At 71.1% G+C, this 56,974-nt stretch carries 52 protein-coding genes; 16 read left to right on the top strand and 36 right to left on the bottom strand.

What is annotated here, in order from left to right:
- Positions 1-144: 144 nt before the first annotated feature.
- Positions 145-1,692: a hypothetical protein gene (locus tag ABZX40_RS13135; protein ID WP_355734690.1), complete on the bottom strand. Its 1,548-nt coding sequence runs from the start codon at positions 1,690-1,692 to the stop codon at positions 145-147.
- Between the two features lie 537 nt (positions 1,693-2,229).
- On the opposite strand from ABZX40_RS13135, the gene ABZX40_RS13130 reads away from it, so the two are divergent.
- Entirely contained in the window at positions 2,230-4,053 is a 1,824-nt protein-coding gene (locus ABZX40_RS13130; RefSeq protein WP_355734688.1) for an endonuclease/exonuclease/phosphatase family protein, read from the top strand.
- 73 nt (positions 4,054-4,126) lie between these two features.
- Here ABZX40_RS13130 and ABZX40_RS13125 read toward each other — a convergent pair whose 3' ends face one another.
- The 5 genes from ABZX40_RS13125 to ABZX40_RS13105 all read right to left on the bottom strand — a co-directional run bounded on the left by ABZX40_RS13125 (position 4,127) and on the right by ABZX40_RS13105 (position 7,466).
- Entirely contained in the window at positions 4,127-4,999 is an 873-nt protein-coding gene (locus ABZX40_RS13125; protein WP_355734685.1) for an SRPBCC domain-containing protein, read from the bottom strand.
- Between the two features lie 77 nt (positions 5,000-5,076).
- Positions 5,077-5,739, bottom strand: coding sequence for a helix-turn-helix domain-containing protein (locus tag ABZX40_RS13120; RefSeq protein WP_355734682.1), 663 nt, complete (start codon positions 5,737-5,739; stop codon positions 5,077-5,079).
- Between the two features lie 66 nt (positions 5,740-5,805).
- The gene (locus tag ABZX40_RS13115; RefSeq protein ID WP_355734679.1) at positions 5,806-6,507 is read right to left on the bottom strand and encodes a hypothetical protein; all 702 of its coding nucleotides are present in this window, start codon (positions 6,505-6,507) and stop codon (positions 5,806-5,808) included.
- Positions 6,508-6,567: 60 nt separating this feature from the next.
- The gene (locus tag ABZX40_RS13110) at positions 6,568-7,293 is read right to left on the bottom strand and encodes a hypothetical protein (protein ID WP_355734676.1); all 726 of its coding nucleotides are present in this window, start codon (positions 7,291-7,293) and stop codon (positions 6,568-6,570) included.
- Entirely contained in the window at positions 7,290-7,466 is a 177-nt protein-coding gene (locus ABZX40_RS13105) for a hypothetical protein (RefSeq protein ID WP_355734674.1), read from the bottom strand. The genes ABZX40_RS13110 and ABZX40_RS13105 overlap by 4 nt, the downstream gene beginning before the upstream one ends.
- Before the next feature lie 171 nt (positions 7,467-7,637).
- On the opposite strand from ABZX40_RS13105, the gene dapA reads away from it, so the two are divergent.
- Positions 7,638-8,564 (top strand): 4-hydroxy-tetrahydrodipicolinate synthase, encoded by a 927-nt coding sequence (gene dapA / locus ABZX40_RS13100; RefSeq protein ID WP_355734671.1) that lies wholly within the window; start codon positions 7,638-7,640, stop codon positions 8,562-8,564.
- A gap of 23 nt (positions 8,565-8,587) precedes the next feature.
- Here the strand turns inward: dapA and ABZX40_RS13095 are convergent, their stop codons facing one another.
- From ABZX40_RS13095 to ABZX40_RS13070, 6 genes are all read right to left on the bottom strand, one after another.
- Positions 8,588-9,799 (bottom strand): WD40 repeat domain-containing protein, encoded by a 1,212-nt coding sequence (locus tag ABZX40_RS13095; protein WP_355734668.1) that lies wholly within the window; start codon positions 9,797-9,799, stop codon positions 8,588-8,590.
- Entirely contained in the window at positions 9,796-10,326 is a 531-nt protein-coding gene (locus tag ABZX40_RS13090; protein ID WP_355735323.1) for a SigE family RNA polymerase sigma factor, read from the bottom strand. Before ABZX40_RS13090 ends, ABZX40_RS13095 begins: the two co-directional genes overlap by 4 nt.
- Before the next feature lie 238 nt (positions 10,327-10,564).
- A complete protein-coding gene (locus ABZX40_RS13085; RefSeq protein ID WP_355734665.1) occupies positions 10,565-10,828 on the bottom strand; it encodes a hypothetical protein in 264 nt (87 codons plus the stop codon).
- Between the two features lie 159 nt (positions 10,829-10,987).
- Entirely contained in the window at positions 10,988-11,977 is a 990-nt protein-coding gene (gene dapD / locus ABZX40_RS13080; protein ID WP_355734663.1) for a 2,3,4,5-tetrahydropyridine-2,6-dicarboxylate N-succinyltransferase, read from the bottom strand.
- A gap of 54 nt (positions 11,978-12,031) precedes the next feature.
- Positions 12,032-12,586 carry a TetR family transcriptional regulator gene (locus tag ABZX40_RS13075; protein ID WP_355734660.1) on the bottom strand — a complete coding sequence of 185 codons (555 nt, stop codon included), beginning with the start codon at positions 12,584-12,586 and terminating at the stop codon, positions 12,032-12,034.
- Positions 12,586-12,906, bottom strand: a complete 321-nt coding sequence (locus ABZX40_RS13070) for a multidrug efflux SMR transporter (RefSeq protein ID WP_355734657.1) — start codon at positions 12,904-12,906, stop codon at positions 12,586-12,588. Before ABZX40_RS13070 ends, ABZX40_RS13075 begins: the two co-directional genes overlap by 1 nt.
- 91 nt (positions 12,907-12,997) lie before the next feature.
- Between ABZX40_RS13070 and ABZX40_RS13065 the strand changes: the two genes are divergently transcribed.
- Both ABZX40_RS13065 and ABZX40_RS13060 read left to right on the top strand, forming a co-directional pair.
- Positions 12,998-15,283, top strand: coding sequence for a hypothetical protein (locus tag ABZX40_RS13065; protein WP_355734654.1), 2,286 nt, complete (start codon positions 12,998-13,000; stop codon positions 15,281-15,283).
- Positions 15,284-15,447: 164 nt separating this feature from the next.
- Entirely contained in the window at positions 15,448-15,606 is a 159-nt protein-coding gene (locus ABZX40_RS13060) for a hypothetical protein (protein WP_355734651.1), read from the top strand.
- Between the two features lie 52 nt (positions 15,607-15,658).
- Here the strand turns inward: ABZX40_RS13060 and ABZX40_RS13055 are convergent, their stop codons facing one another.
- The 8 genes from ABZX40_RS13055 to ABZX40_RS13020 all read right to left on the bottom strand — a co-directional run bounded on the left by ABZX40_RS13055 (position 15,659) and on the right by ABZX40_RS13020 (position 22,361).
- Positions 15,659-15,991 (bottom strand): metal-sulfur cluster assembly factor, encoded by a 333-nt coding sequence (locus tag ABZX40_RS13055; protein WP_355734648.1) that lies wholly within the window; start codon positions 15,989-15,991, stop codon positions 15,659-15,661.
- Positions 15,988-16,458, bottom strand: a complete 471-nt coding sequence (gene sufU / locus ABZX40_RS13050) for a Fe-S cluster assembly sulfur transfer protein SufU (protein ID WP_355734645.1) — start codon at positions 16,456-16,458, stop codon at positions 15,988-15,990. The genes ABZX40_RS13055 and sufU overlap by 4 nt, the downstream gene beginning before the upstream one ends.
- Before the next feature lie 16 nt (positions 16,459-16,474).
- On the bottom strand, positions 16,475-17,743 hold the full coding sequence (locus ABZX40_RS13045; RefSeq protein WP_355734642.1) for a cysteine desulfurase: 1,269 nt from the start codon (positions 17,741-17,743) through the stop codon (positions 16,475-16,477).
- On the bottom strand, positions 17,740-18,504 hold the full coding sequence (gene sufC, locus ABZX40_RS13040; protein ID WP_355734639.1) for a Fe-S cluster assembly ATPase SufC: 765 nt from the start codon (positions 18,502-18,504) through the stop codon (positions 17,740-17,742). Before sufC ends, ABZX40_RS13045 begins: the two co-directional genes overlap by 4 nt.
- A gap of 8 nt (positions 18,505-18,512) precedes the next feature.
- Entirely contained in the window at positions 18,513-18,845 is a 333-nt protein-coding gene (locus ABZX40_RS13035) for a bifunctional 3-phenylpropionate/cinnamic acid dioxygenase ferredoxin subunit (protein ID WP_355734636.1), read from the bottom strand.
- On the bottom strand, positions 18,842-20,026 hold the full coding sequence (sufD, locus tag ABZX40_RS13030; RefSeq protein WP_355734634.1) for a Fe-S cluster assembly protein SufD: 1,185 nt from the start codon (positions 20,024-20,026) through the stop codon (positions 18,842-18,844). Before sufD ends, ABZX40_RS13035 begins: the two co-directional genes overlap by 4 nt.
- A gap of 128 nt (positions 20,027-20,154) precedes the next feature.
- Positions 20,155-21,576: a Fe-S cluster assembly protein SufB gene (gene sufB / locus ABZX40_RS13025; RefSeq protein ID WP_355734631.1), complete on the bottom strand. Its 1,422-nt coding sequence runs from the start codon at positions 21,574-21,576 to the stop codon at positions 20,155-20,157.
- Positions 21,573-22,361, bottom strand: coding sequence for an ArsR family transcriptional regulator (locus ABZX40_RS13020; protein WP_355734628.1), 789 nt, complete (start codon positions 22,359-22,361; stop codon positions 21,573-21,575). The genes sufB and ABZX40_RS13020 overlap by 4 nt, the downstream gene beginning before the upstream one ends.
- 173 nt (positions 22,362-22,534) lie before the next feature.
- Here ABZX40_RS13020 and ABZX40_RS13015 point away from each other — a divergent pair, with 173 nt between their 5' ends.
- The 4 genes from ABZX40_RS13015 (at position 22,535) to ABZX40_RS13000 (ending at position 26,346) form a co-directional block, all read left to right on the top strand.
- A complete protein-coding gene (locus ABZX40_RS13015; RefSeq protein ID WP_355734625.1) occupies positions 22,535-23,359 on the top strand; it encodes an AAC(3) family N-acetyltransferase in 825 nt (274 codons plus the stop codon).
- A gap of 90 nt (positions 23,360-23,449) precedes the next feature.
- Positions 23,450-24,373, top strand: a complete 924-nt coding sequence (locus ABZX40_RS13010; RefSeq protein ID WP_355734622.1) for an ABC transporter ATP-binding protein — start codon at positions 23,450-23,452, stop codon at positions 24,371-24,373.
- An 88-nt stretch (positions 24,374-24,461) separates the two neighbouring features.
- Positions 24,462-25,232 carry an ABC transporter permease gene (locus ABZX40_RS13005; protein ID WP_355734619.1) on the top strand — a complete coding sequence of 257 codons (771 nt, stop codon included), beginning with the start codon at positions 24,462-24,464 and terminating at the stop codon, positions 25,230-25,232.
- A 73-nt stretch (positions 25,233-25,305) separates the two neighbouring features.
- Complete coding sequence (locus ABZX40_RS13000) at positions 25,306-26,346, top strand: COX15/CtaA family protein (RefSeq protein WP_355735320.1); 1,041 nt, start codon at positions 25,306-25,308, stop codon at positions 26,344-26,346.
- Here ABZX40_RS13000 and ABZX40_RS12995 read toward each other — a convergent pair.
- The 4 genes from ABZX40_RS12995 to ABZX40_RS12980 form a co-directional block, all read right to left on the bottom strand.
- Positions 26,301-27,065 carry a nucleotidyltransferase domain-containing protein gene (locus ABZX40_RS12995; protein ID WP_355734616.1) on the bottom strand — a complete coding sequence of 255 codons (765 nt, stop codon included), beginning with the start codon at positions 27,063-27,065 and terminating at the stop codon, positions 26,301-26,303. The genes ABZX40_RS13000 and ABZX40_RS12995 overlap by 46 nt on opposite strands.
- An 18-nt stretch (positions 27,066-27,083) precedes the next feature.
- On the bottom strand, positions 27,084-28,190 hold the full coding sequence (locus ABZX40_RS12990; RefSeq protein ID WP_355734613.1) for an amidohydrolase family protein: 1,107 nt from the start codon (positions 28,188-28,190) through the stop codon (positions 27,084-27,086).
- 130 nt (positions 28,191-28,320) lie between these two features.
- Entirely contained in the window at positions 28,321-28,680 is a 360-nt protein-coding gene (locus ABZX40_RS12985) for a hypothetical protein (RefSeq protein WP_355734610.1), read from the bottom strand.
- A gap of 77 nt (positions 28,681-28,757) precedes the next feature.
- Positions 28,758-29,711, bottom strand: a complete 954-nt coding sequence (locus ABZX40_RS12980; protein ID WP_355735317.1) for a heme o synthase — start codon at positions 29,709-29,711, stop codon at positions 28,758-28,760.
- Positions 29,712-30,086: 375 nt separating this feature from the next.
- Between ABZX40_RS12980 and tkt the strand changes: the two genes are divergently transcribed.
- From tkt to pgl, 5 genes are read left to right on the top strand one after another with little or no spacing between them, the layout of a single operon-like run.
- Complete coding sequence (gene tkt / locus ABZX40_RS12975; protein WP_355734607.1) at positions 30,087-32,195, top strand: transketolase; 2,109 nt, start codon at positions 30,087-30,089, stop codon at positions 32,193-32,195.
- Between the two features lie 35 nt (positions 32,196-32,230).
- Complete coding sequence (gene tal, locus ABZX40_RS12970; protein ID WP_355734604.1) at positions 32,231-33,349, top strand: transaldolase; 1,119 nt, start codon at positions 32,231-32,233, stop codon at positions 33,347-33,349.
- A gap of 4 nt (positions 33,350-33,353) precedes the next feature.
- Positions 33,354-34,892, top strand: a complete 1,539-nt coding sequence (gene zwf / locus ABZX40_RS12965) for a glucose-6-phosphate dehydrogenase (protein WP_355734601.1) — start codon at positions 33,354-33,356, stop codon at positions 34,890-34,892.
- Positions 34,889-35,950, top strand: coding sequence for a glucose-6-phosphate dehydrogenase assembly protein OpcA (gene opcA, locus ABZX40_RS12960; protein WP_355734598.1), 1,062 nt, complete (start codon positions 34,889-34,891; stop codon positions 35,948-35,950). The genes zwf and opcA overlap by 4 nt, the downstream gene beginning before the upstream one ends.
- The gene (gene pgl / locus ABZX40_RS12955; protein WP_355734595.1) at positions 35,947-36,729 is read left to right on the top strand and encodes a 6-phosphogluconolactonase; all 783 of its coding nucleotides are present in this window, start codon (positions 35,947-35,949) and stop codon (positions 36,727-36,729) included. The genes opcA and pgl overlap by 4 nt, the downstream gene beginning before the upstream one ends.
- Positions 36,730-37,163: 434 nt before the next feature.
- On the opposite strand, the gene ABZX40_RS12950 is transcribed toward pgl, so the two are convergent.
- From ABZX40_RS12950 to ABZX40_RS12930, 5 genes are all read right to left on the bottom strand, one after another.
- Positions 37,164-38,003 carry a carbohydrate ABC transporter permease gene (locus tag ABZX40_RS12950; RefSeq protein WP_355734593.1) on the bottom strand — a complete coding sequence of 280 codons (840 nt, stop codon included), beginning with the start codon at positions 38,001-38,003 and terminating at the stop codon, positions 37,164-37,166.
- Complete coding sequence (locus ABZX40_RS12945; protein ID WP_355734591.1) at positions 38,003-39,364, bottom strand: ABC transporter permease subunit; 1,362 nt, start codon at positions 39,362-39,364, stop codon at positions 38,003-38,005. The genes ABZX40_RS12950 and ABZX40_RS12945 overlap by 1 nt, the downstream gene beginning before the upstream one ends.
- A gap of 2 nt (positions 39,365-39,366) precedes the next feature.
- Positions 39,367-40,695 carry an ABC transporter substrate-binding protein gene (locus tag ABZX40_RS12940; protein WP_355734589.1) on the bottom strand — a complete coding sequence of 443 codons (1,329 nt, stop codon included), beginning with the start codon at positions 40,693-40,695 and terminating at the stop codon, positions 39,367-39,369.
- Positions 40,696-40,769: 74 nt separating this feature from the next.
- Positions 40,770-42,362 carry a glycoside hydrolase family 13 protein gene (locus tag ABZX40_RS12935; RefSeq protein WP_355734587.1) on the bottom strand — a complete coding sequence of 531 codons (1,593 nt, stop codon included), beginning with the start codon at positions 42,360-42,362 and terminating at the stop codon, positions 40,770-40,772.
- 258 nt (positions 42,363-42,620) lie between these two features.
- Positions 42,621-43,892, bottom strand: a complete 1,272-nt coding sequence (locus tag ABZX40_RS12930) for an ABC transporter substrate-binding protein (RefSeq protein WP_355734584.1) — start codon at positions 43,890-43,892, stop codon at positions 42,621-42,623.
- A 164-nt stretch (positions 43,893-44,056) separates the two neighbouring features.
- Between ABZX40_RS12930 and ABZX40_RS12925 the strand changes: the two genes are divergently transcribed.
- The 3 genes from ABZX40_RS12925 to ABZX40_RS12915 are packed head-to-tail and all read left to right on the top strand — an operon-like array spanning position 44,057 to position 47,650.
- Positions 44,057-44,572: a PadR family transcriptional regulator gene (locus tag ABZX40_RS12925; RefSeq protein ID WP_355734582.1), complete on the top strand. Its 516-nt coding sequence runs from the start codon at positions 44,057-44,059 to the stop codon at positions 44,570-44,572.
- A complete protein-coding gene (locus ABZX40_RS12920) occupies positions 44,569-45,363 on the top strand; it encodes an ABC transporter ATP-binding protein (protein ID WP_355734579.1) in 795 nt (264 codons plus the stop codon). Before ABZX40_RS12925 ends, ABZX40_RS12920 begins: the two co-directional genes overlap by 4 nt.
- Before the next feature lie 4 nt (positions 45,364-45,367).
- Positions 45,368-47,650, top strand: coding sequence for an FtsX-like permease family protein (locus tag ABZX40_RS12915; protein ID WP_355734577.1), 2,283 nt, complete (start codon positions 45,368-45,370; stop codon positions 47,648-47,650).
- 23 nt (positions 47,651-47,673) lie between these two features.
- Here ABZX40_RS12915 and pgi read toward each other — a convergent pair whose 3' ends face one another.
- From pgi to ABZX40_RS12880, 7 genes are all read right to left on the bottom strand, one after another.
- Positions 47,674-49,326, bottom strand: a complete 1,653-nt coding sequence (pgi, locus tag ABZX40_RS12910) for a glucose-6-phosphate isomerase (RefSeq protein ID WP_355734574.1) — start codon at positions 49,324-49,326, stop codon at positions 47,674-47,676.
- A gap of 82 nt (positions 49,327-49,408) precedes the next feature.
- Positions 49,409-49,744 (bottom strand): RNA polymerase-binding protein RbpA, encoded by a 336-nt coding sequence (locus ABZX40_RS12905; RefSeq protein ID WP_003976875.1) that lies wholly within the window; start codon positions 49,742-49,744, stop codon positions 49,409-49,411.
- 203 nt (positions 49,745-49,947) lie between these two features.
- Positions 49,948-50,175: a preprotein translocase subunit SecG gene (gene secG, locus ABZX40_RS12900; protein ID WP_355735315.1), complete on the bottom strand. Its 228-nt coding sequence runs from the start codon at positions 50,173-50,175 to the stop codon at positions 49,948-49,950.
- A gap of 166 nt (positions 50,176-50,341) precedes the next feature.
- Entirely contained in the window at positions 50,342-51,118 is a 777-nt protein-coding gene (gene tpiA / locus ABZX40_RS12895; RefSeq protein ID WP_355734572.1) for a triose-phosphate isomerase, read from the bottom strand.
- Positions 51,119-51,124: 6 nt separating this feature from the next.
- Positions 51,125-52,336: a phosphoglycerate kinase gene (locus ABZX40_RS12890; RefSeq protein ID WP_355734569.1), complete on the bottom strand. Its 1,212-nt coding sequence runs from the start codon at positions 52,334-52,336 to the stop codon at positions 51,125-51,127.
- Positions 52,337-52,545: 209 nt separating this feature from the next.
- Positions 52,546-53,553 carry a type I glyceraldehyde-3-phosphate dehydrogenase gene (gap, locus tag ABZX40_RS12885; protein WP_355734566.1) on the bottom strand — a complete coding sequence of 336 codons (1,008 nt, stop codon included), beginning with the start codon at positions 53,551-53,553 and terminating at the stop codon, positions 52,546-52,548.
- A 242-nt stretch (positions 53,554-53,795) separates the two neighbouring features.
- A complete protein-coding gene (locus tag ABZX40_RS12880) occupies positions 53,796-56,783 on the bottom strand; it encodes a M14 family zinc carboxypeptidase (protein WP_355734563.1) in 2,988 nt (995 codons plus the stop codon).
- Between the last annotated feature and the right edge of the window lie 191 nt (positions 56,784-56,974).

The following is a 56,974-nucleotide window of genomic DNA, read 5'->3' as shown; positions in this document are numbered from 1 at the left end:
ACGCCCCCGCCTCACTCTCCCGACCGATCGTCACCCGACCGAGCCCTCACCCGCGTCCCCCACACTCCGCTTCCCCCACACCCCGCGCCCTCCCCATCCCCGCACTCCACGCCCCACGCCCCCGCCCCGCGCGGCTGCGCCCCCTCACCCCCCGTTCTGCGACCGCGCCTTGAACGCCGCCTTCCGGGCCTCCTTCGCGATCTTCTTGTCCGGGTGGAGGCGGCCCATCGCCTCCAGGACATCCGCGGTGGCCGGATGCTCCACCCGCCACGCCGCGTCGAAGAAACCGTTGTGCTGCGCGGCCAGGCCCTCCACCAGCTCGCGCAGTTCCTCGGAGTTGCCCTCGGCGGCGAGCTGCGCGGCGACCGTGTCGACGGTCAGCCAGAAGATCATGGCCTGGGACGGCGGCGGTACCTCGGCCGCGCCGTGCTCGGTCAGCCAGACCCGGGCGAGACCGCCCAGCTCGGGATCGTCCAGGACCTCGCGGAGCGCGGGTTCGGCCCGGAGGCCGACCAGGGACAGCGCCTGCTGGCAGTGCAGCCGCCGCAGCGGTGCCCCGGCGTCCGCGCCGCGCGCCGCCGCCAGCAGCTCCCGCGCCGCGGGCAGCGGGTCACGCCGGTCGAGCCACTGCTCGGTCTCGGCTCGCGCGGCCCTCGGCCCGAACGCCGCGGTGCCGTCGAGCAGCGCGTCCGCGCCCTTGTCGGCGAGGTCCCCGACGGCCGGTGCGTCGATGCCGTTCTCCAGCAGCCGGGCGCGCAGCCCGTACTGGCCGAGCGGGGTCAGCCGGACCATGCCGTACCGGGCCACATCGCTCTCGTCGACGCCGTCCGCCCCGGCCCCGGAACCGAAACCGGAACCGGCCCCGGAACCGGCGTCCGCGTCCGCCATCGCCTCCCCCGACTCCACCGCCGCCTCCGCCGCCTCCTCCTCCTCCGCCATCAGCGTCTCGTCCACCGGCCGGTAGGCCACCAGCCCGATCGGCTCCAGCAGCCGGAACTGGTCGTCCAGCCGCATCATCGCGTCGGACACCTGTTCCAGCACATCGTTGGTGGGCTCGCCCATGTCGCTGGGGACGATGACCGAGGCGGCCAGCGCGGGCAGCGGGACGGGGTCGCCGCCGGGCCCCTCCTCGCTCACCGAGAGGAGATAGAGATTGCCGAGCACACCGTCGAGGAACTCGCTCTCGGCCTCGGGGTCCCAGTCCAGCTGGGAGAAGTCGACCGTGCCGTTCGCGTCGAGGGACTCGACCAGGTCGTCCAGGTCGGGCACGCTCGCGTCGGCGAGGACCGTCTCCAGCGCGGCCAGCCACACCCCGAGCACATCCTGCGGGGACCCGGCGGTGAGCAGCGCCAGCTCCTCCCCCGCGACGACGGCGCCATCCCCCTCGTCCGCTTCCCCCTCCGCGATCTCCACCAGCCCGGTGTCCACCGCCACCCGCCACGCCTCGCTCGCCAGCGCCGCCGCCTCGTCAGCGGTCAGCCCGAGCGCCTCGTCACCGGTCAGCCCCAGCGCCGCCGCGGCCGGGGCCAGCTGGTCGTCCACCAGCCCGCCCCCGGCATCCACGCGGGTCCCGGGTCCGGCCCAGCGGGCGAGCCGGACGGCCCGGGACAGCAACGGCGTGGACAGCGCGTCGCGCGCCAGCTCCGCTTCGGGGGTGGTCCGCAGCGGGGGCAGGGAGGAGCTGTCAGACATCGGGGGGTACTCCTAGGGCCTGGAAAGCCGTAGCGCCTGGAGAGCCGTACCCCGCGCGGACGACGGCCCGGGGACGGACCCACTGGCCCGCATGGACACGTCACGTCGCTCCGGCACGACACTCGGTTACGCCGCTCAGCCTAGACGGATATGAACCCATGCCGCCCGGTTCATCTCCCCGACGACTCCCGTCCATGGCTGAAACCTTGACAACTGGCCTGGGCAGGCTGGAGATTGACGCGCGTAGAAAGCGGGCGGACAGCGGTTCACCGACGGGGGGTCGGCGCACGGGGGTGGGCACCGGCGCGGCACCGGGCCGCACGAGATCGCGCCCCCTCCGCCCCACCCGCCGCATACCGCCCCACCCCGCCCCGCAACACCCAGCCCCGCCCCGCAACACCCCGCAACACCCAGCCCCGCCCCGCAACACCCCGCAACACCCAGCCCCGCCCCGCAACACCCCGCAGCACCCAGCCCCGCACCGCCCCGTACCGCCCCACCTCACCCCGTACGCCGCACATCCTCCGGAGGGATACCTTGCCGAGCAAGTCTTCCGCGCGTCTCGCCGCGCTCACCGTCGCCGCCGTGTGCTCGGCGGCGTCGACCCTCGTGCTGACCTCGCCCGCCCACGCGGACGCGGTCCGGATCCATGACATCCAGGGTTCGACCCGGACCTCCCCGTACGCCGGACAGCAGGTCACGGACGTGACCGGAATCGTCACCGGTGTCCGCGGCTACGGCTCCTCCAGAGGGTTCTGGATACAGGACCCGACCCCGGACGCCGACCCGGCCACCAGCGAGGGCGTCTTCGTCTTCACCTCGTCCACCCCGAGGGTCGCGGTGGGCGACGCGGTGACCGTGTCCGGCACGGTGACCGAGTACGTGCCCGGCGGCACCGCCTCCGGGAACCAGAGCCTGACCGAGATCACCCGCCCCACGGTCACCGTCGTCTCCAGCGGCAACCCGGTCCCGGCCGCGACGACGATCGACAGCCGCTCGGTGCCGTCCCGCTACACCCCGGCCGGCGACCCGGCCGCCGGCGGCTCGATCAACGCCCTCACGCTCCGGCCGCAGAGATACGCCCTGGACCACTACGAGTCCCTGGAGGGCATGAACGTCCAGGTCTCCGACACCCGTGTGGTCGGCGCCACCGACCCGTACACCGAGCTGTGGGTCACGGTGAAGCCGTACGAGAACCGCGGCGCGAGCGGTGGCACGGTCTACGGCTCCTACACCGCGCAGAACACCGGGCGGCTCCAGATCCAGTCGCTGGGCGCGGTGGCCGACTTCCCCAAGGCGAACGTCGGCGACACCCTCACCGGCACCACCGCCGGTCCGCTGGACTACAACCAGTTCGGCGGCTACACCATGGTCGCGAACCGCATCGGCGCCCTGGAGCAGGGCCAGAACGAGCGCGAGACGACGGACCGACAGCGCCGTGACGAACTGTCCGTCGCCACCTACAACGTGGAGAACCTGGACCCGGCCGACCAGACGTTCGAGGAGCACGCCGCCGCGATCGTGACCAACCTCCGCTCGCCCGACATCCTCTCCCTGGAGGAGGTCCAGGACGACAACGGCGCCACCAACAACGGCACGGTCTCCGCCGAGCAGACGCTGACGAAGCTGACGGACGCGATCGTCGCCGCGGGCGGCCCGGCCTACCAGTGGCGCTCGATCGACCCGGTGAACAACGCCGACGGCGGTGAGCCGGGCGGCAACATCCGCCAGGTGTTCCTGTTCAACCCGGACCGGGTGTCCTTCACCGACCGCGCGGGCGGCGACGCCACCACCGCGACCGGGGTGACCAAGGTGCGCGGCAAGGCGGCGCTGACCGCCTCCCCGGGCCGGATCGACCCGGCGAACACCGCCTTCACCGCCAGCCGCAAGCCGCTGGCCGGCGAGTTCGTCTTCCGGGGCGAGACGGTCTTCGTGATCGCCAACCACTTCAACTCCAAGGGCGGCGACCAGAGGCTGACCGCCCAGTACCAGCCCCCGACGCGCAGCTCGGAGACCCAGCGCCACCAGCAGGCCACGCTGGTCAACGACTTCGTCCAGGACATCCTGGCCAAGCAGAAGAACGCGGATGTCATCGCCCTCGGCGACATCAACGACTTCGAGTTCTCCGAGACGGTCGACATCCTGGAGGGCGAGGGCGAGCTGTGGTCGGCGGTGAAGTCCCTGCCGAGGAGCGAGCGTTACTCCTATGTCTTCCAGGGCAACAGCCAGACCCTCGACCAGATCCTGATCAGCCCGTCGATCCGCCGCGACGACTTCGAGTACGACAGCGTCCACATCAACGCGGAGTTCCACGACCAGATCAGCGACCACGACCCGCAGGTGCTGCGCTTCCGCCCGTAGCCACCCACCCACGGGAACCGGGCCTGTCGTATCGCGTGTACGCGTGACGCGCTACGACGGGCCCGCGTCCCCGTCAGAACCGACCGCCACCCCCGCCACCAGCACCGCCACCGCCACCGCCGCCCTCGTCGCCACCACCACCGCTGTCGCCGAACACCCCGTCCAGCCAGCCCCGCCACCCCGCCTCGACCCGCGCCGGATCCGCGTCCGGGGCGAAGTCATGGACCGCCATCCCGACCACATGACCCCAGTGGTTGCGGCCGAAGACCCGGATCAGGGCGTCCCGCGTCCGCAGCCCCAGGAAGTACGGGTCGTGGTAGTCGACGACCGCCTCCAGCGCCACGCCCTCCGGGCCACCGACCCGCACCCGGGTCCCCTCGGGGGCGTCGCCGGTCAGTCCGAGCGCCCGCTCGACCACCGCGAGCGCGTCGGGCGCTCCCGCCGCCTCCGGCCCGTCGAACGCGGCGAACGCGGTGAGGGGACGGCCCGCGAACCGGGTCAGATACTGGCGCAGGGTGTGCAGATAGAAGCCGGTGTGCCGGGCGGCCCCGTCGTACTGGTTGTCCCAGTCGTCCACGAAGATCCCGCTGTGCACATAGCGCACCCAGGCCCGGCGGCCCTCGTCGCGCGGCTCGATGGTGTAGTCGAGCTGGTTGAGGGTCTGGGACGCGGACGGGGCGTCGAACTCCGCCCGGTTGGTGTAGCGGTGCGGCGGATCCCAGGCGACCACCTCGGAGCCGTACGGTCCGGCACCGCCGGCGCGCGGCTCGGGCGGGTCCATCGGCCACAGCCAGCCGCCGGTGCCGGTGGTGACGGCGTCCCACACCCGCTCGGGCGGCGCGTCGACCTCGAACTCCCGGGCGATCTCGAAGCCTTGCGCTTCTGCCTTTTCCTTGTCGGCTTGCTTGTCGACTTCCTTGTCGGCGGCGGGGTCGGGGTCGGGCATGGCGGGGCTCCTGGCTCCTGAGGGGTCGGGACGGGGGTTCTGGCGGGTGGGGTTCCGACGGGAGGCCGGACCGGGCATCATCCTGGCCGGGAATCCGACGGCAACTCCGGAGATCCAACCCCCTCCACCTCACCCCCACCCCGCCGCCCCACCCCCGGCTCCTTCACCACCGGATGCAGCGCGACGACGATCCGATGATCCCGGCCCCCCTCCGCGTCCGGCGCGTCGTACTTGCGGATGAGCGCGCCCACCCCCGCCGCCAGTTCCTCCACGAACGCGGCCCGGTCGGCGGCGGAGGCGAACCGCACCTGACCGTCCAGCGCGAAGGTCGCGAGCCGTTTGCGGGCCCGCGCGGCGCCGGTGATCAGCGCACCGGCGTCCCGCACCAGCCGGGCGCCGAGCGCCAGCATCCAGCGCGCGGAGAGCTGGTCGCGGAACCGGTCCGGGTCCGGCTGCACGGCGGCCAGGGCGAGCGGCGAGATGACATAGGACGCGGCGGTCGCCCGCATCAGCCGCTCGGTGACATTGCCCTTGCGGCGCTCCCCGGCCAGCTCGACCAGCCCGTGCCGCTCCAGCGCCTTGAGGTGGTAGTTCACCTTCTGCCGGGGCAGTCCCACCCGGCCCGCCAGCATGGTGGCCGACGCGGGCCCGGCGGCCAGCTCGGCCAGGAGCCGGGCCCGTACGGGGTCCAGACTGACGGCCGCGGCCTCGGGGTCCTCGATGACGGTGACGTCCAGCATGCCCCCAGACTCCCACCGAACATTATTCTTGTCCAGGAACCCCCGGCTCTCCGGTACCGCCCGGCACTACGCCATGAGCCCCAGCACATGCCGGAACCGCGCCACCGTGAACCCCGTCATCCCCGGATACGACCGCACCCCCTCGTCCGCCCCCGCGTCCGCCCCGACCCCCGTCCCCGCCACCGCGATGGCGCTGTCGTAGGCGGCGTCGTCCTCCCACTCGGCGTAGTTCAGGACATGGGTGCCGTCGTCCGAGGGGTGGAAGTGCGCGGAGATCAGGCCCTCGTGCCCTTGCGTGTCCCCGTCCGGCGTCGCCAGTTGGGCGTCGATCCAGTCCGTCCGCCGGTCGGCGGCCCCGGCCTCGAAGTCGATCCGTACGGTGACGATCAGCCCCGGCACCCGCAGATCACCGGCGGCCCGCTCCCGGCTGCGGTGGCGGGTGTACCGGTGCAGGGGGAGCCGCTCGATGCCGGGGACGGCGGTGTCGATCTCGTCCACGGTCTCCTGGCGCCGCGTCTTGAAGAACCCCGCGTAGCCCGCCGGGCTCTCCCACTGGGCGTGGTGCAGCAGGGTGCTGCCGTCATGGCCGAGATAGACATGGTGGGAGACCAGTTCGCGGGCGGGCCAGGAGCGGCGCTCCCAGGTCGCGGCGAAGGCGTCGACGGCGAGCCGCTGCCGTTCGGGCGTCCCTACCCGCCAGAGGGAGAAGCAGGGCGCCCCGACCTCCGGGCGCAGCAGATCGGGGTGGGTGTCGGTACGGCGGGTCATAGGGGCCTCCTGGTGGCTGCCGGACGAGGACACCCCCCACCCTCCGACCTCAACCGGACTTCAGGTCAAGCCACCCCCGGAGCCCTCCCCGTCCCCCGCTTCCCCTCCCTCCCGCCGCTTCCCGAGCCGGGCCGGCTGGGTCTGGAACCAGTCCAGCCGCGCCTGGAGCAGCGCCGCCTCCGCCGCCGGCCCGGGTACGTCGAGCGCGGCCCCGTCCGCCCCGTCCCCGGCGATCCGCGCGACGCTGACGGCGGGCCCGGCGACGACCCGCAGCCCCTCCCCCGCCAGCCGGGCGAACCCGGCGAGGGAGACGGACGTACGGCCGCGCAGACAGCCGGGGCAGGACGGGGCGAGGGCGTACCAGCCGGGGCGGCCCCAGCCCGCGTCGGCGAGCGCGGCGGCCACCGCGCCGCATCCGCAGGGGGCGGCGGTCGCCGTGCGCACCCGCTGGCGGGCGTGCCGGAAGCCGCGTTCGAAGCGGATGTACCGGCCCAGCACGGTGACTTCGAGGAGCAGGGCCGTGCGGTGCTCCGCGGTGCAGCGCAGCGCGTCGGCGGTGGCGCGCTCGTGCACGCTGTGGAAGCCGCAGTCGCAGCGGCGGTGCGGTGCCGAGTGGCGCAGCCCGTAGACGCAGGACGCGTCGGCCAGCACTCCGTACGGCAGCGCGCCGCCGAGCGACACACCGGTGAACCCGGCCCGGGTGCCGTCCTGGGACAGCACCGGGTGGGCGATCTTGTATCCGGTCGGCGGCTCCGTCGGGTGTTCCTCGGGAAGCCGGGGCCTCATCGGGCGGCCGGCACCTCTGCGGCGACCGGCGGGGCGGCCGGTTCCCCGCTGCCGTCGACGACCGCGCGCTCCTCGCCGTACCGCGCGACCGGGTCGGTGACCATGACCGTGTCCGTGACCGGAACCGGCCGCTCCTGTGCGACTCCGGTGGCGAGTGCCTTGCCGAGCCTCATGACGCCTCCCCTGACCGGGGCTGGTGGTCCGTCCCGGCCATGGTGACCCGGGGCACCCCCGCTGGACAGAGGGCCTCGGAGCGGGCGCCCGACCACTCCTTAGCAACCCTGCGGAACACCACGTAGAAAATTTAAGTGGAGCTTCACAATGCGGGGGCCGACACTGCTCCTATGACGCATCGCGCACCCTCCCTCGCCCTGTCCCCCACGCCCTTCGGCCGCGCCCTGTGCGCGATGGTCACGCCCTTCACGGCCTCGGGGGCGCTCGATCCGGACGGGGCGCGGCTGCTGGCGGAGCGGCTGGTGGCCCGGGGCTGCGACGGGCTGGTGCTGTCCGGCACCACCGGCGAGTCCCCGACCACCTCCGACGCCGAGAAGGCCGAACTGGTGCGGGCGGTACGGGAGGCGGTGGGCGGGCGGGCCACTGTGCTCGCGGGCGTCGGCACCTCCGACACCCGGCACTCGGTCGAGCTGGCGCGCGCGGCGGAGCGGGCGGGCGCGGACGGTGTGCTGGTGGTGACCCCGTACTACAGCAAGCCCCCGCAGGACGCGGTGGAGGCGCACTTCCGGGCGGTCGCCGACGGCTGCGGACTGCCGGTGATGCTCTACGACATCCCGGGCCGCACCGGCACCCGGATCGCCCCGGAGACCATGCTGCGCCTCGCCGAGCACCCGAGGATCGTCGCCGTCAAGGACTGCTCCTACGACTTCCTCGCCGCCCAGCAGGTCATGTCCCGCACCGAGCTGGCGTACTACGCGGGCTGCGAGGAGCACATCCTCGCCCTGTACGCGATCGGCGGCGCGGGCTATGTCAGCACGGTCGCCAATGTGATCCCGGAGCGGCTGCGGGCGGTGCTGGACGCGTTCGACGCCGGGGTCACCATGAAGGCCGGCCGCCTCCAGCGGGAGACGGCCGGTCTGGTCGAGGCGATGATGGCGGCTGGTCTGCCGGGCTCGGTCACCGCGAAGGCCCTGCTGGCGGACCTGGGCCTGCCCGCCGGGCCGGTCCGGCCGCCGCTGCGCGCGGCGGGCCCGGAGCGGACGGCGGTCCTCAGGGCCGCGTACGAGGCCGTCGCCCCCGTACCGGCCGGCTGCTGACCGTCCGCCCGCCCCGGCCCCGCTCAGCCCGTCGCGAACACCGGCTCCCACGGTGTCGCGAGGCCCTCGGTCGGCAGATCCCGCGCCCCGGCCAGCTGCACGACCTCGTCGCTGCCGAGCGTGACCAGCACCAGCCGGGTCTGGTACTCCGTCGTCTCGTCCGGGTCGCGTTCCCAGGCGATGAGCCGACGGTCGTCCACCCAGACGAGCAGTTCTGCGGCGCGCACCTCACCGACCCGTTCTCCGGTGCGGGCGTCGAGGATCTCGGAGAAGGCCCCCTCGGGGGTGTCGCGGAGCGGATCACCGGCGGCGAGGCTGCCGTCCGGCGACAGCCGGGCGCCGACGTCCGTCCGCAGATACCGCTCCCCGGCGGGCGTGGCGATCGGGCGTCCGTTCAGGTCGTAGTACTGCTGGACGTCGTCGTGCAGCCCGTCCGACCGCCCCCGCACGGTGGTGTCACCGGCGCCGAAGGCGAAGTCGTCGCGTCCGCTCGCGGACGGCTGCGGGTCGACCCGGCTCCAGCGGGCCGAGGCGTTCGCCGGATCGATGAGGTAGAAGCCGGTGCGGCTGGAGGGGGCGTCGCGCAGGGCGCCGTCCCCCTCATCGCCCTCCGCCAGGGCGAACAGGTCGGGATGCTTGTCGTAGGTGGTGGCGAGGAGCTGTTCCCCGTCCGCGGAGAAGGCGAGGCCGCCGATGCCGCGCTCGACCGGGATCCAGCGCTCGACCTGCCCCGTCGTCAGGTCGAGCAGCCCGATCCGCCGGGCCGGGAGGTCCCGTTCCAGCACCGCCGCGGTCCGCGCGCCGGGCGCGACGGCGACGAACGACCAGCGCGGGTCCTCCTCGTAGCGTCCGGTACCGGGGTCGAGCAGCGCGTAGGTGCGTTCCTGCTGTGTGGTGCCGTCGCCGTTCACCGCCGTCGCGGTGGTGAAGTGGGCGGCGAGCACGATCGGTCCGGCGGAGAGCCGGTCGCGCGGCGGCGACTGGTCCGGGTGGGCCTGGACATCCGGGGCCGTGCTCTGGGTGGCGGACGGCGCGTCCCGCTCGCCGGTGTCCAGCAGGGGCACCCCGGCGGCCAGGGTCACTCCGGCGACGGCCGCGGCGGCGGTGACGGCGAGCGCGCGGGCCCGGCGGCGGCGCCGCAGGGCGAGCACCCGGTCGGCGAGGGCGGGGCCCGGGGGCCGCTGCTCGGCGGCCTGTTCGCCGAGCGCCTGGCGCAGCAGTACCTCGGTGTTCACGAACGTACCTCCAGGGGTGAGCGGTCGACGGCGAGGGAGGCCAGCTCCGGCGAGTACGCGCGCAGCCGTTCCAGCGAGCGATGGGTGGTGGACCGTACGGTGCCCACCGAGCAGCCGAGGATCCGGGCGACCTCGGCCTCGGGCAGATCCTCGAAGTAGCGCAGCACCAGCACGGTCCGCTGGCGCGGGGTGAGCCGGGCCAGCGCGGCCCGGATCAGCAGCCGCAGTTCGGCGGCGGTACTGGCGTCGCCGGTGCTGCCGTGTTCGGGCGGCTCGGCGACGGTCAGTTCGCGCCGGGGCCACTTCAGCCGCCAGCGGCCGATCTGCTGCCGGTAGAGGATCCGCCGGACATACGCCTCGGGTTCGTCGATCCGCTGCCAGCGTCCGGCGGCCTTGATCAGGGCGTTCTGGAGCAGATCCTCGGCGGCGTGCCGGTCGCCGCCGCTGAGCAGCACGGCGGTTCTCAGCAGCGCGGTGGAGCGGTTCGCCACGAACCGGCGGAAGTTCTCCTCGGCCTCGGCATCCATCGTCACCTTCTCTTCCCCGGGTCCGGCGCTCTGCGGTGTCCGGCCCCCCTCACCCCTGCTGACGCGCGGGCCGGCCCGCCGCTATGCCTGGTGCGCGAAAACGGCCCGGGGCCGTCCGTTCCGCGTGCTGCGGTTCGGACGGCCCCGGGCCGTGCCGCCGGGCGGCTGCGGCGGTCTCACTCGACGGCCGTGCTGCTCAGGGCAGTCTCACTCGACGGCCGTGCCGCTCGGGGCTGCCTCACTCGGCGGTCGTCTCCGCCGCCACGGCCCCCTCCGTCGTGGTCTCGTCGCCGAACACCCGGAAGTGTTCGAGGACATCCTCGGCGGGGTCGTCGATCTGGCCGATGTGGAGGTTGACCAGGCCGACCCGGGTGCCGTTGTGGGAGTCGGTGTGGGTCTCGTCGGCCTGTGCGGCGGCACCGCCGGACAGCCAGCCCATCGCGACCGCCGCGACCGCCCCGGTCAGTAAGCGTGCCGTGTTCCTCGTGCCCAGGTTCGTCATTGCTCAGCCCCTCGTCTCGCGACCGTTCGGCGGGTGATCGGACGCGTCGGAACCCCCGGCGTCCGTCTGTTCATCTGCTTCACCCGCTTCATCTGCCGAACGGGCCCCGAGGACACGGACGGTGGTCCTTTTAAGTGATCGTCATCGATCGCCGGGACATCAGTTGTGGCTGTGCAGGACGTCGTTGAGGCCGCCCCACTCGGCGTTGTTGGGGCGGGCCTCGACGGTGCCGGTGACGGAGTTGCGGCGGAAGAGGATGTTGCTGGCGCCGGAGAGTTCGCGGGCCTTGACGATCTGGCCGTCGGGCAGGGTGACCCGGGTCCCGGCGGTGAGGTAGAGGCCCGCCTCGACCACGCAGTCGTCGCCGAGCGCGATCCCGATGCCGGCCTCGGCGCCGACCAGGGAGCGCTCGCCGATGGCCACCCGCTCCTTGCCGCCGCCGGACAGGGTGCCCATGGTGGAGGCGCCGCCGCCGATGTCGGAGCCGTCGCCGACGACGACACCCTGGGAGATCCGCCCCTCGACCATGGAGGTGCCGAGCGTCCCGGCGTTGAAGTTGACGAAGCCCTCGTGCATGACGGTGGTGCCGGCGGCGAGATGGGCGCCGAGCCGGACCCGGTCGGCGTCGGCGATCCGGACGCCCGCCGGGGCCACGTAGTCGGTCATCCGGGGGAACTTGTCGACCCCGAACACGCTGACGTGCAGCCCGCGGGCGCGCGCGGCGAGCCGTACGGTCTCCAGGGTGTCGACGGCGACCGGGCCGAGCGAGGTCCAGGCCACATTGGGCAGCAGGCCGAAGATGCCGTCCAGGTTCTGCTCGTTGGGCCGGACCAGCCGGTGCGAGAGCAGATGCAGCCGCAGATAGGCGTCATGGGTGTCGAGCGGCTTGTCGTCCAGCGAGGAGATGACCGTACGGACCGCGACGGTCTCGACATCGCGCACCCCGTCCTTGGCGAGCGCGGCGACGGCGTGCTCACCGAGCAGCTGACGGGTGCGGTCGGCGTCCAGCCGCTCGGTACCGGCCGGTCCGGGCGCGTCGGACAGTTCGGGGGCGGGGAACCAGGTGTCGAGAACGGTGCCGTCGGCGGCAATGGTGGCGAGCCCGGCGGCCACGGCACCAGTGGTACGGGAAGCAGTCGTGTCGGTCATGGGGGCAACCTAACCGCCCGCGCCCCACGGAGGCCAAACCGGGCCGGGAGCGTCTCACCCGCCGGTCGGACGGTCCCCGATCACGCGGGCCAGCAGCTCCCGCGCGTATCCCTCGTCGTAGGGGGTGTCGGTCAGCAGCACCTGGAGGCAGAGCCCGTCCATCAGCGCGACGACGGCCCGCGCGGTCACCGCGTCCACCTGCCGGACGAGGACCGCCACCACCCCGTCGGCCCATTCGGCGGCGACCGGGCGCAGCGCGGGGCGGCGCAGCGCGGCGAGATACAGCTCGTACTCCAGCTCCACCCCGGTACGGTCGCCCGCCAGCCACTCGCCGAGCAGCGCGGCCAGTTCGGCGGCCAGATCGAGACCCGGCGCGCGCAGCCCGCCCCGCGCCGCCATCAGCGCCCCGAAGCTCTCGTTGCACTGCCGGAGCGCGGCCACCAGCAGCTCGTCCAGGGTCGCGAAGTGGTAGGTGGTCGAGCCCAGCGGGACATCCGCCTCGGCCGCGACCGTCCGGTGGCTCAGCCCCGCGAGGCCCTTGGCGCCCACCACCCGGATCGCCGCGTCGATGATCCGCTGGCGGCGCTCCGGGTCGTAGCGGCGGGCCATCAGTGCGCGCCCCCCAGATTGAGCACCACGACCCCGATGATGATCAGCGCGATCCCGGTGGCCTTGGCGAGGGTCATGCCCTCCCCCAGGAACACCGCCCCGATGATCGCCACCACCGCGGTCCCGGCCCCGGACCAGATCGCGTACGCGGTCCCCACCGAGATGGTCTTCAGCGTCTGGGCGAGCAGCGCGAACGCCACGATGTAGCCGACCGCGGTGATCAGCGACGGCCAGAGCCGGGTGAAGCCCTGGCTGTACTTCATGGAGGTGGTCGCGGCGATCTCGGCGGCGATGGCCCCCGCGAGCAGAAGGAAACCCATACGGACGAGCGTACGTATCATGTGTACGGCTGTACACAGCAAATTGTTGTGTCTCTGACCCTCACCAGGGCGCCTCGGCGACCATGACGTCATGAACGACTCAGCAGACCGCCAGGACGCCCGGTCCGAACTGGCCCGCACCATCCGGGATGCGCTGGTCACCGCGGCTCGGACCGGGGGCAGCAGACCCACCTTGCAGGGCATCGTTCGCGCCTCACAGGGACAGCGACGGCCACCCTTGACCACATCGTCGATCAGTGCCTGGCAAAAGGGCGAACGCCTGCCTTCGTCCTGGGCCGCACTGGAGTCCTTTCTCATCGCGCTGGAACGAGCCGCTGCTCTGCCGCCAGGGCATTTCGACCGCGGTCACTGGCAGCGCCTCTACGGACGCGCACGAGGTGCGCCGACGCCCACACGAACCCGCCTCTCGATATGCCGTGTGCGCGACGCCGACCCCCTGGAGCTGAAGGTGCACAGGGCGCGCACGCTGGAGAACGGCAATGCGTTGCCCGCCTACATTCCACGGGACATCGACCCGTTGGTCCGCACCGCGCTCACCCGCTTGGGCAGGCACGGGGGCGTCCTCCTGCTGATCGGCGAGTCCACAGCGGGAAAGACACGCTGCGCCTACGAGGCGATGGCATCTGTGCTTCCCGGCCACTCGCTCGTCGTTCCGCCCCACTCCACGGATCTGCCGGATGCCATCACCGAATGCGTCCGCGCCGGCCGCTCAGAGAACCCCACGGTGCTTTGGTTGAACGATCTGGAGCACTATCTGGAACCCCACGGTCTGACGCTCAACGACATCCGGGCGTTGCGCCGGGCCCGGACCGTCGTACTGGCCACCATGCGGACCCGCAAGTACCAGGGGTTCCCCTCCCATGAACTGGTACGTGTCGCCGAGTCGTTCGAAGTGAAGCGACTGTGGTCCGAGGCTGAGATCGGACGTGCTCGTAAGCGTCTGCGAGTCAACCGGGACACACGCCTGCGTCTGGCACTGGATCACGCGGAGGACTTCGGGGTGGCCGAAACACTCGCCACCGGTCCTGAGCTGTGGCTGGAGTTGCGCGGCGCTTCCGTCGTCGGCGGCAACCCTCGCGGTGCCGCGCTGGTATGGGCGGCGATCGATCTGGCACTGACAGGGCTGGAAGAGCCTCAACCCGTCGACCTGCTCCACAGCCTGCACGAACGGTATCTGCCCGGCCGCAACAAGCAACTGATCGCACCGGAGCCCTTCGCATCGGCACTCGCCTGGGCTACCAGCCCCCGGGACTCCGTGACCCGACTGTTGATCCCTGAGGGGAACGGCCTGAGGCCGTTCGAGTTTCTCCTCGACGCCCATCTGCGTGATCGGGGGCCTTCGCCGGATCTGCTCCCCGACGAGATCTGGGAGGTCGCCCTTCGGCGCGGATCCGAGCGACATCAGCGATTCAGCATCGCCCTGGCAGCACACGCCAACGACCGAATGGACGTAGCACAGCGAGCCTTGCAGCCACTCGCCGACGCGGAGGACGTGGACACCTTCCGCACCTTGGGCCTGCTGTACGAGCGTTCTGATCGTCCGGAAGCCATCCGCTGGCTCCAGCGGGCCATCGACGCCGACGATGTCCTCTCCCTGCGGCTGATGGGCAACCTTCACTTCCGGATGGAAGACCGAGAGGGGGCGTCCGACTGGTACTGGCGGGCAGCGGAGGCCGGAGACGATGTGTCGCAGTCGTATTTCATCTACCCGGGCGTGGACAGACGCCCGGTACCGGATGAACTTGCCCCGCCCCCCGCTCCGGTGAGGCACGAAGAGGACGAAGAGGAGTGCTGGGGACCGTCGGCCCGCACCCTCCGACTGCTGGAGGACACGCTTGTCACACTGTCCGACATGGCATACGACGCCCTCGAAGAGATAGGTGACCGCCCTGTCGGTTTGGGTGACGACTACGCCGCCGTCTTCAGCGAGATGCCAGTGATCACCTGGCGTCAGGATGCCGAGTGGCGCCGTCGGATGGCACGTTGCTTCGACGATCTGGCCGCCGACATCAGGGCGGAGGAATGGCCGCAGCCCACCTGTACGGGCGAAGAGATGGCTCTTCACATCGCTATCGATCACGCGTCGAGCAGGGTCGTGGACGAGCCTGACGTGGTCACGATGATCACGGAGAAGGTACCGCCCCACCATGACGACTGGGACTGGTCACTGTGTATCAGCACTCTGTTCGAGGACACCGACGTGCTCTTCCTCTTTGAGCCATGGAACCAGGGCGTCGAAGATCCCGACAGTTTCATCCATCAGGTCATGGGGCTCGCCAACCTGGAAGCCCAAGACTGGTTCACCCCCTTCTACAGCGACAGGGGGCGCCCGCCTGAGCGTGGATTCCGCCGCTGAGTCCCTTTTCCCGCGTCCCACCGGGAAAACCCGGCCAACCGCTCTGGCCTGCACCAACACTGACTATCACCCGTAGCGGGATGGCCAGGTACGGAGTGGTCCGATTCCGTAGGCGCAAACGATCGCGAAATCGGACCTCTCAGCACGGGAAAGGCTGCGTCTCCATGCCCTTCGTCCACGAGCTCCTTCTGCTCGCCGGAATCCCGGTGATCATCGGTCTCTTCCTCCTCATCGGCCACTTCGCGACGCTTCGCGGTCTACGGAACGGGCAGCGCCTGGCGGCCTTCCGGATCTTCGCCGAAGCGATCACTCGCCGCCGATGAACAACGGAGGGGCCACGGCATTCCGCCGTGGCCCCTCCCGGACCGGTTGAGCTCAGACGTTGAAGCCCAGCGCCCGCAGCTGCTCCCGCCCATCGTCCGTGATCTTGTCCGGGCCCCACGGCGGCATCCAGACCCAGTTGATGCGCAACTCGCTGACCAGGCCGTCCGTGGCGGACTTGGCCTGGTCCTCGATGACATCGGTGAGCGGACAGGCCGCCGAGGTGAGGGTCATGTCGATCGTCGCCACATTGGAGTCGTCCACATGGATGCCGTAGATCAGGCCGAGGTTGACGACATCGATGCCCAGTTCCGGGTCCACGACGTCCATCAGGGCCTCGCGGAGTTCCTCCTCCGAGGCCGGCTTCATCTCGATGGTCTCGGTCATGCCGTCTTCCTTTCAGAGGCGGGGGCGGAGCCCAGGGCCTGGGCCGTGGCGTCCTTCCAGGCCATCCAGCTCAGCAGCGCGCACTTGACGCGGGCGGGGTACTTGGAGACACCGGCGAACGCGACCGCGTCCTCCAGCACCTCCTCCATGGCGTCGTCCGGCTCGATCCGGCCCTTGGACTGCATCAGCTCCAGGAAGGTCTCCTGGATCTTCTGCGCGTCGGTGACGTCCTTGCCGACCAGCAGCTCGTTCAGCACGGAGGCGCTGGCCTGGCTGATCGAGCAGCCCTGGCCCTCGTAGGAGACGTCCTCGATCCTCGTGCCGTCGTACTTCACGCGCAGGGTGATCTCGTCGCCGCACGTCGGGTTCACATGGTGGACCTCGGCGTCGCCGTCCCTCAGACCACGCCCGTGCGGGTTCTTGTAGTGGTCCAGGATGACTTCCTGGTACATGGAGTCCAGCTTCACGGTTCCAGCACGCCCCTCAGCCGAAGAAGTTCCGTACGTGCTCCAGACCGTCGACCAGTGCGTCGATCTCGGCCGGTGTGGAGTACAGATAGAACGACGCCCTGGTGGTCGCGGGAATTCCGTAGCGCAGGCAGACGGGGCGGGCGCAGTGGTGGCCGACCCGGACCGCGATGCCCTGCTCGTCCAGGACCTGGCCCACGTCATGGGGGTGGATGTCACCGAGGGTGAAGGAGATCGCGGCGCCCCGGTCCTCGGCCGTGGCGGGGCCGATGATGCGGAGGTCGGGGACCTCCAGGAGCCGCTTGACCGCGTACTCGGTGAGCGCGTGCTCATGGGCGAGGATCTTGTCCATGCCGAGGGCGGCGAGGTAGTCGATGGCCGCGCCGAGACCGACCGCCTGGGCGATCGGCGGGGTGCCCGCCTCGAACTTGTGCGGGGCGGGGGCGTAGGTCGAGGAGTGCATCGAGACGGTCTCGATCATCTCGCCGCCGCCGAGGAAGGGGGGCAGGTCCTCCAGCAGCTCCTGGCGGCCCCAGAGCACGCCGATGCCGGTCGGCGCGCACATCTTGTGGCCGGTGAAGGCCACGAAGTCGGCCTGGAGGGACTGCACGTCCAGCGGCATGTGCGGGGCGGCCTGGGAGGCGTCGATGCAGACCAGCGCGCCGACCTCCTGGGCGCGGCGGACGATCGCCTCGACCGGGTTGACCGTGCCCAGGATGTTGGAGACCAGCACAAAGGAGACGATCTTCGTCTTCTCGGTGATGATCTCGTCGATGTTGGACAGGTCGAGGCGGCCGTCGTCGGTGAGGCCGAACCACTTCAGCTTCGCGCCCGTGCGCTGCGACAGCAGCTGCCAGGGGACAATGTTGGAGTGGTGCTCCATCTCGGTGATGACGATCTCGGTGTCGGAGTCCACCCGGTAGGGCTCGTCGGCCCAGCCGAGCATGTTCGCCACCAGGTTCAGCGACTCGGAGGCGTTCTTGGTGAAGATCACCTCGTCGCGGCTGGGCGCGTTGATGAAGTCGGCGACCTTGTCGCGCGCGCCCTCGTACAGCGCCGTGGCCTCCTCGGCGAGCACATGCACACCGCGGTGGACGTTGGCGTTGTAGCGCTCGTAGTACTCGCTCAGGGCGTCCAGCACCTGGCGCGGCTTCTGCGAGGTCGCCGCGTTGTCCAGGTACACGAGCTTCTTACCGTCGTGGACCTGGCGGTCCAGGATGGGGAAGTCCTTGCGGATCGCCTCGGTGTCGAGGAGGCCGGGGAGCCCATGGCGGGTAGGTGTCACGCGGATGCGCCACCCTTCACGTATGCCTCGTAGCCCTCGTTCTCCAGCTTGTCCGCCAGTTCGGGGCCGCCGGACTCGGCGATCCTGCCGCCCGCGAAGACATGGACGTGGTCGGGCTTGATGTAGCGCAGGATGCGCGTGTAGTGGGTGATGAGGAGGGTGCCGACCTCGCCGCTCTCGCGGACCCGGTTGACGCCCTCGGAGACCACCCGCAGCGCGTCCACGTCGAGGCCGGAGTCGGTCTCGTCCAGGATCGCGATCTTGGGCCCCAGCAGTTCGAGCTGGAGGATCTCGTGGCGCTTCTTCTCGCCGCCGGAGAAGCCCTCGTTGACATTGCGCTCGGCGAAGGCGGGGTCCATGTTGAGGCGCTGCATGGCCTCCTTGACCTCCTTCACCCAGGTGCGCAGCTTGGGGGCCTCGCCGCGGATGGCGGTGGCGGAGGTGCGCAGGAAGTTGGAGACCGAGACGCCGGGGACCTCGACCGGGTACTGCATGGCGAGGAACAGACCGGCGCGGGCCCGCTCGTCGACGGACATCTCCAGGACGTCCTCGCCGTCGAGGGTGACGGTGCCGCTGGTGATCGTGTACTTGGGGTGACCGGCCAGCGAGTAGGCGAGGGTGGACTTGCCGGAGCCGTTGGGGCCCATGATGGCGTGCGTCTCGCCCTGCTTCACGGTGAGGTCGACGCCCTTGAGGATCTCCTTCGTGGCGTTGTCGGCCTCGACGGTGACGTGCAGGTCTCGGATTTCAAGCGTTGCCATGGGTTGCCTCAGGACTCCTGGGTGAGGGAGGCGTGTACGTCGACAAGGACGCTGCCCCCTTCGATCTTTACGGGGTAAACGGGTACGGGGCGCGTGGCCGGGAGGCCGGACGGCTTGCCGGTGCGCAGGTCGAAGGTGGAGCCGTGCAGCCAGCACTCGATGGCGCAGTCCTCCACCTCGCCCTCGGACAGCGAGACATTCGCGTGCGAGCAGATGTCGTTGATGGCGAACACCTCGCCCTCGGTGTGCACCAGGGCCACCGGCGTGCCGTCGAGTTCCACCCGCTTGGGGGTGTCCTCGGCCAGCTCGCTGAGCGCGCAGACACGGACGAAGGCCGTCATGCGACCGCTGCCTCCAGCTCCTGGTCGATCCGGGCGATGAGCCGCTCCTCGACATCCGGGATGCCGATCTGCTGGACGAGTTCGGCGAAGAAGCCGCGTACGACCAGCCGGCGGGCGTCGATCTCGGGGATGCCGCGGGCCATCAGATAGAAGAGCTGCTCGTCGTCGAAGCGGCCGGTGGCGGAGGCGTGCCCGGCGCCGACGATCTCGCCGGTCTCGATCTCCAGGTTGGGCACCGAGTCGACGCGGGCGCCGTCCGTGAGGACCAGGTTGCGGTTCATCTCATAGGTGTCGGTGCCCTCGGCCTTGGCCTCGATCAGGACATCGCCGATCCACACCGCGTGGGCCCGCTCGCCCTGGAGGGCGCCCTTGTAGACCACGTTGGACTTGCAGTGCGGGACGTTGTGGTCGACCAGCAGGCGGTGCTCCTGGTGCTGGCCGGCGTCGGTGAAGTACAGGCCGAGCAGCTCGGCCTCGCCGCCGGTACCGGCGTAGGCGACCCGGGGGTGCAGCCGGACGACATCGCCGCCGAAGGTGACGACCACGGACTTGAAGGTGGCGTCCCGGCCGACGAGGGCGTTGTGCTGGGCCACGTACACGGCCTTGTCGTCCCAGTCCTGGACGGAGACCACGGTGAGCTTGGCCCCGTCGCCGAGGACGTACTCGACGTTGGCGGCGAGCACCGCGTCCCCGGTGTGGTCGATGACGACCAGGGCCTCGGCGAAGGCGCCCAGCTCGATCACCTGGTGGGCGTAGGCGGTGCCGCCCTCGCCGTGCACGGTGATCCGGATCGGCTCGGCGAGCCGGGTGTCCTTGGGGACCGTGACGACCCCGGCCTGCTCGAAGGCGGAGTACGCCTGGGCGGCGACCCGGTCGACGGGGGTGCCGGCCCGGCCGAGCCGGGCGTCGTCGCGGCCGACGGTCTCGACGGTGACGCCCTCGGGGGCCTCGACGGCGACCTTCACTCCGGTGCCGGTGGCGGTGGCGGTGCCGTCGTGCAGCCCGCGCAGGCGCTCCAGCGGGGTGAACCGCCACTCCTCCTCCCGGCCGTGGGGCACGGGGAAGTCGGCCACGTCGAAGGACGGGGGGGCGCTCATCCGGGTGGCGACGGTCGACTCCGCGGCCACCGCGATCGAGCCGGCGGTGGTGGAACCCACCGGAATACTCTGAGCCTCAGCCATGGCTGTCGATCTGCTCTCTTCCTTACGACGATGACGATGAACGTCGATGACGCATACGATGACGATCTTCGGCCCGCCCCGGGAGGCGGGCCGCCTGCTGACGGAACCGGGTGGGACGGCGGGCGGTGCTAGCCGACCGCGCCTTCCATCTGGAGCTCGATCAGCCGGTTCAGCTCCAGCGCGTACTCCATGGGCAGTTCCTTGGCGATCGGCTCGACGAAGCCGCGCACGATCATCGCCATCGCCTCGAACTCGGTCAGACCGCGGCTCATCAGATAGAAGAGCTGGTCCTCGGAGACCTTGGAGACGGTCGCCTCATGGCCCATGGAGACGTCGTCCTCGCGGACGTCGACATAGGGGTAGGTGTCGGAGCGGGAGATGGTGTCCACCAGCAGCGCGTCGCACAGCACATTGGACTTGGCGCCGGGGGCACCCTCGCCGATCTCGATCAGACCGCGGTAGGAGGTCCGGCCACCGCCGCGGGCCACCGACTTCGACACGATGTTGGACGAGGTGTTCGGGGCCATGTGGACCATCTTGGCGCCGGCGTCCTGGTGCTGGCCCTCGCCGGCGAAGGCGATGGACAGGGTCTCGCCCTTGGCGTGCTCGCCCATGAGGTAGACGGCCGGGTACTTCATCGTCACCTTGGAGCCGATGTTGCCGTCGACCCACTCCATGGTCGCGCCCTCGTAGGCGACGGCACGCTTGGTGACCAGGTTGTAGACGTTGTTCGACCAGTTCTGGATGGTCGTGTAGCGGCAGCGGGCGTTCTTCTTGACGATGATCTCGACGACCGCGCTGTGCAGGGAGTCCGACTTGTAGATCGGCGCCGTGCAGCCCTCGACGTAGTGCACATAGGCGCCCTCGTCGACGATGATCAGGGTCCGCTCGAACTGGCCCATGTTCTCGGTGTTGATCCGGAAGTACGCCTGGAGCGGGATCTCGACATGGACGCCCGGCGGGACGTAGATGAAGGAGCCGCCGGACCACACCGCGGTGTTCAGCGAGGCGAACTTGTTGTCGCCGACCGGGATGACCGTGCCGAAGTACTCCTTGAACAGCTCCGGGTGCTCCTTGAGCGCGGTGTCGGTGTCCAGGAAGATGACGCCCTGCTCCTCCAGGTCCTCGCGGATCTGGTGGTAGACGACCTCCGACTCGTACTGGGCGGCGACACCGGCGACCAGGCGCTGCTTCTCGGCCTCGGGGATGCCCAGCTTGTCGTAGGTGTTCTTGATGTCCTCGGGCAGGTCCTCCCAGGACTCCGCCTGCTTCTCCGTGGAGCGCACGAAGTACTTGATGTTGTCGAAGTCGATGCCGGAGAGGTCGGAGCCCCAGTTCGGCATGGGCTTCTTCTCGAAGAGCCTGAGGCCCTTGAGGCGGAGCTTGGTCATCCACTCCGGCTCCGACTTCTTCCCGGAGATGTCGCGGACGACGGCCTCGCTCAGACCGCGCTTCGCCGCGGCACCGGCCTCGTCGGAGTCGGCCCAGCCGTATTCGTACGTACCCAGCCCTTCGAGTTCGGGGTGGGCGGTCTCCGTGGGGAGAGTCATGCGGGGTTCCTCCCGGCCGTGCTGGTGGATGCGTGGGTGGTAGCGGTGGTAGCGGTGGTAGAGGTCGCGGAGATCTTCGAGGGTGCCGAGGACTTCGGGGCCTTCGGGATCCTCGGGATGAACGTCGTGCACACACCGTCGCCGTGGGCGATGGTGGCCAGCCGCTGCACATGGGTGCCGAGCAGTTCGGCGAACAGCTCCGTCTCGGCCTCGCACAGCTGCGGGAACCGCTCGGCGACATGGGCGACCGGGCAGTGGTGCTGGCAGAGCTGCTCGCCCTGCTGGGGCTGGGGCGCGCTGCGCGCGGTAGCAGCGTACCCGTCCGCGCTCAGGGCCTTGGCCAGGGCTTCGGTGCGCTCCTCGGGGCCGGCCGCCTCGACCGCGGCGCGGTAGGCGTCGGCGAGGGCGGCGATCCGGGCACGGGCGAACGCGGCGACCGCCTCGCTGCCGCCGTGCTGCTCGGCGATCCAGTTCAGGGCGTCGGCCGCGAGCTGGTCGTAGGACTGGTCGAAGGCGTCCCGCCCGCAGTCCGTCAGGGCGAACACCTTGGCGGGCCGGCCGCGCGTCCGGGCGCCGTAGACCCGCTGCTCACGGGCGGCGACGACATCGTCGGCGAGCAGGGCGTCGAGATGGCGGCGGACCGCGGCCTGGGTGAGGCCGAGGCGCTGGGCCAGCTCGGCGACGGTGGAAGGGCCGTGCTGCAGGATGGAGCGGGCGACCCGGTTGCGGGTGGACCGCTCACCGGTCGCGAGTTCCTCCTGCGGAGCCTCACCGACGTTTTTCACAACGCCATTGTTGCGTAATTCCTCGGAGACTGACAAGCCGCGTCCGTACGGGTGAGCGGTGCACTGCGTCACTTAGGTATACCTAAGATGACCTGCGGAAACGATCTTTGATCGATCAGATCACAGGTCGAAGCGGTGGCGCCGGGCGGGCCCGTCGAGGAGACTGCCGAACCATGCCAGATGCCTCCACACCCCCTCCGACCGGCCCTCTTGTCACCCGCGCCACAGCCGCCGCACAGCTGCGCGAGGCCGGGGTGCTCAGCGGCGAGACCCTGCTGGTGCACTCCTCGCTCCGCTCCCTCGGCTGGGTCAGCGGCGGCCCGGTCACCGTCGTCCAGGCCCTGCTGGACGCCCTCGGCCCGCGCGGCACCCTGGTGGTCCCCACCCAGACCGGCGACCTCTCCGACCCCGCCCTGTGGGCCGAGCCCCCGGTCCCGCGCGCCTGGTGGGACACCATCCGCGCCACCATGCCGCCCTACGACCCCGCCGTCACCCCCACCCGGGGCGTCGGCGTGATCCCGGAGACCGTACGGAACTGGCCCGGCGCCCTGCGCAGCGCCCACCCCCAGACCTCCTTCGCCGCCGTCGGCCCCCGCGCCGCCCAGGTCACCGACGGCCACGCCACCGACTGCCGCCTCGGCGAGCGGAGCCCGCTGGCCCGGCTGGAGGCGCTCGGCGCCCGCGTTCTGCTGCTCGGCGTCGGCTACGACTCCTGCACCGCCTTCCATCTCGCCGAGTACCGCGTCCCCGCCCCCCTCACCCGGGTCGGCCGCCCCTCCCCCGGCGGCTGGGAGGAGGTCACCGAGGTCTCCATCAGCGCGGAACGCTTCGACGAACTCGGCCATGACTTCGAACGGGACCGCCCGGTCGTCCGGGGCGCGGTCGGCGCCGCCCCCACCCGGCTCTTCCCGGTCGCGGACGCGGTGGCCTACGCCGAGACCTGGCTCGCCACCCACCGCCCCCGGGTAGGGGACGTCCCTCTGGAGGGACCCGGCTGAGCGGTGCGCCCGGCGCGCTCCCCCCGGCGCTCCCGGACTTCCCGCACCCGCCGGTCCGGGGCGCCCGGGGCGAACCTAGACTCTGGACCCATGCGAAGTGAGCCCGTGGTCCAGGTCGACGCCTTGGTGAAGCGGTACGGCGACAGGACCGCGGTGGACCGCCTCTCCCTGGTGGCCCGTACCGGGGTGACCGCCGTGCTCGGTCCCAACGGCGCCGGGAAGACCACTACGGTCGAGATCTGCGAGGGCTACCGCAGGCCCGACTCCGGGACCGTCCGCGTCCTCGGCCTCGACCCGCTCCGCGACTCCCGCGCGCTGCGCCCCCGCATCGGCGTGATGCTCCAGAGCGGCGGGGTCTACTCCGGCGCCCGCGCGGGCGAGATGCTGCGCCATGTGGCCCGGCTGCACGCCCACCCGCTGGATGTGGACGCCCTGATCGAGCGGCTCGGCCTCGGCTCCTGCGGCCGGACCGCCTACCGGCGGCTGTCCGGCGGCCAGCAGCAGCGCCTCGCCCTCGCCATGGCCGTCGTGGGCCGCCCCGAGCTGGTCTTCCTCGACGAGCCCGGCGCCGGACTCGACCCGCAGGCCCGCCGCGCCACCTGGGACCTGATCCGCGATCTGCGCGCCGACGGCGTCTCCGTGATCCTCACCACCCACCACATGGACGAGGCCGAGCAGCTCGCCGACGATGTCGCCATCATCGACAGCGGACGGGTCGTCGCCCAGGGCAGCCCCGAGGAACTGTGCCGGGGCGGCGCCGAGAACACCCTGCGCTTCACCGGCCGCCCCGGACTCGATGTCGCCTCCCTCCTCAAGGCCCTCCCCGCCGACGCCGCCGCGGTCGAACTGACCCCGGGCTCCTACCGCGTCACCGGCACGATCGACCCGCAGCTCCTGGCCACGGTCACCTCCTGGTGCGCCCAGCACGGAGTCCTGCCGGACCGCCTCTCGGTGGAACGCCACACCCTCGAAGATGTCTTTCTGGAACTGACCGGCAAGGAGCTGCGCGCATGATCCCGGCCGACACCGGCACCTGCCGGGGGTCCGGGGGTCGCTCCCCGGGACAGCACAGCCTCGAACTGACCGGCAAGGAGCTGCGCGCATGAGCGCCACCGGTACGTACGCCCCCCGGCCCGGTGCCGCGCCGCTGACCCGCATGATCGCGGCCCAGGCGGCGCTGGAGACCCGGATGCTGCTGCGCAACGGGGAGCAGTTGCTGCTGACGGTGATCATCCCGACGCTGCTGCTGGTCCTGTTCTCCACCGTCGACATCGTCGACACCGGCGCGGGCGAGTCCGTCGACTTCCTCGCGCCCGGGATCCTCGCGCTGGCCGTGCTGTCCACCGCGTTCACCGGGCAGGCCATCGCCACCGGCTTCGAGCGGCGCTACGGCGTGCTCAAGCGGCTGGCGTCCTCGCCGCTGCCGCGCTGGGGGCTGATGACCGCCAAGACCCTCGCCGTGCTGGTCACCGAGGTGCTCCAGGTGCTGCTGGTGACGGCGATCGCCCTCGCGCTCGGCTGGTCGCCGCAGGGGAACCCGCTCGCCGTGCTCCTGCTGCTGGTGCTGGGCACCGCCGCGTTCTCCGGGCTCGGGCTGCTGATGGCGGGCACGCTCAAGGCGGAGGCCACGCTCGCCGCCGCCAATCTGGTCTTTCTGCTGCTGCTGGTCGGCGGCGGGGTGATCGTCCCGCTGGACCGGTTCCCGGACGCCGCTCAGGACCTGCTCGGGCTGCTGCCGATCTCCGCCCTCTCCGACGGCCTGCGGGACGTCCTCCAGCACGGGGCCGGGATGCCCTGGGGCAACCTGGCGGTCCTCGCGGTGTGGGCGGTCGTCGGACTGGCCGCCGCCGGGCGTTTCTTCCGCTGGGAGTAGCCGCGCCGGGAGCGAACCGGGCCCCTCGTGAACGTGTGCACAAGCCGCCTTCTACGATGGGCCCGTGCCAAAGCTGACCCGTGCGGACGCCCGAGCCGCCGTGCGCAACCCCCTCGCCCTCATCGCCGCGCGCTGGACCCCCACCCCGCGCACGGTGCGCCGGGCCGCGCTCGCCGCCCTCGTCATGGCGGTGGTCATCGTCGTCACCGGCGGGGCCGTCCGGCTCACCGGTTCCGGCCTCGGCTGCCCGACCTGGCCCAAGTGCACCGACGACTCGCTGACCGCGACCCGGGAGATGGGGCTGCACGGGGTCATCGAGTTCGGCAACCGGCTGCTGACCTATGTGCTGTGCGCGGCGGTCGGCTGGGCCATCATCGCCGCCCGCGCCGAGAAGCCCCACCGGCGTGAGCTGACCCGGCTCGGCTGGGCCCAGTTCTGGGTGGTCATGGGCAACGCGGTGCTCGGCGGGATCGTCGTCCTCGTCGGCCTCAACCCGTACACCGTCGCCCTGCACTTCCTGCTGTCCTCGGCGCTGATCGCGGTCGCCACGGTGATGTGGCAGCGCACCCACGAGGGCGACGGCGTTCCGCGTCCGCTGGTCGGCGCGGTGGTGCGCCAGCTGGTCTGGGTGCTGGTCGGGGTGACGGTCCTGCTGATCGCCGTCGGCACGGTCGTCACCGGCGCCGGTCCGCACGCCGGGGACTCCAGCGAGGTGCCCCGGATGGACGTCCCCTGGGAGGACGTCACCCGGCTGCACTCGGTGCTGGCCTGGATCGTGGTGACGCTGACCTTCGCCCTGTGGTTCGTCCTCAAAGCGGTGGACGCCCCCAAGGGCCCCCTGGACCGGACCCGGGACCTGTTCCTGATCCTGCTCGCCCAGGGCGTCATCGGCTATGTCCAGTACTTCACCGATCTGCCCGAGGTCCTGGTCGGCGCCCATATGTTCGGCTCGTGCCTGGTGTGGATCGCCACCCTGCGGGTCCTGCTCTCCCTGCGCGAGCGCCCGGCGACCGACACCGACATCGACGCCGATACCGACACCGACGCCGGTGTCCCGGCTCCGGCCGATCAGGCGTACGAGGCCACCAGCGCGTCGATGGCCGGGCCCAGGTAGGTCCGGGTCAGCTCGGCGCGGCGGGCGGTCCAGCCGGGGGCCGGGGCCGGGCGGGGGCCGTCGTAGCGGCGGGCCCTGATGTCCTCGACCACCTCCGCGGGGGCGCCGAGGCCGGGCAGCAGGGCGAGGGCCTCGCCCTTGGAGATCAGCCGGCCGTCCCGCGCGGTCACGGTGGCGCGGGCCAGGGTGATCAGGGCGTGGTCCACCCAGACGTCCCGCGTCCACAGATCCGCGCGGTCCACCTTGGGGCGCCAGTAGTCCCGCTGGTCACCGACCACGAACGCGGTGAGTTCCGGGTCCGGGACCGGCGGGAGCAGGTCCGCCGGGGGCGGCCCGTGCAGGACCCGGCCGAAGGCGTGCAGCTCACGCCGGGTGACCGGGGTGACCGGGCGGCGCAGCAGCTCCTGGTGCGCCCAGGTGAGGTGCCGCCGGGTGGTGTCCCGCGTCGTCGCCGGGGTGAGATAGGTGCAGTGCAGCAGGGGGGCGAGCGGGGCGGTGCGCAGCCGGGCGTGCAGCAGGGCCAGCCGCCAGAGGGTGCGCGGGGCGGGCGTCCGGGGCAGCACGGCGATCAGATCGAGGTCGCTGCGGCCCTCCTGGTAGTCGCCGCCGGCCAGTGAGCCGTGCGCCCACACCGCGACCGGGCCGAGCGGGGCCAGCGCGGTGACGAAACGGTCGAGCAGGGCGCGGGTCGCGGGCGGGAGAGGTTCTTGGGTCGGCATGCGCCCAGTCTGGTCGGCTCAGTCCAGCCCGTACACCCGCCGCGCGTTGCCCGCCGCGATCAGCGCGGCCACCCGATGGGCGTCGCCCGGCGACCACGCCCCCTCGCTCACCCAGGCGCCGAGCACCCGGCCGAGCGCCTCCCGGAACAACCGCGCCCCGACCACATGCAGTTCGGGCAGCCCGCCCGCCCCACTGGAGAACAGGATCTTCCCGAACGGGGCCAGCTCCAGGATCTCGGCGAGCACGCCCGCGGCACGGGCGCCGGTGCGCAGCAGGGCGGCCCCGGAGTCGGCGTACACATGGGGGAAGACGCCCGCCAGATGGGCCGCCTGGCGGTGGTAGGGGTAGCCGTGCAGCAGGATCAGATCGGTGCCGAGCCCGGCGGTGGCCCGGACGAAGCCGGTCAGCAGCAGCGGGTCCGCCCGGTCGACGCGGGCGCCGGGCTCGCTCAGCCCGGCGTGCAGTTGCAGGGGCAGGCCGGAGGCGACGGCGATCCACAGCAGATGGCGCAGCAGCACCGGGTCGTCCAGTGCACCGCCCGCCCGGCGCCCGGCCAGCCAGCGCCCCGCCGCGCCGCGCACCTCACCGGGGCCGGGCGGCTCGGGCGCGAGGGCGAGTCCGTGCCGCAGCCCGGCGACGGAGGCGAAGGCGACGGCGTGGGCGGCGGCGGCGTGCACCGACTCGGCGAGGTTGGCGAGAAACGACGCGACGGTGCCGGAGGTGTCGGCGACCTGTTCGGCGAGGAGTTCCAGCGGGACGATCTCACGGGCCTCGGCGTCGGCGGCCGACGCCAGTTCGGCGGGGCAGGTGAGGTCGCCGGGCAGTCCGGTGTCGACGAGGTAGGTGGTGATGCCGCTGCCGCGCAGCAGCCGGCGGCCGGACTCCAGGACGCCGAGTTCGCGGCGGCGGGCGAGATAGCGGGCGGGTGGGCTGTGCGGTTCCAGGCCCAGCAGCGGGGGGCACCAGCGGCGGACCGCGAAGCCGGTCTGGGTGTCGAAGAGGGTGGTGCCGGGGGCGGGCGAGCCCTCGGTGCGGGCGAGCCGGGCCTCGAAGGTGCCGAGCCCCAGCTCCGTGCGGAGCACTCCGTGGCAGTGCTGGTCCACCAGAGCCGGTGTCTCGATCATCCCGCTGCTCCCCCGTCGTGGACTGTCCCTGTGACCGTCCTAACGGGTGGGGTGGGGTTCAGGTGTTGCCGGGCGCGGTGGTCCGGCCGGAATGCCCGGGGCGCGCACCTGACGGAGGAGCGAACGATGCTCAGCCGTTTCCCACCTGGATTCCGGCCATGCGCTTCCACTCGTAGGGGCCGGTCCGCACCTTGGCGGCGAACTCGCCGTCGAAGGACTCGTGGACGGTGATGCCGGACGCGGCGACCGCCCGCTCGGCGACGGCACGGGTGGGGGCGACCAGATCGCCCCAGGTGCCGTCCTCGCCGACCAGGACGATCCGGGCACCGCGTTCACCGAGGTACGCGATCTGGCCCTCGGCGCCGCCGTGCTTGCCGGCGAAGGCGCCGATCTGCCTGCTCAGCCGGGCGGCCCTGCGCTCGGCGCGGGCGGCGGCCCTGGCGTCGGTCTTCTCGTCCCCCTGCGGGGTGTCTGCGTCTGCGTCTGCCATGGTCAGGATGCTACCGACGGGTACCGGTGGCGGGTACGTGACCCTCGCCTCAGCAGAGCCGTCCCCGGTGCCCGGCCTCAGCGCAGGAAGGGGTCCACCGCGACGGCCACGAACAGCAGCGACACATAGGTGATCGACCAGTGGAAGAGCCGCATCTCCTTCAGCTTCCCGCCCGTGACCTCGGCCTTGGCGCGGTTCTGGAGGGCGTGCGCCTCCCACAGCCACCAGCCGCCGGCGGCCAGCGCGACCGTCGTGTAGAACCAGCCGGTGTAGCCGAGCGGGGTCAGCAGCAGCGAGACCGCGACCATGACCCAGCTGTAGAGGACGATCTGCCTGGCGACCGTCTTGTTGGAGGCGATCACCGGGAGCATGGGCACGCCCACCCGCGCGTAGTCCTCCTTCACCTTCATGGACAGCGGCCAGTAGTGCGGCGGGGTCCAGAAGAAGATGACCAGGAAGAGGATGAGCGGGGCCCAGGTCAGGGAGTTGGTGACGGCCGTCCAGCCGATCAGCACCGGCATACAGCCGGCGATGCCGCCCCAGACGATGTTCTGCGAGGTGCGGCGCTTGAGGATCATCGTGTAGACGACGACGTAGAAGAGCAGGGCGCCGAGGGAGAGCCAGGCGGAGAGCCAGTTGACGGTGTAGCCGAAGAGCAGGGTGGAGCCGATGGCGAGGGTGATGCCGAAGGCGAGGCACTCGCGGGGGCTGACCATGCCGGTGACCAGGGGGCGCTGCGAGGTGCGGTCCATCAGCGCGTCGATGTCGCGGTCGATGTACATGTTGAGGGCGTTGGCGCCGCCCGCGGAGAGATAGCCGCCGACGCAGGTGAGCAGCACCAGCGTCAGATCGGGCACACCCCGCTCCGCCAGGAACATCACCGGAACGGTGGTGATCAGCAGCAGCTCGATGATCCGCGGCTTGGTCAGCGCCACGAACGCCATGACACGGGCCCCGAACGGCCGGTGACGCGGGCCCCGGCTGGCCCCGACAACCCCCGCAGGACGGGATTCAACGGCCGTCACGCACACCCCTGACAGAGACATCCCAGCAAGCCTCCCCGTGTGAAGTCCCGGTAAAGGCTCGCGCGTACCACTGCACTGTAGACGTTGCCCAGACCCGGACATTCGCGGGGGTGGGGTCGTGTCCGAGGGTGCCCCCGGACGGCTCGGCGGGGGTGCCGGGTGAGCCGGGGTCCGCTCCGTTGAGTGCACGGACGAGCGGGGCCGTATTCAGGTGCCGGGAGTGCGCCCGGCGCGGCCGGGAGGCGGATCGCGGGAAGTCCCGGCAGTCTGGAAACGAGGCGGAAAAGGCCGGTACGCACGAGGGTAGGCTCGACAGCGGCCGGGTGCCCGATGCACCGGCATGCGACATGTGTGACATGTGGAGAGGAGCCCTGACTCAGGGTGAGCACCAAGCCGACCACCACAGACCTCGACTGGACCGATGTGGACCAGCGGGCCGTCGACACGGCCCGTGTCCTGGCCGCCGACGCCGTACAGAAGGTCGGTAACGGCCATCCCGGTACGGCCATGAGCCTCGCGCCCGCCGCCTACACCCTCTTCCAGAAGGTGATGCGGCACGACCCGGCGGACGCCGACTGGGTCGGGCGGGACCGCTTCGTGCTGTCCGCCGGACACTCGTCGCTGACCCTCTACACCCAGCTGTACCTGGCCGGTTTCGGTCTGGAGCTGGATGATCTGAAGGCGTTCCGCACCTGGGGCTCGAAGACCCCGGGGCACCCCGAGTACGGGCACACCACCGGGGTGGAGACCACGACCGGGCCGCTGGGCCAGGGCGTCGCCAACGCGGTGGGCATGGCGATGGCCGCGCGCTACGAGCGGGGGCTGTTCGACCCGGAGGCCGCCGAGGGCGAGTCGCCCTTCGACCACTTCATCTACTGCATCGCCGGCGACGGCTGCCTCCAGGAGGGCATCTCCGCCGAGGCGTCCTCGATGGCCGGGCACCAGAAGCTCGGCAATCTGGTCCTGCTGTGGGACGACAACCACATCTCGATCGAGGGCGACACCGAGACCGCGGTCTCCGAGGACACGGTGAAGCGGTACGAGGCGTACGGCTGGCATGTCCAGCGGGTCGCGCCCAAGCCGGACGGGGACCTGGACCCGCACGCGATCTACAACGCGATCGAGGCCGCGAAGCTGGTGACGGACCGGCCGTCGTTCATCGCGATGCGCTCGATCATCGCCTGGCCCGCCCCGCACGCCCAGAACACCGAGGCCGCGCACGGCTCGGCGCTGGGCGACGAGGAGGTCGCGGCCACCAAGCGGGTCCTCGGCTTCGACCCGGAGCAGAGCTTCGAGGTCTCCGACACCGTGATCACCCACACCCGGGGCGCGGTGGAGCGGGGGCGCCAGGCGCGCGCCGAGTGGGAGAAGTCGTTCCAGGAGTGGCGGGACAACAACCCGGCGCGGGCGGCCGAGTTCGACCGGATCGCCGCCGGTGAGCTGCCGACCGGCTGGGAGCAGAAGATCCCGGTCTTCGAGGCGGGCAAGGGGGTCGCCACCCGGGCCGCGTCCGGCAAGGTGCTCCAGGCGCTCGGCGCGGTGATCCCGGAGCTGTGGGGCGGCTCGGCCGACCTGGCGGGCTCGAACAACACCACCATCGACAAGACGTCGTCGTTCCTCCCGGCGGGCAATCCGCTGCCGGAGGCCGACCCGTACGGCCGTACGATCCACTTCGGTATCCGCGAGCACTCGATGGGCGCGGAGATGAACGGCATCGCGCTGCACGGCAACACGCGGATCTACGGCGGCACATTCCTGGTGTTCTCCGACTACATGCGCAACGCGGTGCGGCTGTCGGCGCTGATGCATCTGCCGGTGACGTTCGTGTGGACGCACGACTCGATCGGGCTCGGCGAGGACGGTCCGACCCACCAGCCGGTGGAGCATCTGGCGGCGCTGCGGGCCATCCCGGGGCTGAACATCGTCCGCCCGGCCGACGCCAATGAGACGGCGCTCGCCTGGCGGGAGATCCTGCGCCGGTACACCAAGGAGTTCGGCAAGGGCGCCCCGCACGGGCTGGCCCTGACCCGGCAGGGGGTGCCGGTCTACCCGCACAACGAGGACGCGGCGCGCGGCGGTTACATCCTGGCCGAGGCGGGTTCGGGCACGCCCGAGGTGATCCTGATCGCGACCGGCTCCGAGGTGCATCTCGCCGTCGAGGCGCGGGAGGCGCTGGAGGCCGACGGGGTGGCGACGCGGGTGGTGTCGATGCCGTCGGTGGAGTGGTTCGAGGAGCAGGACGCGGCCTACCGGGCCGGTGTGCTGCCGGCGTCGGTGCGGGCGCGGGTGGCCGTCGAGGCGGGTATCGGGCTGACCTGGCACAAGTACGTCGGGGACGCCGGGCGGATCGTCTCGCTGGAGCACTTCGGCGCGTCCGCGGACGGCAAGGTGCTGTTCAAGGAATTCGGCTTCACGGCCGAGAACATCGCCGAGAAGGCGAAGGAATCGCTGGCCGCCGTACGGGAATCGAACGCCGCCGCCGGGCGCTGACGCTGACATAACGACACGTAGGAGATGCATTTTCCATGACGGACGCACTGAAGCGCCTCTCCGAGGAAGGCGTCGCGATCTGGCTGGACGATCTGTCGCGCAAGCGGATCACGTCCGGCAATCTGGCCGAGTTGATCGACCAGAGCCATGTCGTCGGGGTCACCACCAACCCGACGATCTTCCAGAAGGCCATCAGCAGCGGTGACGGCTATGAGCAGCAGCTCACGGACCTCGCCGCCCGGAAGGTGACCGTCGAGGAAGCCGTGCGGATGATCACCACGGCGGATGTCCGCGACGCCGCCGACATCCTCCGCCCGGTGTTCGACGCGACGAACGGGCAGGACGGCCGGGTCTCCATCGAGGTGGACCCGCGCCTGGCCCACCACACCACGGCGACGGTCGCCGAGGCCCGGCAACTGGCCTGGCTGGTGGACCGGCCCAACACGCTGATCAAGATCCCGGCGACCAGGGCGGGCCTGCCGGCCATCACCGAGGTGATCGGCAACGGCATCAGCGTGAATGTGACGCTGATCTTCTCGCTGGAGCGCTACCGCGAGGTGATGGACGCCTATCTGGCGGGTCTGGAGCAGGCGCGGGCCAAGGGCCTGGATCTGTCCCTGATCCACTCGGTGGCCTCGTTCTTCGTGTCCCGGGTGGACACCGAGATCGACAAGCGCCTGGAGGCGCTGGGCACCGATGACGCCGGGGCGCTGCGCGGCAAGGCCGCCGTCGCCAACGCCCGCCTCGCCTACCAGGCGTACGAGGAGGTGTTCGGCACCGACCGCTGGGCGGCGCTGGCCAAGGCGGGCGCGAACAAGCAGCGTCCGCTGTGGGCGTCGACCGGGGTCAAGGACCCGGCGTACAAGGACACCCTGTACGTGGACGAGCTGGTGGCCCCGAACACGGTGAACACCATGCCGGAGGCCACCCTGGACGCCACCGCGGACCACGGTGTGATCACCGGGAACACCATCGCCGGGACCTATGAGCAGGCGCGCGCCGAACTGGACGCGGTCGAGAAGCTCGGGATCGCGTACGACGATGTGGTCCAGGTGCTGGAGGACGAGGGCGTCGAGAAGTTCGAGGCGTCCTGGAACGATCTGCTGGCCTCGACCGAGGCGGTACTCAAGCGCCTCGCCCCTTCGGAGGGCTGACACCTTGTCCCCGGTTACCGGTAGCGGAGCGAACCCGCTTCGTGACCCCGCCGACCGACGGCTCCCGCGTATCGCGGGGCCGTCGGGCCTGGTGATCTTTGGCGTCACGGGCGATTTGTCCCGGAAGAAGCTGATGCCCGCGGTGTACGACCTCGCGAACCGGGGTCTGCTGCCGCCGGGCTTCTCGCTGGTCGGGTTCGCCCGCCGCGAGTGGCAGAACGAGGACTTCGCGCAGGAGGTCCACGACGCCGTCAAGGAGCACGCCCGCACCCCGTTCCGGGAGGAGGTCTGGCAGCAGCTCATCCAGGGGATGCGCTTCGTCCAGGGCACCTTCGACGACGACGAGGCGTTCGAGCGGCTCCGCGACACCATCGACGAGCTGGACAAGGCCCAGGGCACGGGCGGCAACTTCGCCTTCTATCTCTCGGTGCCGCCCCGCTCCTTCCCGGTGGTCATCCAGCAGCTGAAGAAGCACCAGCTGGCCGACCAGACGAACGGCTCCTGGCGCCGTGCGGTGATCGAGAAGCCGTTCGGCCACGATCTGGCCTCGGCCGAGCAGCTGAACAAGGTCGTCCATGAGGTGTTCGCCCCGGACCAGGTGTTCCGGATCGATCACTATCTGGGCAAGGAGACCGTCCAGAACATCCTGGCGCTGCGCTTCGCCAACACCATGTTCGAACCGATCTGGAACCGGTCCTTCGTGGACCATGTCCAGATCACCATGGCCGAGGACATCGGCATCGGCGGCCGGGCCGGCTACTACGACGGCATCGGCGCCGCCCGCGATGTCATCCAGAACCACCTCCTCCAACTGCTCGCGCTCACCGCGATGGAGGAGCCCGCCTCCTTCGGCGCGGACGCGCTGGCCGCCGAGAAGACCAAGGTGCTCGGCGCGGTCCGGCTCCCCCGCGACCTCGGCCGGGACACCGTGCGCGCCCAGTACGCGGCGGGCTGGCAGGGCGGCGAGAAGGCCGTCGGCTATCTGGAGGAGGACGGCATCGACGCCTCCTCCACCACCGACACCTACGCCGCGGTGAAGCTGGAGATCGACAACCGCCGCTGGGCGGGCGTCCCCTTCTATCTGCGCACCGGCAAGCGGCTGGGCCGCCGGGTCACCGAGATCGCGGTGGTCTTCCAGCGCGCCCCGCACTCCCCCTTCGACACCACCGCCACCGAGGAACTCGGGCAGAACGCCATCGTCATCCGGGTCCAGCCCGACGAGGGCGTCACCGTCCGCTTCGGCTCCAAGGTGCCGGGCACCTCGATGGAGATCCGGGACGTCTCCATGGACTTCGCGTACGGCGAGTCCTTCACGGAGTCCAGCCCGGAGGCGTACGAGCGGCTGATCCTGGATGTGCTGCTCGGCGACTCCAACCTCTTCCCCCGCACCGAGGAGGTCGAGCTGTCCTGGAAGATCCTCGACCCGATCGAGGAGTACTGGGACGCGAGCGGCAGGCCCGCGCAGTACCCCTCGGGCACCTGGGGCCCCATCGAGGCGGACGAGATGCTCGAACGAGACGGACGGAGCTGGCGCCGGCCATGAAGATAGACCTCACCGACACCACGGCCAGCAAGGTCAACAAGGCGCTGGTGCAGGGCCGCCGCGCGGTCGGCACCCCCGCCGTCGGCATGGTCCTCACCCTCGTCATCGTCACCGACGAGGAGAACGCCTACGACGCCCAGCGCGCCGCGAACGACGCCTCCCGCGAGCACCCCTCGCGCAAGCTGGTGGTGATCAAGCGGCACGCCCGCACCCCGCGCGAGCGCACCCAGTCCAAGCTGGACGCCGAGGTACGGGTCGGCGCGGACGCGGGCACCGGCGAGACCGTGGTGCTCCGGCTGTACGGCGAGGTCGGCGACCACGCCCAGTCGGTGGTGCTGCCGCTGCTGCTGCCCGACGCCCCGGTGGTCGTGTGGTGGCCGGCGGGCGCCCCGCTCGACCCGGCCAGCGATCCGCTGGGCGCCCTCGCCCAGCGCCGGGTCACCGACACCTACGCGGCCGAGCAGCCGGTCCGCGAGCTGACCGAGCGGGCCGGGACCTACACCCCCGGTGACACCGATCTGTCCTGGACCCGGATCACGCCCTGGCGCTCGATGCTGGCGGCGGCCCTGGACCAGGTGGTGTGCGAGGTCACCGGTGTGGAGGTCGAGGGCGAGGAGTTCAACCCCAGCTGCGAGCTGCTGGCGATGTGGCTCGCGGACCGGCTGGACGTGCCCGTGAAGCGCTCGCTGTCGGGTGGGCCGGGGCTGACCGCCGTACGGATGCAGACCGACTGCGGGCCGATCGTGCTGGACCGGGCGGACGGTTCGCTGGCCACCCTGTCGATCGACGGGCAGCCGGACCGGGCGGTGGCGCTGAAGCGCCGGGAGACGGCCGAGCTGATCGCCGAGGAGCTGCGGCGGCTCGACCCGGACGACACCTACGCGTCCGCGCTGCGGTTCGGGGTGGAGCGGCTGAACGCGTCGGCGGCGCGGGCGGCGGAACCTGAGGCGGTTCCCGAGGCCCAGGCTCCCAAGGCCCCGGCTCCCGAGGCGCAGACCGAGCCCGCCAAGAAGGCACCGGCGAAGAAGACCCCGGCCAAGAAGGCGGCGGCCAAGTGAGCACCCCTCAGCTGGTCGTGCACCGCGACAAGGAGCTGATGGCCGAGGCCGCCGCCGCCCGGCTGATCACCAAGATCGTGGACGCCCAGGCATCCCGGGGCGCCGCGTCGGTGGTGCTCACCGGGGGCCGCAACGGCAACGGCCTGCTGGCCGCGCTCGCCTCCTCACCCGCCCGGGACGCGGTCGACTGGACGCGGCTGGACCTGTGGTGGGGCGACGAGCGCTATCTGCCCGAGGGTGACCCGGAGCGCAATGTCACCCAGGCCCGCGCCGCCCTGCTCGACTCCGTGCCGCTGGACCCGAAGCGCGTGCACCCAATGCCCGCGTCGGACGGTCCGTACGGGTCGGACGTGGACGCGGCGGCGGCTGCCTACGCGGCGGAGCTGGCGGCGGCCTCGGGGCCGGAGAACCATGGCGCGGTGCCCTCGTTCGACGTCCTGCTGCTGGGTGTCGGGCCGGATACGCATGTGGCCTCCCTGTTTCCCGAGCTGCCCGCGGTGCGGGAGACGGACCGCACGGTGGTCGGTGTGCACGGGGCGCCCAAGCCGCCGCCGGTGCGGGTCTCGCTGACCCTGCCGGCGATCCGGGCGGCCCGTGAGGTGTGGCTGCTGGCGGCCGGTGCGGACAAGGCGAACGCGGCGGCCATGGCCCTGTCGGGCGCGGGCGAGATCCAGGCGCCGGCGGCCGGGGCGCGGGGCCGGGCGCGCACGCTGTGGCTGCTGGACTCCGCGGCGGCCTCGCAGTTGCCGAGGGCGCTGTATCCGCCGGCCTCGCCCTGACAGCGGATTTGACAACGGTTCGGCGGCGAAAGCCCTAGTACGGGGCCGCCGGGGCTACCCTTTCCGATGCGACCGATGCCGGGCCCCCCGCCGCTTCGGGGAGCCCGGCTCGGTCACCGGGTTCCGGGTGCGTCCGCCGCTTCGGACACTCCCGGTACACACGGTGACGGTCGCCGGGCCCGCCCGCCGCTTCGAACGGGCCCGACGCGCTTACCGGTCGGTGCTGTGGTTCGGTGGTGCGGTTGTTCGGAAGTGCTGTTGTTCTGAAGTGCTGTAATGCTGTGGTTCTTTTGGTGCCGTGGTGCTTCGGTGCTGTGGTGCTGTGGGGAACGCCGAGCCCGTCCGCCGCTTTCGGACGGGCCCGGCGCCCTCGTTCCCCCGCCGGCGCCGGCATGGGAGGTGGACGCCGGCGGGGAGTCGGGACGCGGGCCGGTCTACTTGACCGAGCCCGCCATGACGCCCTGGACGAAGTGCCGCTGGAAGGCGAAGAACACCACGACCGGCACCACCAGCGAGAGGAACGCGCCGGGGGCGAGGACGTCGATATTGCTGCCGAACTGCCGGATCTGCGACTGGAGCGCCACCGTCAGCGGCTGCGAGGACGTGTCGGCGAAGAGCAGCGCCACCAGCATGTCGTTCCAGACCCAGAGGAACTGGAAGATGGCGAGGCTGGCGATGGCCGGCTTGCCCACCGGCAGCACCAGCCGGGTGAAGATCCGCCACTCGGTGCCGCCGTCCATCCGGGCCGCCTCCAGCATCTCCTTCGGGATCTCCGCGAAGTAGTTGCGCAGCAGGAACACCGCGAACGGCAGTCCGTAGGCGACATGGAAGAGGACCACGCCCGGGATGGTGCCGAACAGTCCCAGCTGGCCGAAGAGCTTGGCGACCGGCAGCAGACCGATCTGCACCGGCACCACCAGCATCGCCACGACCAGCAGGAAGACCGAGTCGCGGAACGGGAAGTCCAGCCAGGCGAAGGCGTATCCGGCGAGTGCGGCGATGATCACGACCAGCAGGGTCGCCGGGACCGAGATCAGGATGGTGTTGAAGAACGCCTGGGTGATCCCGGAGTTGTCCAGCAGGGCCGAGTAGTTGTCGAAGGACAGCTGCCCCGGGCTGGTGAACACGGTCCACCAGCCGCCGTTGGCGGTGTCCTCGGCGGACCTGAGCGAGGACAGGAAGAGCCCGGCGAGCGGGGTCATCCAGACCAGGGCGACGACCACGAGGAACGCCTGGACGACGGCGCTGCCCAGTACGCGCCGGATGGCGTTCATCACTGACTCCTTCGGAAGCGGCGGACGTTGAAGACCATCGCCGGGATCACCAGCAGCAGGAGCAGGACGCCGAGCGCGCTGCCGAGGCCCTGGTCGTTGCCGCCGCCGAAGGACACCAGCCACATCTGCGAGGCGAGCACGGTCGCGTCCTCCTGCACCGGTCCCGGCGCGATGATGTAGACGAGGTCGAAGACCTTCATCACATTGATGACCAGGGTGACGAAGACAACGGTCAGGGTCGGCGCGAGCAGGGGCACGGTGATCTTCCGGAAGATCTGCCACTCGCTGGCCCCGTCGATCCGGGCCGCCTCCAGCGCGTCCCGGGGCAGGGTGGCGAGCCCGGCCCCGATCAGCACCATGGAGAAGCCGGTCCAGATCCACAGATAGGCGCCGATGATGGCCGGGGTGACCAGGGTCGGGCCGAGCCAGGAGATGCCGTCGTAGGCCGGGGCGAAGTTGGACTCGGGCAGCCGGAGCTGATAGCTGCCGCTGTCCAGGCCGGTGAAGCGGAAGGCCCCGTCATCGCCGGTGGTGGTACTGGCGACGGTACTGCCGTCGCGTACCGCCTCCACGGTCATGCCGGGCAGTCCGCTCTCCCCGTCGTCGACCTGGCCCTGCTGTCCGCCGCCGCCGGCGGTGAAGTCCAGGTAGACCACCCCGCGCAGTTCGTCGGGACCGGCGCTCGCGGCGGCGGCTCCGTCGGCGGGGGCCGCGCCCTCGGGGAGGTCCCGGGGCAGCACCCCGACCAGGCCCAGCGCGCTGGAACTGCCCGGGGAGACGGCCTGTTCGGTCGTGTACGAGCCGTCCTGGCCCCGGGTGAGCCCCTGGTCCTCACGGGCGCGGGCGGTGGGGTAGGACGAGGTGCCGGAGAAGGTGTCGTGGACGGCGACGACCGCCGCGTTCAGGACGCCCTTGTCGGGATCCTCGTCGTAGGCCAGGCGGAAGATGATGCCGGCCGCCAGGAAGGAGACCGCCATCGGCATGAACATCAGCAGCTTGAAGGCGGTCGACCAGCGGATCTTCTCCACCAGTACGGCGAGGATCAGGCCGAGGGCGGTGAGCATCACCGGGGCGACGACGACCCAGATCGCGGTGTTGCGCAGGGCTTTGAGGGTGACGGGGTCGCGGAAGATCTCGGTGTAGTTGTCGACGCCGATGAAGCTGCTGCCGGCGGCGTCGAAGAAGCTGCGGCCGAGGGAGTACAGCACCGGGTAGACGACCAGGGCGCCGAGCAGCAGCAGAGCGGGCAGGACGAAGAGCAGGGCGGCGGCCCGGCCCCGCCGCCGGGCCCGCCGCGTACGCTCCGCGGCGGGGTCCGGCGGCGGGGGGGTACCCGCCTCTTTCACAAGGGTGGCGGTCACGATCAGTCCTGGTACGCCTTGGCCGCCGCGTCCTCCAGCTGCCCGGCGGTCGCGGTCGGGTCGGACGGGTCGCGCAGGAAGTCCTGGAGGATCTTCCACTCGCCCGCGCCCTTGGTGCCGCCGAACGCCGCGGGGGCCTGGTCGGACATGTCGAACCGGACCGCGTCGCCCGCGTCGATCAGGGACTTGGCGGTGGCGCGGGTGACGTCGTCGCCGTAGGCGGCGAGGTCCAGGGACTTGTTCGGGGAGAGGTAGCCGCCCAGCTCGGCCCAGACCTCGGCGGCCTCCGGGGTGGCCAGCCACTCCACGAAGGCCATGCCGGCCTCCTGGTTCTTGCCCTCCTTGATGACCACGGCCGCGTCGCCGCCGCTGACCACCGGTGCCTTGCCGCCGTCCACCGCGGGGAACGGGAAGAAGTTGGCGTCCTCGCCGATGACCTTGCCGTACTCGTCCTTGGCGACGGCGGCCACGAAGTCGCCCTCGTAGACCATGCCGGCCTCGGGCTGGGGGCCGAAGACCTTCTCGACGGAGCCGGGGAAGTCGGTGTTCAGGGCGCCGTTCTGGCCGCCCGCGATGAGCTGCTTGTCCTTGAACAGCTCGCCGAGGGTGGTGAGCGCGGTGACCACCGAGGCGTCGGTCCACTTCAGCTCGTGGGCGGCGAGGGCGTCGTACTTCTCGGGGCCGGCCTGGGAGAGGTAGATGTTCTCGAACCAGTCGGTGAGGGTCCAGCCGTCCTGGCCGGCCACCGCGAACGCGGCGAGCCCGGAGTCGGAGACGGTCCGCCCGGCCTCCAGCAGCTCGTCATAGGTGGCGGGGGCCTCGACGCCGGCCTGGGTGAGGGCGTCGGGGCTGTACCAGACGGTGGACTTGTGGGCGGCCTTGAAGTAGACGCCGTAGGAGGTGCCGTCGACGGCGCCGTAGTTCTTCCAGACCGGGGCGAAGTTGCTGGTGAGGGAGTCCTGGGCGGTCTTGGACAGCTCCTGGAGCCAGCCCTCCTGGGCGAACTGCTGGAGCACGCCGACCTGGGGGACCATCACCACGTCGGGGGCGTTGCCGCCCTCGATCTTGGAGCCGACGACGGTGGAGACGTTGTCGCCGGTGGAGACGAACTCGGTCTTCGCGCCGGTCTTCTCGGTGAAGGCGTCCAGCACCTTCTGGAAGTTCTGCTGCTCGGTGCCGGACCAGACACCGGCGACCGAGACGGTCTGGCCGCTGAGCGGCTTGTCGCCGCCGCCCGCGGCGACATCACCGTCGCTGCCGCAGGCGGTGAGGGTGACCGCCAGGACGAGCGCGGTGCAGCCGGTGAGGAGGGTGGTGCGGGGTCGTATCATCGTTGATATCCCTTCGGCGGATATGCGGTTGACGCCGAGTGATCGGTGTCGGATGCCGGGCGGCCAGTGGTGGCTCACTGGTCGCTCAGCCACCAGGCGGCGGTGGAGCCGGGCAGGACACCTGCCGGGCAGGGGCCGCTGGAGAGCAGTGGAGTGCCGGAGACCGGCGCGGCCACGGGTGCGGTGGTGAAGTTCACGGCGCAGACCAGGCCGTCGCCGCGTTCGAAGGCGAGGACGCCGGGCTGCCGGTCGATCCAGCGCAGTGCGCCCTCGCCCAGTTGGGGCAGCGCGGCACGCAGTTGGAGACCGTCGCGGTACAGGTGCCAGAACGAGCTGGTGTCGGCGAGCGCGCGGTCGGTGGCGTACTCGGCGAAGTAGTCGGGCTGGGGCAGCCAGGGTTTGGCGGCGCCCGCCCCGGAGGTGAAGCCGAACGGCGACGCCTGGCCGGACCAGGGCAGCGGCACCCGGCAGCCGTCGCGGATCCGGGCCCGGCTGCCGGTGCGCCGGAAGATCGGGTCGGTGATCGACTCGTCGGGCAGGTCGTCGACCTCGGGCAGGCCCAGTTCCTCGCCCTGGTAGATGTAGGCGGCGCCGGGCAGGGCCAGCATGAGGAGGGCAGCGGCGCGGGCTCGGGCCGGGCCCAGACCGCTGCCCTCGGTGCTGGGACCGCCGTAGCGGGTGACCGTGCGGACCTGGTCGTGGTTGTTGAGGACCCAGGTGACGGTGGAACCCGTGCCGGCGATGTCCTCCATGGCCTCGGAGATGACCTTGCGGAAGGAGTCGGCGTCCCAGGGGGCGCCGAGCAGGTCGAAGAAGAACGCCTGGTGGAGTTCGTCGGGGCGGACGTACAGGGCGTGTTCGCGGGCGGTGGGCACGGAGACCTCGCCGACCAGCAGGCGCTCATGGCCGTCGCGCTCGGCGTACGCGTCGCACACCGACCGCCAGTGCCGCCAGACGTCGTGCACCTCGGGCTGGTTCCAGGCGAGCGGGTTGACCGAGTCGCGGGTGCGGGCGTCTGCCTCGGGGTCGTCGGAGTCGGGCAGGTCGGGGTGCTTGTAGAGGCCGGCGGCGACATCGATGCGGAAGCCGTCGACGCCCTTGTCGAGCCAGAACCGCAGGACGCCCTCGAACTCCTCGGGCACCTCGGGGTTGCGCCAGTTCCAGTCGGGCTGTTCGGGGGTGAACATGTGCAGGTACCACTGGCCGGGGGTGCCGTCGGACTCGGTGACCCGGGTCCAGGCGGGGCCGCCGAACATGGCGTGCCAGTTGTTCGGCGGCTCCGCTCCGTCCGGGCCGCGGCCGTCGGCGAAGTGGAACCGGGCGCGCTCGATGCTGCCGGGCGCGGCGGCGAGCGCCGCCTGGAACCAGTGGTGCTCCACGGAGCAGTGATTGGGGACGATGTCCAGCAGGACCTTGATGCCGATCTTGCGGGCTGCGGACATCAGGAGGTCGAACTCGGCGAGGTCCCCGAAGAGCGGGTCCACATCCTGGTAGGCGGCGACGTCGTAGCCGTGGTCGTGCTGCGGCGAGGGATAGAACGGGCTGAGCCAGATCCCGTCCACACCGAGCTTGCGGAGATAGGGAAGACCGGCGCGAACTCCGGCCAGATCGCCGATGCCGTCCCCGGTGCTGTCCAGGAAACTGCGGACGTACACCTGGTAGATCACTGCGTCGCGCCACCAATGGCGCCCCGTGAGGGTCGGTTGAATCACCCCAGTTGGCCTGTCTGTGCGAGCTGACGTTATGCATACATGTTAAGTAAGGATGTCGTACGGGTGTCAATGAGCGTGCGAAAACTACCCGGAAGTTGGGGTCCCAAAGGGGGATGAACTCGGGCAACCAGCGGGCAGTTGAGACCCTGGCGTTACCTAACATGTAACTAGGCCCCCTTCGGATGGTCGAAGGGGGCCGATGCGTTCGGGGGTTCAGCGGCTGGAGACCGCCGCCAGCTCGCGCGCCAGGCGCCGGACCGCCTCGGCCGGCGTCTGCTGCCCGGTCAGCGCGTCCCGCACCACCGCCTGCACCGCCAGGCTCACCTGGTCGTAGCGCGGGCTCTTGGGGCGCGGCGCGGCGGCCAGCACGCTCTGCCGCAGGGTCGGCAGATAGGGGAACTCCCCGATCAGCTCCGGATCCTCGTAGAGATCGGCCCGTACGGGGGGCAGCGCGCCCCGGGTGAGGACCTGGCGCTGGACGCTCTCGCCGGTGAGATAGGCGATCAGCCGGGCGGCGGTCTCCGGGTGCTCGGCATGGCTGCTGACGGCGAGGTTGGAGCCGCCCAGCACACTGGTGCCGGGTCCGTCGGGGCCGGGCAGCGGGACCGCGGCGATCTTCCCGGCGACCGGTGAGCCGGGCTCGGCGGCGGCGACGTACGCGTAGGGCCAGTTGCGCAGGAAGAGGAGTTCGCCGTCCTGGAACGCCTGTTTGGACTCCTCCTCCTTCCAGGCCAGCGCCTCCTGGGGGATCCAGCCCTCGGCGAGGCCGCGCGCCAGGAACCCGATGCCCTCACGGGCCGCCTGGGAGTCGACGGTGACCCGCTCGCCCTCGTCGCCGAGGATGGTGCCGCCCGCCGAGTACACGGCCTCGGCCGCGTTCACCGTCAGCCCCTCGTAGGGCAGGAACTGGCCCGCGTAGCCGTCGATGCCGTACTCGGGGCCCAGGGTCTCGGCGTAGCGCTCCAGTTCGGCCCAGGTGCGCGGCGGGGGCAGTCCCTCGCGCTCCAGGATGTCGGCGCGGTAGAGCAGCAGCCCGGCGTTGGTGACATAGGGGACCGCGTAGAGCCGGCCGTCGTAGGTCGCGGTGTCGACGACCGGGGGCAGGAAGGTGTCCAGGGGGAACGCCTCGCGCGGCAGCGGGCGGATCCAGCCCGCGGCGGCGAACTGGGAGGTCCAGTTCACATCGATGTTGAGGACGTCGAACCGGCTGCGGTTCCCGGCGCGCAGATCGGTGTGCATCTGCGCGTAGGTCTCGTCGGAGGAGTCGGGCAGTTCGACCAGGGTGACCCGTTCGTCCGGGTGGCTGCGGTTCCAGCCGTCCAGGACCGCGCCCAGATAACCGGTGAGGTCCCCGCCGGTGGCCAGCGTGATGGGGCCCCGCCCGTCCCCCGCCCCGTCGTCGGCGCGGGGGACGGAGCCGACGTAGCCGGTCAGGACCACGACAAGGGCGAGAAGACCCCTACCCGCGGCCCGTATCCACCGCATAGGTTCCTCCCGGTGCACCCTTCCGGGCCACATCGCCCGGACGCTGCCATGTATACCTGTTAGGTATGGGCGATACTAGGGCCTGTCGTCAATCTTCCGCCGCCCGCCCCTTCAGCGCGGGCCCGCGGCTCACCACCACCTAGGACGCGAGGAGGAGAGCGCTGGTGCGGCTGCCCCTCCTGGCCCTGCTCGCCCGCGGTCCGGCCCATGGATATGAGCTGAAGCTGGACCTTGAGCAACTGCTGGGTGCCGCGTACCCTCAGCCGAACGTCGGCCAGATCTACGTGACCCTCGGACGCCTGGAGAAAACAGGACTGATCGAGGGCGAGGACGTCGAACAGGCCGGCCGGCCCAACAAGAAGGTCTACCACCTCACCGAGGCCGGGCGGGAGGCGCTGCGCGTCTGGTACGACGAGGTGTCCGACGAACCCCGGATCCGCGACGAGTTCTTCATGAAACTGGCGCTCGCCCCGCGGACCGGTCTCGCCGACCAGATCGCCCTGATCAACAAGCAGCGGCGCCAGTACCTCAACACCATGCGCAGCCTCTCCAAGCTGGCCGCGACCGCGGACCGGGACAACCGCACGGCCCAGCTGCTGATCGAGGGGGCCATGCTGCACCTCCAGGCCGATCTGGACTGGCTGGAGAGGTGCCAGGAAGAACTGGAGGAGCTGGAGTGAGTGACGCCGCCGCTCCCCGCCCGGCCCCGGCCGCCGCGGACGAGGCCGTGCCCGTGCCCGTGCTGCGCGCCGAGGGCCTGGTCAAGACGCATCAGGGCGAGGGCGCTCCGGCGCACGCGGTGCGCGGGGTCGATCTGCGGGTCGAGCGCGGCGAGTTCGTCGCGATCACCGGCCCGTCCGGGGCCGGCAAGTCCACGCTGCTGCATCTGCTGGGCGGACTCCAGCACCCGGACGCCGGGTGTATCTGGCTCGACGGCGAGTGCACCGCCGACTTCAGCGAGGCCCGCTGGGCGATCAAGCGCCGCAAGCGCATCGGGATCGTCTTCCAGTTCTTCAATCTGGTCTCCAATCTGTCGGTCGCCGACAATGTGGAGCTGCCCGCGCTGCTCGCCGGGATGACCGCCCGCCAGGCCCGCACCGAGCGCGAGCAACTGCTGGCCGAGCTGGGCCTGACCGGCAAGGAGCGCTCCATGCCGGGCGAGCTGTCCGGCGGTGAGCAGCAGCGCGTCGCCCTGGCCCGCGCCCTGGTCAACCGGCCCCGGCTGCTGCTGGCCGACGAACCCGCGGGCAGCCTGGACAGCAAGGGCACCCGGGAGGTCGTCCGGCTGCTGAGCCGCTTCCACCAGCGCGGCCAGACCATCGTGCTGGTCACCCATGACGCCCGCCTCGCCAGCGCCGCGGACCGGGTGATCAGCTTCTTCGACGGCCGGATAGCCGACGACGCCCCCCTGGACGGCACCGCGAAACGACGCGGCACCGGGATATCAGGGGTACTGGAGCTGAAGGACTGAGCCGGTGCGAGCCATGGTGCGCTGGACGCACTCCGATCTGCGGACCCATCGCGGCGAGGCACTGTTCCTGGTGCTGGCCACGGCCGGCATCGTCACCTCCCTGCTGCTTGCCGCCGCACTCTTCGGCTATGCCACCAACCCCTGGCAGCGCACCTTCACCCAGGCCAACGGCGCCCATGTCTGGCTGCACACCTCGGTCGCCGCCGACGCCGGCCAGCTCGCCCGGCAGGACGGCGTCGAGTCCGTCGCCGGGCCCTACCCCACCGCGTACACCACCGTCGCCTCGCGCGGCGCGCGCGCCTCGGTGGAGCTGCGCGGGGTCGACCGGCGCCCCGAGGTCGGCCGTCCGCTGCTGACCGCCGGGACCTGGCTGGACCCGGCCGACCCGCGGGGCGTGGTCCTGGAGACCCGCCTCGCCCGCGCCCTGGTCGCCGAACCCGGCGACACCCTCACCCTCCCCGGCACCGCCCGCACCCTCAGGGTCCTCGGCGTCGCCGACAGCGCCGAGCCCCGCTACCGGCCCGGTGAGCGCCCCGGCCTGATCTGGGCACCCCCGGCCGCCGTCCCCGCCCCCGACGGCCGGTCCATCGGCCTGCGCCTGACCGACCCCGAGGACACCGGGTACGCCGTACAGCGCGCGGTCACCGTGCTGGGCGCGGGCGCGATCGGCGAGGTGACCACCTGGCAGCAGGCCCAGTCCGAGGCGCAGGGCGACAACCGGCTGCTCGGACAGGTGCTGGGACTGTTCGGGCTGGGCGCGCTGTTCGCGGCGGGCCTCGCCGTGCACGGGGCGATCAGCACCCGGATCCGGGGCCATCTGCGGGACATCGCCGTACTGAAGGCGATCGGCTTCACCCCGGCCCAGGTGGTCCGGGTCTATCTGCTCCAGCATCTGGCGTACGCGCTGCTCGGGGCGCTGGTCGCCGCCGGGCTCACCGAGGTGGTGGGCAGCCGGATCCCGGGGCGGCTCGGGGACGCGGTCGGGGTGTGGCAGGGGATGCCCGGCCACACCGTCACCCTGTTCGCGGCGCCCGCGCTGGCGGTGCTGTTCATCGGCGCCACCACCGGGCTCGCGGCCTGGCGGGCGGGCCGGATCCCGCCGGTGCCGGTGCCCCGCCCGGCGGCGCCCACCGGGGGGCGGCTGTCCGGGGCGGCCCGCCGGGCGCTCGGACTGCGGCTGCCGCCCGCGCTGGTGCTGGGCTGGCACACGGCGTTCACCCGCCGCCCCCGCACCCTGGCCACGGTCGGCCGGCTCACCCTGCCGCTGCTGCTGATGGTGGTGGCGCTGAGCGCCTGGACCACGATCGACCGCTTCCACGGCGAGCCCGAGCGGGTCGGCCTGCCCGCCGCGCTCACCGTCCGCGCCGACAACACCCTCACCGAGTCCGGCACCCGCGCCCTGCTGGGCCGCGACCCCGAGGTCACCGACGCCTACCCCGGCGTCGAGGTGGCCGCGCTGGTCCCCGGGCAGACCGCGACCATCGCCCTGCGCGGTCTCGGCACCCGCGCCGACCCCTACCCGTACACGCTGGCCGAGGGCCGGCGGGCGACCGGCCCGGACGAGGCGGTGGCCGGACAGGGGCTGCTGGACCTGCTGGACGTCCGGGTGGGCGACTGGGTGCGGATGACCGTCGGCGACCAGCCGCAGGTGCTGCACATCGTGGGCCGCAGCATCGAGCCGGAGAACGCCGGCCGGGTGATCACCACCTCGCTGGACACCCTGCGGGAGAACGACCCGGCGCTGCGCCCGAGCCTGCACCAGGTACGGCTCGCGCCGGGCGCCGACCCGGATGTGGTCGCGGCCCGGATCGCCGACGCCGGGGACGGCCATCTCGATGTGCACACGGTGACCAATCCGGCGGACGGGCTGACCACCCTGCGCGGGGTGGTGGTCGGGCTGATCGCGGTGCTGGCGCTGATCGGGCTGATCGAACTGCTCACCACCATCGGCGGCACGGTCCGCGAGGGCGAACGCGATCTGCTCGCCCTGAAGGCCATCGGCCTGTCCCCCCGCCAGATCACCGCGATCACGGTGGTCGCGACGGGCTGTACGGCGCTGGTCGCGGTGGTGCTGGGCCTGGGGCTCGGGCTGCCGCTGTCGTACTGGCTGATCGACGCCCAGGCCCGCTCCAGCGGGATCGGGGCCGGGATCGCCGAGGGCCCGCCGGGTCCGCTGCTGCTTCTGCTGGCCGGTGCCGCGGTGCTGGGCGCCGTCGCGCTGGCGGCCCTGCCGGCGGCCCGCGCGGCCCGGCGCAGACTGGCGGACTCCCTCAGCGCGGTCGCCTGAGAGAGCCCGCCGTCAGGGGCCGGTCAGCCCCGGTCGCGCAGCGCCCGGTACGTGGCCACCAGCGCCTTCGTCGACTGGTCCAGGCCGGGCACCTCGGCGCCCTCGGTGAGGGCCGGCTCGATCCGCCGGGCGAGGACCTTGCCCAGCTCCACGCCCCACTGGTCGAAGGAGTCGATGTTCCACACCGCGCCCTGCACGAACACCTTGTGCTCGTACAGCGCGATCAACTGGCCCAGTACGGACGGCGTCAGCTCGCGCGCCAGGATCGTGGTCGTCGGGTGGCCGCCCCGGAACGTCTTGTGGGCGACCAGTTCCTCCGGGACCCCCTCGGCGCGCACCTCGTCGGGCGTCTTGCCGAAGGCCAGCGCCTGGGTCTGGGCGAAGAAGTTGGCCATCAGCAGATCGTGCTGCGCCCGCAGTTCCTCGCTCAGCTCGGCGACCGGCTCGGCGAAGCCGATGAAGTCCGCCGGGATCAGCTTGGTGCCCTGGTGGATCAACTGGTAATAGGCGTGCTGCCCGTTGGTGCCCGGCGTGCCCCACACCACCGGCCCGGTCTGCCAGTCGACCGGCTGCCCCTGCCGGTCCACCGACTTGCCGTTGGACTCCATGTCGAGCTGCTGGAGATAGGCGGTGAACTTGGAGAGGTAGTGCGAGTACGGCAGCACGGCATGCGACTGGGCGTCGTGGAAGTTGCCGTACCAGATGCCCAGCAGGCCCAGCAGCAGGGGGACGTTGGACTCGGCGGGGGCGGTGCGGAAGTGCTCGTCGACCAGGCGGAAACCGGCGAGCATCTCGCGGAAGCGGTCCGGGCCGACGGCGATCATCAGGGAGAGCCCGATGGCGGAGTCGAAGGAGTAGCGGCCACCGACCCAGTCCCAGAAACCGAACATGTTGGCCGGGTCGATACCGAACTCGGCGACCTTCTCGGCGTTGGTCGACAGGGCCACGAAGTGCTTGGCCACGGCGCCGGGGTCGCCCAGCGCGGCCAGCAGCCAGGTGCGGGCGGAGGTGGCGTTGGTGACCGTCTCGATGGTGGTGAAGGTCTTGGACGCGATGATGAACAGCGTCTCGGCCGGGTCCAGGTCGCGGGTCGCCTCGTGCAGATCGGCGCCGTCGACATTGGAGACGAAGCGGACCGTGAGATCCCGGTCGGTGAAGGCGCGCAGCACCTCATGGGCCATGGCCGGGCCGAGATCGGAGCCACCGATGCCGACATTGACCACGGTGCGGATCCGGCGGCCGGTGTGACCGGTCCACTCCCCCGAGCGGACCCGGTCGGCGAAGCCGGCCATCTTGTCGAGGACCGCGTGCACCTGGGGGACGACGTTCTCGCCGTCGACCTCGATCACCGCGTCCCGGGGGGCGCGCAGCGCGGTGTGCAGGACCGCCCGGTCCTCGGTGGTGTTGATCTTCTCGCCGCGGAACATGGCGTCGCGCAGCCCGAAGACATCGGTGGCGGCGGCCAGCTCGTGCAGCAGCCGCAGCGTCTCGCCGGTGACGAGGTGTTTGGAGTAGTCGACGTACAGATCGCCGACCTGGAGGGTGTAATCGGTGCCGCGCGCGGGGTCGGCCGAGAAGAGATCCCGCAGATGGGTGTCCGCGAGCTGTTCGCGGTGCTTGGCCAGAGCGGTCCACTCGGGCGACTGATTGAGCCGGGTACGGCCGTCTGCGTTCATGGGTCCCAACCTAACTCAGGCCAGGCACCCGCTCCATGCAGCTCCGGCCGGACACCCTGGGGTGCCCGGCCGGTTCCAACCTCTAGATCTCGCCCCGCAGTTTGGCGAGCGCCTCGGCGAGGATCGCCTCGCCGTCCGCGTCGCTGCGCCGCTCCCGGACATACGCCAGGTGGGTCTTGTACGGCTCGGTGCGCGGGGGGTCCGGCGGGTTGTCCCGGTCCTGCCCGGCGGGGAAGCCGCAGCGCGGGCAGTCCCAGGTCTCGGGCACCTGCGCGTCGCTGGCGAAGCTGGGCTGGGTCTCGTGCCCGTTGGAGCACCAGAAGGAGATGCGCAGACGCGGGGCGGACTCGCCTCGCTCGGCCTCGCCCATCGGCCCCGCCCCGACCCGGCTTCCACGGATCGCGTTGCCACTTGCCACGGTCGTAACTCCCTGCGTGATGGTGCCGCGAAGCGAGTCGGCGTTTCGCTCCGCTGCGAGCGCCTCAGTCTACGTAAGGCCCAACGCGCGTCCAGTGAGCGGAGTTACCGACCCCACACACAGACGCACGCCCCATGATAGGCCGCGCTCAGGAGCGCGTACCGAACATGGGGCGTTACGTGGGGATCGGGTTCGCGGCGGTGTCAGTCCAGCTTCATGAGCAGGGCGAGAACGATGATGCACGCGAGCCACATCAGACCGACGATCAGGGTGATGCGGTCGAGGTTGCGCTCGGCGACCGAGGAGCCGCCGACGGAGGACTGCATACCGCCACCGAACATGTCGGAGAGGCCGCCGCCCTTCCCCTTGTGCATCAGCACCAGCAGCATCATCAGCAGGCTGAAGACGATCAGGGCGATCGAGAACCCCATAACCACGGCTGGACCAACTTCCTCGGATCTGGATCGACGACGACGGGGGCCGGAGCCCGCTGCCCGGCACCCAGGGTGGATGCTCGGGTGCGCAAGCCTACGGCCCCCGCAAGGGTACGACGTAACGCTCCCCGGGCCTACTCACTGCCCGGAGCGCGGCGATCACTCACTGGTCACGGAAGCGGACGATCCGCACGAACTCGTCCGAGTCCAGCGAGGCGCCGCCGACCAGGGCACCGTCGATATCGGCCTGGGCCATGATCTCGGCGACGTTCCCGGCCTTGACCGAGCCGCCGTACTGGATGCGGACAGCGTCGGCGACGTCCTGGGAGTACAGCTCGGCGAGCTTGGCGCGGATCGCGGCGCAGACCTCCTGGGCGTCCCCGGCGCCGCAGACCTTGCCGGTGCCGATGGCCCACACCGGCTCGTAGGCGATCACGACTGTGGCGGCCTGCTCGGCGGTGATGTCCTTCAGACCGCCCGCGACCTGGGCGAGGGTGTGGGAGACATGATCGCCCGCCTCGCGCACGTCCAGCTCCTCCCCGACGCACAGGATCGGGGTGAGACCGTGCTTGAAGGCCGCCTTGGCCTTGGCGTTCACGATCTCGTCGGTCTCGGCGTGGTACTGGCGGCGCTCGGAGTGGCCGACCGTGACATAGCTGCACTTCAGCTTGGCCAGCATCGGGCCGGAGATCTCGCCGGTGTAGGCGCCGGAGTCATGGGCCGAGATGTCCTGGGCGCCGTAGCGGATCTTCAGCTTGTCGCCGTCGACCAGGGTCTGGACGGAGCGCAGATCGGTGAAGGGCGGCAGGACGGCGACCTCGACGGCCTCGTAGTCCTTGTCCGCCAGGGCGAAGGCGAGTTTCTGGACATGGGCGATGGCCTCGAGGTGGTTGAGGTTCATCTTCCAGTTGCCGGCCATCAGGGGCGTACGGGTCGTCATGCGGGGTCAGTCCTCCAGTGCGGCGAGGCCGGGGAGCGTCTTGCCCTCAAGGTATTCGAGGGAGGCGCCGCCACCGGTCGAGATGTGGCCGAATGCGCTTTCGTCGAAGCCCAGGGTGCGGACGGCCGCGGCGGAGTCGCCGCCGCCGACCACGGTGAAGCCCGGGGAGTCGAGAAGGGCCTGGGCGACCGCCTTGGTGCCCTCGGCGTAGTCGGGGTGCTCGAAGACGCCCATGGGGCCGTTCCAGAAGACGGTGGCGGCGTCGGCGAGCTTCGAGGCGTACAGCGTCTGGGTCTCGGGTCCGATGTCGAGACCCATCCGGTCGGCCGGCATGGCGTCGGCGGCGACCGTGGTGGGGTGCGTGGGGGTCTGGGCGCTCAGATCGGGGAAGGCGGGGGCGACCACGGCGTCGACGGGCAGGACCAGCTCGACGCCGGTCTTCTCCGCGCGCTCCAGATACTCGGTGACCTGGCCGAGCTGATCCTCCTGCACCAGGGAGGTGCCGATCTCGTGCCCCTGGGCCCGGAGGAAGGTGTAGGCCATGCCGCCGCCGATCAGCAGCCGGTCGGCCTTGCCGAGCAGCTCGTCGATCACGGCGAGCTTGTCGGAGACCTTGGCGCCGCCGAGCACCACGACATAGGGGCGCTTGACCTCGTCGGTGAGCTTCCTGAGGACGCCGACCTCGGTGGCGATCAGATACCCGGCGTAGTGCGGGAGGCGGGCCGGGAGGTCGTAGACGGAGGCGTGCCTGCGGTGCACCGCCCCGAAGCCGTCCCCGACGTAGACATCGGCGAGGGCGGCGAGCTGGTCGGCGAACTCGCCGCGCTCGGTGTCGTCCTTGCTGGTCTCGCCCGGGTTGAAGCGCAGGTTCTCGATCACCGCGACCTGGCCCGGCTGGAGGCCGTTCACCGCGTCGTGGGCGGCGGGGCCGACGGTGTCCTGGGCGAAGGCGACGGGGGCGCCGAGCAGCTCGGCGAGCCGCTCGGCGGCCTGGAGCAGCGAGAACCGGAGATCGGCGGGGCCCTTGGGGCGGCCGAGGTGGGAGCCGACGACCACCTTGGCGCCGGCGCCGGCGAGCGCCTCGACGGTGGGCAGCACGGCCCGGATACGGCCGTCGTCGGTGATCACACCGTCCGCCATCGGGACATTGAGGTCGGCGCGGACGAAGACCCGCTTGCCGTCCACGCCCTCGGCGAGCAGTTCGTCGATCGTCTTCATGGAGATACTCCTGGTCGGGGTCGCTTGCTCGGTTGATCCGTTGATCGGTCCCACGATCGGCTGATCGGCTGCTCGGTTGCTCTGTTGATCGTAGGAGAGCTGATCGGTCCGTTCGCGGGCCGGGGCGTGCGTACGCGCGTCAGGGCTCGGGCGGCGATGGTGCGCGCCGCCCGAGCCCTGCTCTCACACGGAGATGCCCGCCCTGGGGATCAGAGCCGGTCGCCGACGAAGACCGTGAGGTCGACGAGGCGGTTGGAGTAGCCCCACTCGTTGTCGTACCAGCCGAGGACCTTCACCGAGGTGCCCTCCTGGACCATGGTCAGGGAGGAGTCGAAGGTGCAGGACGCCGGGTCGCTGACGATGTCGGAGGACACGATCTCGTCCTCGGTGTAGAAGAGGATGCCCTTCAGCTCGCCGTCGGCGGCCTTCTTGAACGCGGCGTTGACCTCGTCCTTGGTGACCTCGCGGCTCAGCTCCACGACCAGGTCGGTGACCGAGCCGGTGGGGACCGGGACGCGCATGGCCATGCCGTCGAGCTTGCCCTTGAGCTGCGGAAGGACCAGCGCGGTGGCCTTGGCGGCACCCGTGGTGGTCGGGATGATGTTCTCCGCGGCGGCGCGGGCGCGGCGCAGGTCCTTGTGCGGGAAGTCCAGGATGCGCTGGTCGTTGGTGTACGCGTGGACGGTCGTCATCAGACCGCGGACGATCCCGAAGTTCTCGTCCAGCACCTTCGCCATGGGCGCCACACAGTTGGTGGTGCAGGAGGCGTTGGAGATGACGTGGTGGTTCGCCGGGTCGTACTGGTCCTGGTTGACGCCCATCACGATGGTGACGTCCTCGTTCTTCGCCGGGGCGGAGATGATGACCTTCTTGGCCCCGCCGGCGATGTGCTTCTCGGCGTCTTCCTTCTTGGTGAAGATGCCGGTCGACTCGATCACGATGTCGACGCCCAGCTCGCCCCACGGGATGTCGGCGGGGTTGCGCTCGGAGAGGACCTTGATCGTCCTGCCGTCCACGGTGATGGTGTCGGCGGTGTGGGCGACCTCGTGCTTGAGGCGGCCCAGGATGGTGTCGTACTTCAGCAGGTGCGCGGTGGTGGCGGTGTCACCCAGGTCGTTGACAGCCACGATCTCGATGTCGGCTCCCTGCTCCAGGAGCGCCCGGAAGTAGTTGCGACCGATGCGGCCAAACCCGTTGATGCCTACGCGGATCGTCACGAACCGATCTCCTCGTTGGGTACACCGGCTCTTGATGCCGGCGAGCTTGATTTGGGATGTCCCCGACCACCCACGACCCTACCTCTCCGACGCCCTGTCGGTGACATCGAGACGCCCCCCTGCACGGAAGGGCGGCCCGTACCCGTCGGTAGAGGTACGGACCGCCCAGGGCCGTCCGGCCCGTCAGCTCCGGTCGGGGGTGACGGGGTGTCGCGCGCTCCTCGCGTTGCGCGAGGTGGTGGCTAGCTGTCGAGGGAGGCGAGCGCCTTGCGGATCAGGGCCGTCCGGTCGGCGGCCGAGGTGAGGTGCTCCAGACCGAAGCCGAGGAGCACGGTGTCGTCGGTGGTGACGGCGCCGTAGGTACGGAACAGCGCGCCGGTGCGGGCCCAGTCCCGGACCACGGCGGGGCTGCCCGCGGGCGGGCCGGGGACGGTCCAGGCGCCGAGGGAGGTCTCGAAGCCCTCGGTCTGGGCGGTGCCGCCGATGACCACGGCCGTCTCGTCGGCCAGGACGCCCCGGCCGCCGCTGCCCGGGTCGGTGATGTAGCTCAGGGACAGCTCCACGTTCTTCCCCGCGTAGGCGGACAGATCGAACTCGACCTGCTGCCAGCCGGCGGACGAACCGGTGAAGCTGTTCCAGGCGCCGCTGGTGCCGCCCGGGGTGCAGCCCTCGGCGCCCCGGGTCAGATAGCGGCCGAGGGCGGGGTGGGCCTGGAGGAAGTAGCCGGCCTCGCACTCGGTGGGCACGGCGGTGCCGGTGGCGCCGTTCTTCTCGGGCAGCGTGGTCCAGTCGTCGCCGCCCGCGGTACGGGCCTCCAGGATGACGTGGTCGTAGCCCTCCTCGGTGTCCCAGAAGAGCCGGCTGCTCAGGGTGGGCTGCTGGGCGGCTGCGGTGGTGGTGAGGTCGACGGTCCGGGTGAGCCGGTTCCAGGCGTAGTCGGAGTGGGTGACGGCGGCCATGGAGGCGCCCGCGTAGGGGCCGTACGGGTTGATCGTGCCCGGGTACTGTCCGCCGCCCGCGCTGCGGAACTGCGGGAAGGTGCCCGGGGCGAGGGTGTCGGAGGTGACGCTGTAGGAGCCGGCCGCGTCCAGCGGGTTGCCGGGGGCGGCGCCGAGCGCTCCGGCGGCTCCGGCCAGTTCGCCGCTGCCCTGGAAGGCGGTGGCGCCCGGGAGCGTCGTACGGGAGTAGGCGCCCAGGTAGTACTGGCTGAAGTCGTTGGTGGGGGTGCCGTCGGCGAGGGCGACGTTTCCGCCGGCCCGTTCACCGGCCTCGATCAGCCGGCCGCCCTCGTTGAGGTAGGCGCGCAGCTGGAGCTGGGTGGGGCTGCCGGGGACGGCGGCGCCGGTGTAGTGGACGACGGTGTCGAAGTGGGAGAGCACACCGAGGGCGTCGGGGGCGCCCTGCCGGGCGACGTCCCAGACGACGGCCCGGCGGCCGTTGGCCCTCAGCGCGTCGACATAGGTCTGCGCCTGGGTGGCCGCGGCGCCCTCCTCGGCGACGACCAGGGTGTCGGCGCGGGGGCGTTCGGCGACGGTGTAGGTGAAGCGCTGGCTGGTGACCTGCTTGCCGGCGCGGGTCCGGCCGGTGAACCAGACCTCGACCGTGTCACCGGGTTCGCCGTCCTGGACCTTTGCCCGGTACTCGTCGAACCAGAGGTTGTCCTCGCCGCCGTAGACCTCGCCGCCCTTCCAGGCGCGCAGGGTCTGGTCGTGGACGCGGCCTCCGTTGACCCGGTAGCGCAGCTCCTTGTCCCGGACCGACTTACGGGCGACGACGGAGATCTCCTGATCGGCGCCGCGGGAGGAGGAGGTGGTGAAGGTCGCCGGGGTGAAATCGGGGGCGTCGATGCCGACCGAGGACTTCGGGCGATCGGGGGTCGCGGCGGACTCGGCGACGGAGAGCGCGAAGGGGATGTTGGTGACGAACTCCTCCTGGATCAGCTTCTCGTCGTCCGGGAAGTTGAAGCCGGAGCGGCAGTCCGCCGGGTTCCAGGCGTCGTCGGGGTACTTCGCGGAGATGGTCTGGCAGGTGGACATCTCCGGGGTGAACATCGCCGTGCCGTTGACGTTGGAGGCGTGTCCGTCGGCCTCACCGTTGGTGGTGTACAGCTCCGAGCTGACCTGCGGGTGGTAGCCGGGGATGGCGGAGTTCTCGGGGGTGCCGGCGAGTGCCTTGTAGAGGACGTCGTCCGGGGTGTCGGTGGCGACCTGCCAGCCCACGCCGTAGAGCAGCAGCTCGGCGGCGGAGTGGTAGTTGATGCCGTACTCGAATCCGATCCGGCGCTGGAAGGCGTCGATGGCCTTGGTCTCGGGCTCGGAGTTCGGGCCGGGGCCGCGGTAGGTCTCGCTGGTGGGGTTCGGGGAGGAGCCCTCGTTGTCGTAGCCCCACTTGTAGGCGAAGTTGCGGTTGAGGTCGACGCCGTCGCCGGTGGAGATCACGCCGTCGCCGTTGTTGTCCTGGAGGTTCTTGCGCCAGAGGCGGTTGTCGTCGCTCTCGAAGGTGTAGTCGTAGCCGTCGGGGTTGGCCGAGGGCACGAACCACAGCTCGGTGGAGTCGACGATGTTCTTGATCCGCCGGTCCTTGGTGTAGTTGTCCAGGTAGTGGTGGAGCAGGCGGCGGGTCATCTCCGGGGTGATCCACTCGCGGGCGTGCTGGTTGGACATGTACAGCACGGAGGGCTTGGAGCCGTCCTTGGACTTCTTGGCGTTCTTGGTGAGCTTGAGCGCGAGGATGTCCTGCCCGTTGACCGATGTGCCGATGGAGACGACCTTGGTGAGGCCCGGGTTCTCCTGCGCGGTCCGCAGCAGTTCCTCCTGGAGCCCGCCCGCTCCGCTGTACGGCCGGAAGACTCCGTCGGCGGCGGCCTCGACCCGGTTCTCCGCCTTGGCGGAGAGGGTGTGCTCGGCGAGGTCGACGCCCTTCTGCGCCAGCTTCTCGGCTTCCTTGTCGGTGAGGTAGACCTCGACGGTGGCGGTCCCCTTGCCGTCACCGGGCGGGCGCTCGCTGAGTTCGTGCGCGTCCTGGCCCGCGGCCAGCAGGAGCGGGATCTGCTCCTGGGTGACCTCGGCGCGGAAGACTTTGACTTCGTCGTCGGTGGGGGTGCTGGAGGTGGTGGAGGAAGGGGTGGCCGCCGGTGGGCCGCCGGGTAGGGCCTGGGCGATGGGTGCGATGAGCGCTCCGCTGGTCAGGAGCGCGCCGACAGCGAGGATCGATCTCGCTCTATGTCTCATGAACCCCCCTAGCAGGTGTTCGCCACAGTGGCGAATGTTGAAAGGCTCATGTCACAGCATGATCCAGTCAAGGGTGCGGGGCGGTCTTCGACACGCGGGGGGGTGCCCCTATGGGTTTGGTCAAGGTGATGGGGCAGGTTGGGGATCGTAGTAGGTGCCGTCTCGGAGCATGGCGAAGAGGACGTCGGCCC

Origin of the sequence: Streptomyces sp. NPDC004610 (assembly GCF_040609715.1) — a bacterium.
GTDB lineage: Bacteria > Actinomycetota > Actinomycetes > Streptomycetales > Streptomycetaceae > Streptomyces.
This window is presented reverse-complemented; position numbering and strand designations above follow the sequence as displayed.

Coding starts and splice junctions, on each gene's coding strand:
- ABZX40_RS13135 (WP_355734690.1), bottom strand. CDS start 1,692: ATGTCTGACAGCTCCTCCCTGCCCCCGCTGCGGACCACCCCCGAAGCG.
- ABZX40_RS13125 (WP_355734685.1), bottom strand. CDS start 4,999: ATGCCCGACCCCGACCCCGCCGCCGACAAGGAAGTCGACAAGCAAGCC.
- ABZX40_RS13120 (WP_355734682.1), bottom strand. CDS start 5,739: ATGCTGGACGTCACCGTCATCGAGGACCCCGAGGCCGCGGCCGTCAGT.
- ABZX40_RS13115 (WP_355734679.1), bottom strand. CDS start 6,507: ATGACCCGCCGTACCGACACCCACCCCGATCTGCTGCGCCCGGAGGTC.
- ABZX40_RS13110 (WP_355734676.1), bottom strand. CDS start 7,293: ATGAGGCCCCGGCTTCCCGAGGAACACCCGACGGAGCCGCCGACCGGA.
- ABZX40_RS13105 (WP_355734674.1), bottom strand. CDS start 7,466: ATGAGGCTCGGCAAGGCACTCGCCACCGGAGTCGCACAGGAGCGGCCG.
- dapA (WP_355734671.1), top strand. CDS start 7,638: ATGACGCATCGCGCACCCTCCCTCGCCCTGTCCCCCACGCCCTTCGGC.
- ABZX40_RS13090 (WP_355735323.1), bottom strand. CDS start 10,326: ATGGATGCCGAGGCCGAGGAGAACTTCCGCCGGTTCGTGGCGAACCGC.
- ABZX40_RS13085 (WP_355734665.1), bottom strand. CDS start 10,828: ATGACGAACCTGGGCACGAGGAACACGGCACGCTTACTGACCGGGGCG.
- dapD (WP_355734663.1), bottom strand. CDS start 11,977: ATGACCGACACGACTGCTTCCCGTACCACTGGTGCCGTGGCCGCCGGG.
- ABZX40_RS13075 (WP_355734660.1), bottom strand. CDS start 12,586: ATGGCCCGCCGCTACGACCCGGAGCGCCGCCAGCGGATCATCGACGCG.
- ABZX40_RS13070 (WP_355734657.1), bottom strand. CDS start 12,906: ATGGGTTTCCTTCTGCTCGCGGGGGCCATCGCCGCCGAGATCGCCGCG.
- ABZX40_RS13065 (WP_355734654.1), top strand. CDS start 12,998: ATGAACGACTCAGCAGACCGCCAGGACGCCCGGTCCGAACTGGCCCGC.
- ABZX40_RS13060 (WP_355734651.1), top strand. CDS start 15,448: ATGCCCTTCGTCCACGAGCTCCTTCTGCTCGCCGGAATCCCGGTGATC.
- ABZX40_RS13055 (WP_355734648.1), bottom strand. CDS start 15,991: ATGACCGAGACCATCGAGATGAAGCCGGCCTCGGAGGAGGAACTCCGC.
- sufC (WP_355734639.1), bottom strand. CDS start 18,504: ATGGCAACGCTTGAAATCCGAGACCTGCACGTCACCGTCGAGGCCGAC.
- ABZX40_RS13035 (WP_355734636.1), bottom strand. CDS start 18,845: ATGACGGCCTTCGTCCGTGTCTGCGCGCTCAGCGAGCTGGCCGAGGAC.
- sufD (WP_355734634.1), bottom strand. CDS start 20,026: ATGGCTGAGGCTCAGAGTATTCCGGTGGGTTCCACCACCGCCGGCTCG.
- sufB (WP_355734631.1), bottom strand. CDS start 21,576: ATGACTCTCCCCACGGAGACCGCCCACCCCGAACTCGAAGGGCTGGGT.
- ABZX40_RS13015 (WP_355734625.1), top strand. CDS start 22,535: ATGCCAGATGCCTCCACACCCCCTCCGACCGGCCCTCTTGTCACCCGC.
- ABZX40_RS13010 (WP_355734622.1), top strand. CDS start 23,450: ATGCGAAGTGAGCCCGTGGTCCAGGTCGACGCCTTGGTGAAGCGGTAC.
- ABZX40_RS13005 (WP_355734619.1), top strand. CDS start 24,462: ATGAGCGCCACCGGTACGTACGCCCCCCGGCCCGGTGCCGCGCCGCTG.
- ABZX40_RS12995 (WP_355734616.1), bottom strand. CDS start 27,065: ATGCCGACCCAAGAACCTCTCCCGCCCGCGACCCGCGCCCTGCTCGAC.
- ABZX40_RS12990 (WP_355734613.1), bottom strand. CDS start 28,190: ATGATCGAGACACCGGCTCTGGTGGACCAGCACTGCCACGGAGTGCTC.
- ABZX40_RS12985 (WP_355734610.1), bottom strand. CDS start 28,680: ATGGCAGACGCAGACGCAGACACCCCGCAGGGGGACGAGAAGACCGAC.
- tal (WP_355734604.1), top strand. CDS start 32,231: ATGACGGACGCACTGAAGCGCCTCTCCGAGGAAGGCGTCGCGATCTGG.
- opcA (WP_355734598.1), top strand. CDS start 34,889: ATGAAGATAGACCTCACCGACACCACGGCCAGCAAGGTCAACAAGGCG.
- ABZX40_RS12950 (WP_355734593.1), bottom strand. CDS start 38,003: ATGAACGCCATCCGGCGCGTACTGGGCAGCGCCGTCGTCCAGGCGTTC.
- ABZX40_RS12940 (WP_355734589.1), bottom strand. CDS start 40,695: ATGATACGACCCCGCACCACCCTCCTCACCGGCTGCACCGCGCTCGTC.
- ABZX40_RS12930 (WP_355734584.1), bottom strand. CDS start 43,892: ATGCGGTGGATACGGGCCGCGGGTAGGGGTCTTCTCGCCCTTGTCGTG.
- pgi (WP_355734574.1), bottom strand. CDS start 49,326: ATGAACGCAGACGGCCGTACCCGGCTCAATCAGTCGCCCGAGTGGACC.
- secG (WP_355735315.1), bottom strand. CDS start 50,175: ATGGGGTTCTCGATCGCCCTGATCGTCTTCAGCCTGCTGATGATGCTG.
- tpiA (WP_355734572.1), bottom strand. CDS start 51,118: ATGACGACCCGTACGCCCCTGATGGCCGGCAACTGGAAGATGAACCTC.
- ABZX40_RS12890 (WP_355734569.1), bottom strand. CDS start 52,336: ATGAAGACGATCGACGAACTGCTCGCCGAGGGCGTGGACGGCAAGCGG.
- ABZX40_RS12880 (WP_355734563.1), bottom strand. CDS start 56,783: ATGAGACATAGAGCGAGATCGATCCTCGCTGTCGGCGCGCTCCTGACC.